Below are 57,671 nucleotides of genomic sequence, written 5' to 3' on the forward strand. Positions count from 1 at the left end.
TAAATACTGTATCATTAACCCTTCGTGTATGCCGATCATATTCAATCTCACTTTGCTCTGAAACTCAGGATTAAAAGGCAGCATCATGGTTTCTACTCTAAATCGTGCTATCAATTCAATATTAATATCTGCTCTAAACAGCTCTTCTTTTATCCCCCTGACAATATTTTCCTTTACAACGTTGTACACAAAATCGTTTTTGTGCTTTTGAAATTTGGCAAAAGCATTAGGGTGATACTTTTGCATATCGAACAGCAAAGAAGGATTCATTTTGCTGAACATTTCCACTACCATGTCAATTGCCAGGAAAATTTCGTGTACTGCGTTGTCGGCCGTTTTTACATCGCTAACACAGCATTCCTTGTTTTGTAGCAAAACCTGTTCCACCACAGCATCGATCAGTTCATCTTTATCGGCATAAAACTGGTAAATGGTTTTTTTGCTCATGCCTAATTTGGTGGCAATATCATCCATGCTTACGCTTCTAAAGCCGTATTGCATAAACAGGTCATTCGCCTGTGTTCTTATTCTTTCAACTGTATCTGTCGCTATCATAATCGGGCGCAAAACTAAGGAAACTTTTTGTGTAGCCAAAGTTTCCGACTGTCTTTTTTTACCGTTCATCAAAAATTAATCTGCTTAAGGGTTAATAGGTAAAGACGAAACAGCGAGGTAAATAATTTACTGCTCTTTGCATTTTAGAAAAAAGCATAGCCCGCAATCGTTAACTTTGGTAACTAAATCTTTTATTATGAAAGGATTCGATTACAAAAAGCTGTTTCAGTATTTTTTGCAGGGATTGTTGATATTGGCGCCCATTTCCATTACTTTTTGGGCAATTACTACTGCTTTTAATTTTATTGACGGCATTTTACCCAATTTGGTGGATGCTGTTTTTTCAAGAAAGCCGGGCGATGGGCATATTAACCATATTCCGGGACTTGGCTTTTTAATAATTATCGCCATTGTCTTTTTTGTTGGATACATTTCTTCTTCTTTCATCTTTAATAAGGTTGTTTCTGCATTTGACCAGCTTTTACAAAGAACCCCCGGAATAAAATTTATATATTCAACACTAAAAGATTTCTTTGAAGCATTTGCGGGCGAAAAAAAGAAATTTACTAAAAACGTATTGGCAAATGTGGATGATAACGATGTTTGGCGTGTTGGATTTATTACACAAGATGATATGGAAGAGTTTGGATTAAAGGATTATGTGTCTGTTTATGTACCAATGGCTTATTCGGTAGCGGGAAACGTGTATATCATTCCTAAAAGCAGGATTCGCCCTATTACAAATATCAGCGCTACACAAACCATGAAGTTTGCGGTGAGCGGTGGTGTTACCTCCATCGATGATTATCATCATCACAAAGAAATATAAAAATGCAGTAAATTCACTTAATGTTTAAGATGAGAAAATATTTGCAACGACTTGCTATCATTGTATTGCTGTTAAGCTTTAGCCTGCAATCTTATTGCTGGGGCTTTTTTGGGCACCAGAAAATAAATTACTATGCTGTTTTTTTATTGCCTCCGGAGATGTTGGTTTTGTACAAGCCAAACATAAATTTTATAACGGAGCATGCGGTGGATCCAGATAAAAGAAGGTACGCTGTAAAAAATGAAGCGCCCCGCCATTATATAGACATTGATCATTACGGAAAATATCCATGGACGGAAGTGCCACGCAAATGGAAAGATGCTGTTGCAAAGTTTGGAGAAGATACCTTGCAGGCTTATGGAATTGTTCCATGGTATGTGCCGCAAATGCTGGGTAAGCTTACCAAAGCCTTTAAGGATAAGGATTTTAGCAAGATAATGAAATACAGCGCAGAGATCGGCCATTACATTGCCGATGCACATGTGCCGTTACACGCAAGTGAAAATCATGACGGACAACTCACCAATCAAAAAGGTATCCATGCATTTTGGGAAAGCCGAGTACCGGAATTATTAGCAGATAAACAATTTGATTTTTTTATTGGTAAAGCTGCTTATATAAAAGACCCGAATGATTTTATCTGGGCAAGAGTATTGGAAAGCGGTCAGGAAGCAGATTCCGTTTTATCAATCGAACGACAACTCACCAAAGAATTTGGTCCCGATAAAAAATATTCTTTTGAAGAAAGAAACGGGCAGGTGATCCGTCAATATTCCACAGCGTTTACAATTGCCTTTAATGAACGCTTGAATGGTATGGTGGAAAGAAGAATGCGCCAGGCAATTTTTGCGGTAGCTTCCTTCTGGTACACAGCCTGGGTTAACGCCGGGCAACCAGACCTAAAAGGGTTGGTAGATCAAAAATTTTCTGCTGAAGATGCCAAAGAATTCGAAGAGTTAAATACACAATGGCAATCGGGAAGTAAGATGATCGGAAGAGAAGAGTAATTGCGACATTAATCTTATGTAATGAAAATACTTTTTTCTCAGCCACTATTAACTGTAATTTATTTATGGTGTTTGTCTTGTTCAACACATACTAAATCAATAAAGACATTCCAATCCTTAAACAAAGATTCTGTTTACATAACTTCAACCAGGCTTTTACAAAGCAATAAAATTCCCGATAGTGTTTTTCAAATAAAAAATTTAAAAACCTTAATAGTACATGGGGAAGACTGTGATTACGGAGGTTCAAATTGTTGGATGATAGCAGAAATTCCTGCGTCTATCGGCAACCTTACAAACCTGGATACATTAAGATTAACATTAGGAGCATTCAAAAAATTACCAAAAGAGATCTCAAACTTAAAAAATTTAAGATTTTTAGATCTTACAGACACATACTTATCTGACATTGATAATTTAATATCTCTAAAAAGTCTTGACCAGCTCTTGTTGTATGGTTGTAACTTGTCAAAATTGCCTGATAATATTAGTGAACTAACTCACTTAAGAGTTCTTGGGTTAACAGGTAATAATTTAGATGCCCAGGAAATTAATAGAATCCGGAAAGCGTTGCCCAACTGTAAAGTTCATTTTAATTAACCATCACTCATCTTATCGTCCTTAACCTTATACCTTTTTAGTATCTTTGGCCTCTTAATTTTTTTACAATGAATGCAACGGACCAATTGGTAAAACAGGTGCATAATTTCAATGCAGGACCTTCTATTTTACCTAAAGAAGTTTTTGAACAAGCCGCACAGGCAGTATTGAACTTTAATAATACAGGATTATCTATCCTTGAATTAGGGCATCGTACTTCCACTTTCCAGGCGGTGATGGACGAAGCGCAGTCATTGGTAAAAGAATTGATGCAATTGGATGCTGATCATGAAGTTCTTTTTTTGCATGGTGGCGCCAGCACACAGTTTATGCAGGTGCCAATGAACTTGCTAAACGAAAAAGACACTGCTGCCTATACCGATACCGGTGTTTGGGCAAATAAAGCCATTAAAGAAGCAAAGTTATTTGGCAAGATAGAAGTGGTTTGCAGCTCTAAAGAAAGCAACTATACTTTTATTCCAAAAGATTTTGCCGTACCTAACGATGCTACCTATCTACATATAACCACCAACAATACCATTTACGGTACACAATGGCAAAATATTCCTAAAACAAGTGTGCCATTAGTGGCTGATATGAGCAGCGATATATTAAGTCGTGTATTGGATTTTAATGCCTTTGACATTATATACGCCGGAGCGCAAAAAAATATGGGTTGTGCAGGGGTGAATTTAGTAGTGGTAAATAAAAACAAGCTGGGAAAAGTAAATCGTGCTATTCCAACCATGATGGATTACAGGGTGCATATTAAAGAAGGAAGCATGTTTAATACGCCGGCTGTATTTGCGATATATGTCAGCATGCTTACATTGCGTTGGTTAAAGAAAATCGGGGGTGTAGCTGCCATCGAAAAAATCAACAACGCAAAAGCAGCATTACTTTATAACGAAATAGATGTCAACCCTTTATTTAAAGGAACTACTGCCAAAGAAGACAGAAGCAAAATGAACGTGTGTTTTGTAATGCAGGATGCAACCTTGGAAGAAAAATTTTTAGCATACGCTAAAGAGAATGGTATTATCGGTATCAAAGGACATCGTTCTGTTGGCGGTTTCAGGGCATCTTTGTACAATGCATTGCCGCTTGAAAGCGTAGAATTTTTAGTTTCTTTAATGAAAGAATTTGCTTTAAAACACGGATAAAAACAAAAGCAATACATTTGCGGTTTGAAAACACTGCTTAGAACCAAACGATGATCTCTATTACACCATTTAAAGCGCTTAGGCCACAAGCGCAGTTCGCAAAAAAAGTGGCATCTCGCCCTTACGATGTTTTGAATAGTAAGGAAGCTAAAATTGAGGCTCAGGGTAATCCGCAAAGCTTTTTGCATATCACTAAAAGTGAGATCGACCTTCCCGAAGATACCGATATGCACTCTTTACCTGTGTATGAAAAAGCAAAAGAAAATCTTACTGCCTTTATCAACCGCGATATTTTATTCAGGGAAAATAAAGATTGCTATTACATCTATCAATTAATAATGAATGGCAGAAGCCAAACAGGATTAGTATGTGGTAGCAGTGTAAATGATTACGAAAAAGACCTCATTAAAAAACATGAGTTCACCCGGCCTGAAAAAGAACAGGACAGGATCAATCATATTATTACTACCGGCGCACAAACCGGCAATGTTTTTTTAGCATATAAAAATGTTGCTGAAGTAGATGAGGTTATTAATAAATGGAAGACTGAAAAAGCGCCTGTATACGATTTTATAGCTGATGATGAAATTCAACACAGCATCTGGATCGTGAATGATGATAAGGTGATCAAGCAAATATCAACTTTGTTTAAAACCAAAGTTCCTGCTACTTATATTGCAGATGGCCATCACCGTGCAGCTTCTGCTGCAAAAGTGCGCAAGGCTTTAGGTGAAAATGCACATAATGGCGCCGATATTTTTTTAACCACTCTTTTTCCTTCTGATCAGCTGGCGATACTTGATTATAATCGGGTAGTGAAAGATCTGAATGGATTAAGCGCCGAAGAATTATTAGAGAAATTATCTGAAAAATTTACTGTTGAAAAAGTAAATAAATCAGTTTCACCCGCTAATCTACACGAGTTTGGAATGTACCTTGGTAATCATTGGTATAAGCTAATTTCAAAAGAAGGTACTTATACAAATGATCCTATTGGTGTATTGGATGTAACCATCTTGCAAAATAATATATTAGATCCTTTGCTGGGAATTAAAGATCAGCGTACAGATAAACGCATCGATTTTGTTGGAGGTATACGTGGCTTAGGTGAGTTGGAAAAAAGAGTAAAAAGCGGAGAAATGGCGATTGCCTTCAGTTTACACCCGGTAACCATTCAGCAATTATTTGATATTGCAGATAGTGGAAACGTTATGCCACCCAAATCAACCTGGTTTGAACCAAAGTTGAGAGACGGGCTGCTAACACATTTGATCAATTAGAAATTATAAATAGATTTTAAAAATAAAGCCTCTATTAATAGAGGCTTTATTTTTTATGTTAACGATATCTTTACTAATAAGTCAATAAACAAGTAAACCATTAAACTTTTTTATCTTTACTATACAATGAAAAAATTTATCTCCGTTGTTTTAGTAGTGATGATCACCACTGCAGGCTTTACGCAGGAAAACGTGGGTCAATTGCATGAAAATGCCAGAAAATTTATGTCGCAGGGCGATTACTCTAATGCTGCATTAATATTGAACAAAGCGCATACACTTAGCCCTAATGATCTTGAAGTAACCAAAGACCTTGCATTGAGTTATTTATTTCAAAGCAATAATAACAAAGCGCTGGAAACTATTACACCTACATTAGAAAGAGAAGATGCAGACGATCAATGTTACCAGATTGCAGGAAGCGTATACCAGGCTTTAGGCAGAGCAGATGAATGTGAAAAGCTATATAAAAAAGCAGTAAAAAAATTCCCTTCCAGTGGCGGACTTTATAATGATTATGGCGAACTCTTGTGGAACAGGCAGGATTATTCCGGCGCCACTACCCAATGGGAGAACGGAATTAATGCAGACCCATCGTATTCAAAAAATTATTACAATGCCTGTCGCAATTATTATTTATCCGGCGATAATGTATGGGCGATTTTGTGTGGCGAGATTTTTTTAAACATGGACCCTGCCAGCAGTAAAACACCGGAAATAAAAAATATTTTGTTGGAAAGTTACAAGCTGGTATTTACCAACATAAGCTCTTTATTAAATAAAAAAGACAACAGTAAGTTTACTGCTGTTTTTTTAGAAGCATTAAATAAACAATCCGATTTAGCAGCAAATGGCATTACTCCTGAAACGCTAACGATGATACGTACACGATTTATACTGGATTGGTATCAAAACGATGCAACCAAATACCCGTTTCGGTTGTTTGATCTGCAAAAGCAGTTGTTACAAACCGGCATGTTTGATGCATATAATCAATGGATATTTGGTACAGCACAAAACCTTTCGGCGTATCAAAACTGGACGATCGCTCACACTGCCGAATACAATGAGTTTAATTATTTTCAACGGGGCAGGATATTTAAAATACCCAAAGGACAGTACTATAAATAGAGAGCATAATATTTTAAACGCTTTTATAATCGGTGCTTATCGAAGACAGCATGTAAAAAATTGCTTTTGATAAGAATAAAGGTATTAGAATGGTATAGCAGGATTTCACTATTGACCATTCACTATTCACTACAAACTTGCCATTATGATTGACCACAAAAGATTATTCGATCTGCTGCAATACCAGCTGGATAAATTTCCTAAAAATGATATGCTGGTAAGTAAAGAAGAAGGCGAATGGAAACCATATAGCACTTCGGAGGTTAAGGCAATAGTAGATGCGTTAAGCGCAGGCCTATTGCAATTGGGGTTAAGTGGCAATAACATGCAGGTAGATCAGCAGGATAAGATCGCGTTAATAAGCAAGAACCGACCTGAATGGATATTTTTAGACCTGGCTTGCCAACAAATTGGTGTTATACTTTGCCCCGTCTATCCAACCACCAATCCCAACGAACTGGAGTTTATTTTTAATGATGCTGCCGTAAAATATATTTTCATTAGCGGAGAAGATATTTTACATAAAGTAAACAGCATTCAACATAATGTGAATTCGCTAAAAGCAATATATAGCTTTGACAAGCTGCAAGGCGCTTTATATTGGAAAGACCTGTTACTGGCTAACCAAAACGATCAGCAATTGGATGCCATTAAAGCAACGATCCTTCCACAGCATTGCGCTACTATAATTTATACATCAGGCACAACAGGCACTCCTAAAGGAGTAATGCTAAGCCACTATAATGTTGTAAGCAATGTATTTAATTCAAAAGAAAGTTTTCCTTTTGCAGATTCTCCCAATGGAAAAGCATTAAGCTTTCTACCGCTTAATCATATTTTCGAACGCATGGTTTCTTACATCTATATTGTAAGTGGCATCAGCATTTATTATGCGCAGAGTATGGATACTATTGGAGATGATCTGAAAGAAGTAAATCCTACGCTATTTTGTACCGTACCAAGATTATTGGAAAAAGTATTTGAAAAGATAATGGCAAAAGGAGCTGAGCTCAAAGGCATTAAAAAGAAATTATTTTATTGGTCGATAGCATTGGCAGATAAATATAACAATAGAAAAAGCGGTGGCGTATTGTATGATCTTCAATTAGCCATTGCCAATAAATTGGTATTTAGCAAATGGAGAGAAGCATTAGGTAATAAAGTGGAATTGATTGTTACCGGAGGTGCTGCCTGCCAGGTACGGTTGATACGTTTATTTACCGCAGCAAAAATTCCTATTTATGAAGGATATGGCCCCACGGAGAATAGCCCGGTTATATGTGTAAATAGAAAAGACGATGCAAAGTTTGGAACTGTTGGACCCTGCATTAATGGGCAAGAACTTAAGCTGGAAGCAGATGGCGAGATCTGTGTAAAAGGACCTAGTGTGATGATGGGTTATTACAAGCGTCCTGATCTGACTGCAGAAACAATCATAAACGACTGGCTGCATACCGGTGATATTGGTGAATTGGATAGCGAAGGATTTTTAAAAATAACCGATCGAAAAAAAGAATTATTTAAAACAAGCGGTGGTAAATATGTAGCGCCGCAACCTATTGAAAACCGTTTGAAAGAAAATCCATTGATAGAACAGGCAATGGTAATAGGCGCAGAAAGAAAGTTTACTGCTGCGTTAATTGTTCCATCTTTTACGCACTTAAAAGAATGGATAAAGCAAAACGGATTGTCTTCATTGAATGATAGCGAGATCGTTCATGATCCTAAAGTGTTAGAATTATTTAGTAAGCTGATAAACGAGGACAACCAGGCTTTCAATCATGTAGAACAAATTAAAAAGTTTGTGTTGTTACCTGTTGAATGGACAATCGAAACCGGAGAATTAACGCCTACTCTTAAATTAAAGCGTAAAGTGATCCTTGAAAAATTCAAAGATGAGATAGAAAAGATCTATGGCTGATATTAATTGAGTTGAGAATCATACACAATACCCGGAACTACTCCAAAATCGGGATAATCTAAAAAGTAGTTTACTCCCATCGTTTCGCAAAAATCAATATACTTTTTATTGGAAAGATTGGTTATTAAAATAGCCTTTGCATCTTTCCGCTCATTGCACATCTCTTTTAAAATATTGCTTTTTAACTGCCCGTTCAGGCTTACATCTATCAAAATAAAATCGGGCTTATAATTTTCCATTATGTGCATGGCTTCTATATAATCATTTGCCTGCAATACAACCTGAGCATTGTCGGCTTCTATCATTGAGATAAGATGATTGCTTACGGTGGATTGATTATCGATAAGCAGTACAAGATTGATTTTGTTTGTTGTCATGGCATTGAATTTTATACAACAAAGAAAATATGTTACACACTTAAAAAAAGTAGTATTTAATATGAAGGTGTTGTTGTAAATGACTACAAGCTTGTAATAGATTTACTACAAATCAGCCTTTGAAAAGGTGGTTAAAGGGATATTAAGAGTATATATTTTCTCTGTTATGTAGAAGTTTCTTCTCAATACCATTTAAACACCGACTGAATTATCTGGCATAAATATTTATTTATAAGATATCTAAATAACTATTTTATGAAGAGATTCTTATTAATTGCAGTAGTGATGATCCTGATTTCGACTGTAAGTTTTGGACAGGTAAAGAATAGCGATACTTTAAAAATTGCGGATACTATACCATCGCTCAACAACAGAACTCAACCGCCCGGCGGCTTAACTCCCGGGGCTAATACTATGCCCAACAATACAAATCCTAATGCGCCGGTAACGCCCAATACGCCAAGCACAGCACCCAGCACATCACCGGGTAATCCGCCCCCGCGATCAACTCCGTATTAATAGTTAACTTAAAATATTGAACTATGACTTACAATTTAAAGCTGGAAAGACCTTGGGAAGAAGTAAAAGAAAAGCTTAAAGAAGCGGATAGCGAACTTAGTGATGAAGATTTGAAATATGAACCGGGAAAAGAAAATGAACTTTTAGGAAGGGTGGGAAAAAAGATTAAGAAATCGATAGATGAAACTAAAAAATGGATTGAAAGTGTTGCCGGGAATGAAGGGAAAGCATCTTGACGGTTGTGGCCTCGCCAGGAATCGAACCTGGATCTGGAGCTTCGGAAACTCTTATACTATCCATTGTACTACGGGGCCTATTTGATCAATCCATGCACATTAGCGCTAAATATTTTTACAGCGATGGCGAGCAAAATTACACCGAAAAACTTTCTGATAACTAATAATCCGTTGGGGCCTAAAACTATTTCCAACAACTTTAATGATTTTAGCACAACATAGATAACAACGCAGTTTATAAGAATAGCAATAAGAATATTAATATCGTAATAACCTGCTTTTAAACTCATGATAGTAGTTAATGTGCCTGAGCCCGCTATGATGGGAAAAGCAATAGGCACCACACTTCCGCTGGCCCTCGGGTCTTTTTCCGGTTTAAAAAATTCTATTCCCAATATCATTTCCAACCCTAAAATAAAAATCACGATGCTCCCGGCTACGGCAAATGATTTAATATCCAATCCCAGGAGATTTAAAAACTGCTCACCAAAAAATAAAAAGATGATCATCAATATGCCGGATACAACGGTAGCCTGTGTAGCGTGGATAGGTCCGCCGAGTTTTTCTTTCATGGCAATCAATACAGGAATAGAACCTAACATATCAATTACAGCAAATAATGTAAAGGAGATCGTTAGAACTTCCTGGAAGGAAATATGTCCGAAGTTGAGCATAGTTAAAGATTAAAGAAATTTTCATCATTCTCTATTCCTCTTCCACAATTAAAAGATACTCATTATAAATTAAACTTCAGCTTTAATCCGCCATAAAAATTTTTCGGTGCGCTTGGATTAAAGAAACGATTGCCAGCTGCATTCAGATCATTCCCTAAGCTATAAGGTGTGTTGAATGAATTATCAAAAGCAATATAAATTTCCGATTGTAACAGTTTGCTGAGGTTCTTTTTATAGCCAACTCTTCCTGATAATAAATTGTATTGTTTTGCAAAAAATGTATTGGCATCATCTAAAGCAATTTTATCGGTATAAGAATAAGTAAAGTTTCCGTATAACCCCGGCGTAGTTTCAATATCGGCACCCAAAACAAAAACGTTTGGTGCAGTTCCGGGTAGTTTATTACCCGAATAATCTTTACCGTCTAAACTATACTCATCAAACCTTGCATAAATAAAAGTATAATTGCTCCATAGCTTCAATGTTTTTAAAAAAGCTGCCGCATCTTTTATGGGGTAGTAAATAACAGCCAGCTCAATACCATGCTGATCGGTTTTTCCTTCGTTTACGAAGTGTTGAGCTCCGGCTGAGTCTGTACGGCTAACAATAGTATTGTTTAAGCCCGAAATATAAAACGATGCATCCACTGATAATTTGTTTTTGATAATATCGCCTCTTGCACCGATTTCATAATTCATTCCGTCTTCTGCGTTTAATGTTTTATTAAAGATGCCATCACTTGCTACTACTTCTGCAATAGAAGGTGGAGAAAAGCCTTTGCTTACGGTAAGGTATGTACTAAAACCAGCGTTTATTTTTTTAAGTATAGATATCCTGGGAATTAATTCAGGATCAAAATTTCTACCTTGATTAATGGCGGGTAGCGTATTTACCTGTAAAAAATTATAATGATAATTATTGTAGCTCAGGCCTGCATTTATAATAACATTTTTAGGTAAGGTTACAGATGCCTGTATAAAAATATTGTAGATGGAAGCGTCTATTTCCTGGTCGGTCATTAAAGTATCTATATTGCCGGCATTATTAGCAAAGGTCCTGGTATTGGTAAAGGTGTATTGATACTCGCCGCCAAAGTTTAATTTAAAATTCTCTTGCTGATATTGAGTAATGGTTCTTCCTCCATAACCCTGCTCTGTTCTTCGTTCATAATTGCGAATAGTAGGATTGCTGAAGTGTGTAGAAGATGTATAAACGCTTGTTGTATTATCCCAGTGTTCGTTGAATTTATAAGCATGGGAAAGTCCGCCGTAAAATGTTTTAACAAAGATAGCGGCCTGCTGTGCAACAGCACCGGGAAAGCCGCCGCCTGCAGATCTTGCTTGTTTTGGATCTGCAAGCATTTGCGCTAAAGTTAAACCACCCGGGGTTTGATAATACAGATCGCTATAAAGAATATTGCATTTTACAGATTGTTTTTCTGTAACGGAAAAATTGCCTGTGTAATTGGCAACATCACGGCGCATGGCTGTTTGTGTACGATAGCCATCGCTTTGTAAATGAGAAAAGCTTAGTGCCGAATTACTTTTATCTGTACCATTTAAATAAGTAACACCCGAGGAAAACGTTCCATAACTGCCGGCAAGAGAATTTACAGAAAGGCTGTTCTCATTTTTAGCAGCAGTTTGGCTGGTTAATAATACCACTCCGTCTGTGCCTGCGCCATACATGCTGCCGCCGGAACCTTTTAATATTTCGATTTTGCCAATATTGGTAAAGCCCAGCTGTTGAAGATATGTATTGCCGTTAGCATCTGTAAATGGAATGCCATTCCAGTAAACTTTTACATTGCGTACACTAAACGGGGAACGTAATAAATTTCCTCTTATTGAAAGGCGATAGCTACCCGGGCTGCGTTCATCCATTTTAACGCCGGGTACAGTATTTATCGGTGCTACCAGCGATGCATCATTATATCTTTCCAGGTCTGCCTTGCTTAAAACGGCTACCGATACGGGAATATTGATAAGCCTGGTATTTTGTTCATATGCATTTACGGTTACTCCTGCTAAAAGAGTATTGCTTTGGTTTAAAAAGATGGTATCTTTTTGATCGCTTACAATTGTTTTTGTAGTGATATCAAAGCCGCTGTGTGTAAAAGAAACGGGGAGAGAATTTAAACTATCTGAAAAAGAAAAATTTCCTGCACTATCGCTTATTGTAATTATTTTTTTGTGAATGCTGATACTTACACCTTGTATGGGATGACTACTACTGTCAAAAACAATACCGCTAAAAGTAAGCTGTGCCTTAGCAATCCAACAAAATGTTAATGATAAAAAAAGAAGTAAATATTTTTTCATTGTTCGAAAAGTACTTTACAATGTTGGATTTGGTTTGTGTAATGTTTCAAATATAGTACCAATTAGAGATATTCTATCTGTCCCTTATCAGGTATATCGGCCGATAGCGCCACTTATAAAATGAATTATTTCATTAGAATACGATGAATTATTTTTGTTATATGCTTTACCGGGTAATCTTATTGTTTTTTCTAGCCGCTGGAATTTTTTCTACCTCCTATTCCCAGGAGAAATGGGATTTGCGCAAGTGTGTAGATTATGCGTTAGCCAATAATATTTCTATTAAGCAATCGGATGTGCAAGCTAAGATCACTGCATTACAGTATAATCAAAGTAAGCTTAGTCAATATCCAACTTTAGGCTTTAGCGGCAATACAAGCTTTAATAGTGGATTGCACCAGGATCCTACATCATTTGGATTAATTACTCAAAATTATGTTGGCGCTCAATTGCAATTACAAAGCAGTGCTCAGATTTTTAATTGGTTCAGCAAACAAAATACTATAGCAGCCAATCATTGGCAGGCAGAAGCTGCCAAGGCCGGTACAGATAAATTAAAAGATGATATTTCTTTAACAGTAGCAAATGCGTACCTGCAGGTTCTTTTATCGAAGCAACAACAGAATATTGCGGAAATTCAGCTAAAACAATCAAAGGCACAATTGGATAATACAAGAAAATTAGTGGATGCTGGATCATTGCCTGAATTAAATGCAACAGAACTGGAGTCGCAGGTGGAAACAGACAGTGCAAATTATATAACAGCCAAAGGAAATGTAGATCTGAATATTCTGCTGTTAAAAGCCAATATGAATATTGATGCAGCTGCACCTTTTGAAGTAGATGAGCCGCCTGTTGAATTAATTCCGGTTGAAAAGATTGCTGATCTTCAGCCAGATGCTGTATATGCTTTAGCCCTGACGAACCTTCCTCAACAAAGAGTAAATGATTTTAAATTAAGATCATTACAAAAAAGTGCGGATGTTTCTAAAGCTGCTATGTATCCAATATTCTCAGCTTTTGGAAGCATTGGTACAGGTTATAGCAGTCGGGGTACAGAAATAACAAGCTCTTACCTGGTGAATGAAATTGGGAGTGTTACTGTGGGCAACACAAGTTATTCTGTAACACCATTAGCCCCTATAACTAATTACAATTATGGTAAAACAGCTTTTTTTAAACAGCTTAACACAAACCGGGGAGAAGCGGTTGGAATAAGCTTGAATGTTCCCATCTTCAATGGCGGCAGCTATAAAACCAATTGGCAAATAGCCAAGTTAAATGTACAAAACCAGCAACTGCAAAAAGATGCCGATAATCAAAAGCTGAAACAGGATATTTACCAGGCTTATAATGCCGCATTGGTAGCGCTTCAGAAATTCAGCTCCAGTCAAAAAGCGGTAGATGCTGCACAACGCAGCTATGACTTTGCACAGAAACGGTATGATGTAGGTATGTTAAGCACAATTGAGTTGATCACGAATCAAAACAATTTATTAAGCGCCAAATTGCAAAACGTACAAAATCAGTTTGATTATGTTTTTAAAATGAAAGTGCTGGAATTTTATAAAGGGCAGGGATTAAAATTATAGTTATTGGCTAGGAGCTAAAGCGATCATATATCGTAAATACAAGATGCTTAATGGTATGCCGATGCAGTGAGTGACACAATGATGTTTAATAGTAGCACAAAAGCTAAGTACAAAATAGTTATATTATGAGTAAAACAGTTAAATGGCTTTTATGGGGAACGATAGGACTGGTTGTTCTATTGATCGTGTTGAAAGTAGTGGGTGCTTTTGGAAAAGATGAAGGCATTAAAGTAACTGCAGAAAAAGTGCAGCGGAGAAGTATAACTGAGATCGTAAATGCAAGCGGAAAAATTTATCCTGAAATAGAAGTAAAAGTAAGCTCGGATAATAGCGGAGAAGTAACAGAACTAAATGTACAGGAAGGTGATACGGTAAAGAAAGGACAGGTGCTGGCACGTATTTATGCGGATGTTTATTCTATTCAACGTAACCAGGCGGCAAGTGGTGTGTTGCAAAGCCAGGCACAGGTGGCAAACTCACAGGCAGCCATAGACGCATTGAAAGCGCAACAGGAGCAGGCACAGCGCACCTATGATATGCAAAAGAAATTGTACGATGAAAAAGTGATCAGCACCAATGAGTTTAATGTAGCGGATGCAAACTTAAAAAGCGCTATTGCTAACTATAAGGCGGCATTACAGGGTATTCGCAGCGGACAGGCAAATGTGCAGAGTGCGCAGGCTAACCTGGATAAGGCAAATAAAGATCTAAGTCGTACAACCATTACAGCACCAATGGATGGCGTAGTGAGCTTGTTAAATGTAAAAAAGGGAGAGAAGGTAGTAGGTAATAATCTAATGGCAGGCACCGAAATGTTGCGTATTGCTGATATGAGTAAGATAGAAGTAAGAGTGGATGTTGGGGAAAGTGATATTCCAAAAGTTCATTTAGGAGACAGCGCTCTGGTAGAAGTAGATGCCTACAACAGCAGAAAATTCAAAGGAATAGTAACGCAAATTTCAAGCAGTAATAATGGTGCTGCAACTGAAAGTTCATCCACCAATTCAAGTACGGATGTAACCAATTATAAAGTGTACATACGCTTGTTGCCGGAAAGCTATACGGATCTTCTTGGCAAAGGAGCTTTCCCTTTTAGACCGGGAATGAATGCCAGCGCCGATATACAAACCAAAACGCATACGAATGTATTAAGTGTTCCTATCAATGCCGTAACACCAAGAGAAAAAAACGATTCATCGGTTGTTGGTAAAAAAACAACGGATAATGTAGTAGCTACTTCATCCACCGATGATATGGAATTGGTTGTGTTTGTGTTAAATAAAGAAGACAATACGGTTAAAAAAGTAAAAGTAAAAACCGATATCCAGGATATTAATTATATAGAAATTACCGAAGGATTGAAAGGAGATGAAACCGTAATAACGGGTCCTTATGATGTAATAAGCAAAACATTGAAACCGAAAGATAAAGTTCAGGTAGTAGATAAAAACGCTTTATATACTGCAAAGTAGCCCGGTTTTCAAATAAGATAATTAATAGTTAACATCACTCAAACAGCAATGGCTATTGCAGGCCAGTTCTTTTTTATCTATATTGCAATTGATTTATAACCCATTGCTTCCCTACTCACATACCTTTAAAAACCAAAACTCCCGGGTAAGTTTACCAGCATCTTATGTAAAGGCAGATTTTATTTATTAAAACCTGGATGGATGCATATATCTTTTACTAAAATTTTTTTTGCGGTTGTTTTTGTATTAACAGGGTCTATCGTTACTGCACAAAACTCCATATTGGTAAACTTTGGAAGTAATTCCTGTGGATTGACGACTACGCCTGCTTTTTCGCTGATCACGCAGCCACTTACCCCAAACGCTTCTGTGATTACTTCCTGCAGCCTTAGTCAGCAGATGCCGGATTACTTCAATGTCTTCATTGCATACAATCCAAAAGATAATAAGATCTATTTGTGCGATATACGATCCGGTATTTCTAAAGTATGGATGTTGGATATGGGATTACCGGGAGACATAACCTGTCCGCCAACAATTCCTTTAGACCCAACGTATACCTATTCTTATTTACCCAATAATTTTGAATTTGATAACAGTGGTAATTTATGGTCGTTTCGTAATTATGACCCAACCACCGGAACTGCTTTTATAGACCAGTTTGATGTGACCACCGGAAACGTTTTCTCTACCCGAACCATTCAATTTCCTCCGGGAAATTTTCCAACGGATATGGGCAGTGGCGATATTACCATTTTACCTAACGGAAGAATGTTTGCAACATTTGGTTCTTTTCCTTCGCAGCTGTACGAAATTTTAAATTACAATGGAACAGGCAATGCAACTGCTAATTATTTATTAACTCTTCCGCAAAATACGTTTGGTATTTCTTATTTAAATGGCAAACTGGAGATAACGGGAACGGATAATGCTTTTACCTGTTATTATTATGAATATGATATTTTCTCTAATACCTTAAGCGATCCTTTGCCTTTTCAAAACGGGCAGGCCCCTATTGATAATACGAGCATATCTCCCGCTATTGGTGCAACCAAGCGTTTATTAAATGGACAACGTATTGGTACAAACGCCGCTGATCTTACTTACGAAATTTATGTACGTAATATGGGGAATGTTATTTTAAATAATATAAATGCGGTGGATGATCTGGGTGCAGCTTTTGGCACTGCGAATGTTTCTAATGTGCATGTAAGCTTTGCTCCCAATGGAAATTTTGCGGGCTTAACCTTAAATGATAATTATAATGGGACTACGAATGTTAATTTGTTGAATACGGGGCAAAGCCTTCCGAATCTTACATCGGATAATAAAGATTATTTTTTTGTGGTGTTGCTGAAATGCCGGGTATCTAATTTGATCCTGGATACTAACCATATTTATAATAATTCTGCCATTGCTTCTGCAACAGTTGGCAATGCATTAAGTACAATAAATATTTCAGACTCTTCTAACAACGGTGCGCAGGATGTGATAGATCCTAATGCCAATAGCTATGCAGGCGACCCGGGAGAGAATGTGCCAACGCCTTTCTCAATATCAGCGTTGGGTGGCCCATTACCGGTTACATTTTTAAATACTACTGGTACGCTTATTAATAATGATGCGGTCATTAAATGGAATATTGCAACGCCGGTTATTAACGCAAAACAATTCTGGGTAGAGTACAGTATTGATTCAAGAAACTGGACTGCTTTAGCGCCAGTAGCCATTACGGATAATAACCAAAGTGCGTATCAATTTACACACAGCGATATTCCTTCGGGTAATATTTATTATCGTGTTAAAGAGATGGACGCAAGCGGAACGATAATTTACAGCAGTGTTATTTTATTAAATAATGTTGCCAAAAATAAGTATATCATTTATCCTAACCCTGCCAATAATTACATTATAATAAGCAGCTTATTAAAAGGAAATTGCAAAGCAGAATTATTCGATGCCGTTGGAAGAAAACTTTTTGAGAAAATAATAACAACATCAACCACGCAGATCAATACTACGCTTTTGCCTGATGGTAATTATTTGTTACGACTATGGGATAATGAAAATGCTGTTACACAAAAAATAACGGTAACGCATTAAATAAATAAATCTTCTGCTTTAGCTACGCTTTCCGGCTTGCCAACATCTACCAACTTGTCACCGGAATGATCATAGCCGAGAATAAGATGCTCTGCTGCCAGGTCAAGATATGTTTGTGTTAGAGAAAATTTACCACGCTGACGGATCAAGGAAAATATTTCAGGTTGAAAAACAACCACGCAGCTATATGCTTTTTGTTGAAGGTTGGGTTTATTAATGGCGATCTTTTCTTCGCCGGTTTTAGTATTGCACCATCCACACAAACGATTGTTTTCATCAAATAAAAAATTACGCGACGTTACTCTATCGGTTATTCCAAATGAAATTAATGGTTGATGTTGTTGATGAAACGCCAATAATTTATTTAAATCAAGATCTGTAAGAATATCTACATTCAATGTTATAAAAGGAGCATTGCCTTTTAATAAATCTCTTGCTTTTAATAAGCCGCCACCGGTTTCCAATACTTCGCTTGTTTCATCACTAATAATAATATTGCTTCCCCAACCTTTATTTTCTTTTATTGAGTGAATGATCTGGTCGGCAAAATGATGCACATTTACTACTATCTCCGTAATGCCATATTGCTGTAGGTATTCAATATTTCTTTGTAAAAGAGATTTGCCGTTTACAATTGCCAATGCTTTAGGATGTTTGTCTGTCCAGGGTTTAAAGCGAGTGCCAAGCCCGGCAGAAAAAATCATTGCTTTCATCTCTTCCAATTTATTTGATTCATGTGATTGAGAATGACCTTTACTTTGAACTTGTTTTTTAGATGTCTTGCTAATGCTTCCGATGCATATACACTTCTGTGTTGCCCACCGGTACAGCCAAAATTTATTTGCAGGCTATTGAAATTTCGCTTGATATAATCTGTAACAGAAATATCTACCAGGTCATAAATGCTGTTTAGAAAAGCAGGCATATCTGTTTCTTGCTCTAAATAATCTTTTACTTCCTTATCTAAGCCTGATTGCTTTTTATAAGCTTCAATTCTTCCCGGATTTAAAATGCCCCTGCAATCAAACACAAAACCACCCCCATTTTGTGAAGTATCAACGGGAATACCATTTTTGTAAGAGAAGCTGTTGATATGAACGATCAAAGGAGTTTCATCCGTTGCTTTAATGGTTTCGAAATGGTTGATCAGTTTTTCTTCCACAATCAATCCCAATAGTCTTTCAAACTCAGGCAATGCAATGCCTACATGTTTATTGTTGATGAACCATTTTAAATTTCGCAATGCTAAAGGAATGCTGATCAAAAAATGTGCTTTACGTTCAAACAAGCCACGAAAGCCATAAGCACCTAATACCTGTAACAAGCGTATTAGCACATAGCCGTTATACTGACTTTCAAATCTTGTCTTATCAATTTTTGTTTGCAACACTTCTTCCACACAATTCATGTAATACTGTAACAGCTTGTTTTTCCATTCATCGCTTAATTCTGCCTTTGCCTGCCATAACAAAGAAGCAACATCATATTGAAGGGCACCTTTCATTCCTCCCTGGAAATCGATAAAATAAGCTTCATCATTTTGCACCATAATGTTCCTGCTTTGAAAATCTCGAAACATGAAATATTTATGATCAGCATATGAAAGATAAGTAGCTAAAGCATCAAAATCATCTATTAGTTTTTCCTTATCGTAAGGAATTTTCAGTGTATCTAAAAAGTAATATTTAAAATAAAGCAGGTCGCTGATGATTGCTTGTTTGCCAAATTCCTTGCTGGTAATACATTTACTGTAATCTAAATTTTTGTCACCGTTGATCTGTAAAAGAGAAAGCGCCTTTAAACTCTTTTCAAACAATGCATATACTTCGGGCGACTGCCCTTTGTCTTCCAACACGTTTAATAAAGAAACATCTCCAAAATCCTGTTGAATATAGATTGTCTTTTCGTTGCTGATTGCATATATCTCCGGTACCGGAGCACCTGCATTTGTAAAATGTTTGCTGAAATATAAAAAAGTTTCGTTCTCTTTTATATTGTTACTATAGGTAGCAATATAATTGCTGACTGAGGTCTTTATCCTGAAATATTCACGATCGCTACCTGATTGAGGAATTTTATAAATATCAACAATAGCAGCGGAACTATACGATTGAAAAAGCTTTTTAATTTCTTCAATGATTTGCATGCAGTAAAAATAGCCTATTTCTATTTATGTCAGAAGCTTGCAATTTATTTCTTACTCAAATCTTCCAAACATGCTTTCTATATGTTTTGAACGATGATAAAAAATTTGTTCTATTCTTTTTTTCATGAAGAGCTTATGAGCCATCTGTCCTACTATGCCAAATCGAAGTTTATAGGTAATAATATCTGTCATCTCTACACCGCCGGGAATTTCAACAAAAAAATGCTGATGTTGCCATAACCCAAAAATCCCCATTTTTTGTTCATCAATAAAATATTGCTTATCCTCTACCTCAGTTATTTCACTCACCCATGGAATATGAAAACCCAATTTTGTTTTTACCTTATACTCTATTATTTGTCCTGCATGGAGGGGAGTGCCCTGTACAGGAGATATTAAATTGAACTTAACATCTTTAGGCATTATTTGCTTTAAATTTTCAGGCTTGCTGAAAAAGCTCCATGCTGTGTTCAGGCTAATTGGTATTTTTTGAGTATGTTTCAATGTTTCAACTTTGATCATATGAAAGTCTCGCAAAATAGTACAAAAGCATTAAAAAACCATTTGACTTTTGAGATAAAAATCAAAAAATTAAGCTAAAGAATTCTTGTTGATTTAGGGAACCTAAGCATTTTACAGGCTAAAGAATATAACTTTGGATATGCCATCTTATAGAGAAGTCTTGCAACAAAAATTTTCAGAAGAATATGATAAACTGAATCTTCAGCAACGAAAAGCTGTGGATACTATTGAAGGTCCTGTTATGGTTATTGCCGGGCCGGGTACAGGTAAAACTCAAATTTTAGCAGCACGTATTGGCAAGATTTTATTAGAGACAGACGCCTTGCCGGAAAATATTCTCTGTCTTACATATACAGATGCAGGCACTATTGCTATGCGAAAGCGCCTGGTGCAATTCATTGGGGCCGACGCCTACAAAGTGAACATCTATACTTTTCATGCTTTTTGTAATGATGTAATTCAGGAAAATTTATCGCTGTTTGAAAAAACTTCTTTAGATCCTGTTTCCGAATTAGAACGAATAGAGTTGTTTAAAAAATTGATAGATGCTTTCCCCAAAAACCATTTGCTGAAAAGATACAGAGGCGATGTTTATTTTGAGATAAACAATTTACAGCAATTGTTTTCATCGATGAAACGAGAAGGTTGGCTTCCGCAATTTATTAATTCAAAGATCGATGAATACATAAATGACCTGCCTTTGCGTGATGAATACATTGCCAAACGTGCAACCAAAGAATTTAAAAAAGGCGATGTGCGTACTGATAAGATAGAAGAAGAGAAAGAGCGAATGGAAAAACTGCGTTCAGCCGTAAATGAATTTGAGAACTACCAAAAGTTATTGCGCCAACATAGTCGTTATGATTTTGATGACATGATCAATTGGGTGATAAAAGCTTTTGAAGAAAACAAAAACCTGTTAGCCAATTACCAGGAAAAATTTCAATACATTTTGGTAGATGAATACCAGGATACAAGCGGCACGCAAAATAAATTGGTGCAATTGCTCATTAGCTATTGGGAAAAACCGAATGTGTTTGTTGTAGGTGATGATGATCAAAGTATCTATCGCTTTCAGGGAGCGAACGTGGAGAACATGCTGGAATTTGCGAATAATTATTCCAAAGATCTATTAACGGTAGTGTTGAGTAGTAACTATCGTTCTACACAACCAATACTGGATATTTCCAAAACACTCATCAACAAAAACGAAGAAAGATTAGTTAAGCAAATAGAAGGGTTGAGCAAAGAGCTGTTATCATCTAACAAAAAAATAAATCACTTAACCAATCAACCGCAAATAAGGGAGTATAAGTCTGTAAAAGAAGAAATGGCCGGCATTACCAATGAGATTGAGACACTGATTCAGCAAGGAGTTTCAGCTGGTAAAATAGCTGTTATCTACAAAGAAAATAAGTATGGATTAGAGCTTACCCGTTATCTACAATTAAAAAATATTGCAGTTTACAGTAAGCGAAGCATCAATATTTTAGAAGATCCTTTTATCAATAAAATTCTTCAATTGCTGCGTTACTTAAATGCAGAACATGATATTCCTTACGGCGGAGATGAGATGTTGTTTGAGATTCTGCATTACGATTTTTATAAAATCCCTCCGATAGAAATTGCAAAATTGACAGTTGAGGTCAACTCAAAAAAATATAACGGCGAACTAACATCTATCCGGAAATTATTAAACGAAAAAGCAAACACACCTGCTAAAACCTTGTTTGATGTTGGACTAAATGAAAATTTAAAAAACATAAGTATTGTTTTAGAAGGTTTAATTGCAGATGTTCCCAATGTTACATTACAGCAGCTTTTTGAAAATGTGGTTACCAAGGCAAACATACTTTCTTACATAATGCAGAGTGATAAAAAAATAGCATTGCTGCAATTGCTTACTGCATTATTTGATTTTATTAAAGAAGAAACAAGCCGCAATCCAACGTTGAATTTAGAAGGACTGATCAATATCATTGATCTAATGGAAAAAGAAGGTTTGCCATTACCAATGATAAGAATCTCCGGAAGCGATAAAGGCGTGAACCTATTGACAGCACACGGTTCCAAAGGATTGGAGTTTGAATATGTTTTCTTTGCCGGATGTAATTCATCAAGCTGGGAAAAGAAAAGAAAACCCGGTGGCGGCTATAAGTTCCCAGATACTATTTTCTCTTTACAACCAACAAAAAATTTGGAAGAAGAAGAATTGAGACGCTTGTTTTATGTGGCGCTTACAAGGGCTGAAAAACATCTATTCATTTCTTATTCAAAATTTAGAAATGATGGAAGAGAAATAGAACCCTCTATGTTTATAGCAGAGATTTTGGAAGAGCATGCTTTACCCATAGAAACAATTAACTTGACAACTGAAGAATTGGCAACTTTTGAATTGCTGAATTTTACAGCACAAGCGCCGGAAATTGATAAGGCTGAAGAAGATTTTATCGACAGCTTACTGGAAAAGTTTGTAATGAATGTTACGGCGTTGAATAATTATTTAAAATGCCCTTTAGAGTTTTATTATAAAAATCTAATCCGCATTCCTTCCGGCAAATCAGAAGCAACAGAATTTGGAAGCGCCGTGCATCATGCGCTGGAAAAGCTTTTCCGAAAAATGCAGGAAGGGAAAAAAGATACCTTCCCTCCAAAGGAAGAATTAATAATGGACTTTCAATGGTATATGCATCGGCACAGAGAAAACTTTACCAAGGAAGCTTTTGACAGAAGAATGGAATATGGTGATGAAGTGCTGAGTAATTATTACGATAAATATGTAAACACCTGGAACAAAATTGTAACGGTAGAACGTAATATCAGGAATGTAACAAACGGCGTTCCTATAAAAGGTAAATTGGATAAACTAGAATTCAATGGAAAAGAAGTAAATGTAGTGGATTATAAAACCGGCGATATTGATAAAGCAAAACCCAAGCTACAAGCGCCGAATGATAAAGAACCCAATGGTGGCGATTATTGGCGGCAGGCAGTCTTCTATAAGATCCTTGTAGATAATTATGAACAAAAAGACTGGAAAGTAGTAAGTACAGAATTTGATTTTATAGAACCGGACAAAAAGAAAGAATATCAAAAGGCAAAGATTGTAATTAATCCAAATGATATTACTACGGTAACGCAGCAGATCGCAGAAGTATGGCAGAAAATCCAGGAAAGAGATTTTTATACCGGATGCGGAAAAGAAGATTGTCATTGGTGCAATTTTGTAAAGGAAAATCAACTCGCAGTAAAATTGCATGAACTGACAGAGGAAGAGGCTGGAGAGTTTTAATTAAACTTTTTGTATCACTACTCTGATGTTTGTTTTCAAACAGTGTAAGTTTGCAACTCAACTCAATTGAATGAAATCGCTTAAAGCAATTTTTTACTTTGTTTTTCTTGCTGCTATTACGTCCGTTTATACAATGATAAGTCCCGGCTGTGCCCAGATCGGCTCACCAACCGGCGGACCAAAAGATAGCATACCTCCTGTTTTATTAAAAGCAGTCCCCCAAAACAAAAGCACTAATTTTTCAGGCAATAAGATCACGCTTACATTCAACGAGTATATAAACCTGGATAATGTTCAAAACAGCTTGTTAGTATCACCTTATCCAAAAACAGCTCCTGTACTAAGTTTTAAGCTGAACACGGTTACAATAAAAATAAAGGATACGCTAAAACCCAATACAACTTATACCATCAATTTGGGTGATGCTATTAAAGATATAAATGAAAACAATCCATTGAAAAATTTTAGTTATGTTTTTGCTACCGGCCCGGTGTTGGACTCATTAATGTTAAAAGGCAGAGCGGTCCTTGCAGAAACGGGCAAAACAGATAGTACCATGTTAGCGTTATTGTATCGCAATGCAAACGATTCGTCTGTTAAAAAAAGAAAGCCTGATTATTTAACACGCATAGCGAGCGATGGCAGCTTTACATTTTACAACCTGCCCGCAGATACTTTTGCTCTATATATTTTGAAAGATGAAGATGGCAGCAAAACCTATAACTCCGAGTACGAGGCTTTTGCATTTATCGATCACAATGTATTTCCATCATTATCACCTGTAAGTGATACATTATATGCGTATGCAGAGAAGAAAGAAGACAAGAAAAAGCCTGCTACTGCTGCAACACAAGGCAAGCCCGATAAAAAATTCCGCTTTGCAAATCCAATAACCGGTAAGCAGGGATTACTTGATTCAATAAAGATCACGTTTAACCGCACCTTAAAAAAATACGATCCCGAAAAGATCATTTTAACTGATACCCTTTATGAGCCTATTAAAACAGAACAAGTATTAGACAGTACAAGAAAAATTCTCACCATTGCAAATACAAATAAATGGAAAGAAGATTACGACTATAAATTAATAATAGCAAAAGATGCTGCTACGGATTCTTCCGACAACGAATTGCCTAAAACAGATACAATTTCTTTTAAAACAAAATCAGCAACGGATTACGGAACATTATTATTTCGTTTCAGCAACATAGATGCATCTAAACATCCGGTATTATTGTTACTAAAGGATGATAACCTCATCAAATCAATTCCTATTACCGGGGCACAATGGAGTGACAAGCTTTTTGAACCCGGCGATTACGAATTAAGAATATTATTTGACAGAAATGATAATGGCAAATGGGATCCGGGGGACTATTCAAAAAAATTACAACCCGAAAGAGTAATCACTTTAGACAAAAAACTCACTATTAAAGCCAATTGGGATAATGAGCGGGATATTAAATTATAAAAAAAGAGGAGTAAAATTTACTCCTCTTTTTTTATTAAAACCTAGTCAATTGTTCTTTCAATAATTTTCTTGCAAAGTGGATCCTGCTTTTAATGGTACCCAAGGGCTCATTCAGCATGTCCGCAATTTCGTGGTATTTATAACCTTCAAAATATAGCATAAAAGGGTTGCGGAATATTTCCGGCAGTTTATGAATAGCCGACTGTATGTCTTTCAGCTTTAAATTTCCTTCTGCTGCATTTGCCGTTGTAACCTGGTTATAGTTCAGCAAAAATTCATTAGGAGTGCTGTCTAAAATAGTGGCACGTTTCGATTTTCTGCGGTAATTATTAATAAAAATATTACGCATGATCGTATAAAGCCATGCTTTAACATTAGTGCCGGAATTGTATTTGTCCTTATTCGCCAATGCTCTGAACATGGTTTCCTGCAACAGATCTTTAGCATCTTCCTTATCGGCAGTAAATGTATTGGCAAAGGGTTTTAAAAACTCGCTATTGCTCAGTAAAAGTTGGTTGAATTCTATAGTTGACATTTTGTTTAACGATTTGTTATGTAAATTTAAACAAAATTAAAAACCATTCCAAAATAAATTTTGTAAAAAAACGGTTATCAAAGCGTAATAGTATAGTAATGAAGGTGTTGGGCTGTCGGTAGAACAACATTATCCGGCAGTAGTTCGGGCTGTGCGCTTCAAGTCCGCCGCAAAGCCAACGCACAAATCTTCAGCGGGCTTTACGCTTCCATCCCGCAGCCTGTCAGCATATATTTTCAATCAACTGTTATGCCAGTTCCCTTTATAAGGTTGCCGCATCTTTATCGGCAAACCAGAACAATTTTCCGGTTGCAGGTTTGATTAATTGGGCAGGATATTTATCAGGCTGGTACCTTGAGGTTAAAACCGTGTGCAATATTTGCTCTTTTGATCTGCCCGTCACTAAAAACATGATATTTTGTGCCGCATTGATTAATGGTGCAGTCATTGTTACCCGGAACATTTTCTGTTCCTCAACATAAACTTCTTTTACCAGGTGTTCTTTTTCATATAAAATGTCTGTATCCGGGAAAAGAGAAGCAGTATGCCCGTTAGTGCCTAATCCCAATAAGATCAGATCAAAGGAAGGAAATCCTTTTCCAAACAATCGTTTTATCTTTTTTTCATAATCAATAGCTGCATCCTTTGGCGAAAGGGTAGTATCAATGGCAAAAACATTGGCTGCAGGAATATTTATTTTATCCAGCAATAATGTTTTTGCCATTCTTGCATTATTTAATTTGTCATCACCCGGCACACAGCGTTCATCACCCCAAAACACGAATGTTTTATTCCAGTCAATTTTATCGGCAAACGATTTTTCTGCTAATAATGAGAATAATTTTTCCGGAGTATTACCGCCCGAAAGCGCAATAGTGAATCTTCCGTTTTTTGCAATTGCTTTTCCGGCAATATCCACGATGAAGTTTGCGGTAGCGGTAAAAAAATCATCGGCATCAAAAATTTGCAGACTATATGTTGAATTCATGATTACTTGTCTTTATAAAAATAATATGCCACATTATTATAACGTCAATAAAGAATAAGGTGTTGCCTGCTATTTTCCGTCGGGCGGCGTTACAAACCAGTTGTGTCCGTCTTTTGCAATCAATGCTTCAGCATCTTCCGGTCCTTGCATGCCTGCCGCATAATTGGGGAAATTAACGGATGGATTATTTTCCCATTGTTCTATGATCGGCATTACTACCTTCCACGCTGCTTCTATCTGGTCGGCACGCATAAAAAGAGTAGATTCGCCTTCCATAATATCCAGCAATAATGTCTCGTACGCTTCCGGTGTTTCGGTAGAGTTGGAAGTATAGGATTGGTCATAATCAAACTTCATTTCAACCGGGTTGAACAACATTTCCAATCCCGGGCGCTTTGCCTGGAAGCTTAATTTAATTCCCATCCGCGGTTGAATGTTCAATACCATTCTATTGGGCTGCCAGTTAACGGTAGCATTGGTTGGAAAAGATTGATGCGGCACAGGACGAAACTGCAAGCTGATAACAGAAGTTGTTTCACTCATACGTTTACCGCTGCGCACATAAAAAGGAACACCTTGCCAACGCCAGTTATCTACAAAAAATTTTACGCCTGCAAAGGTTTCCACGTTAGAATCTTTTTTTACATCTGCTTCGTTTCTATAGCCGGGTACTTTTTCACCTTCAATCCAACCGGCGCCATATTGCCCACGTACTGCATATTGGTGTACGTCCTCGGGTTTTATGGTTCGCATTGCATTCAGCACATCTACTTTTTTATTACGGACTTCATCTGCATTAAAAGAAACTGGCGGTTCCATTGCAATTAAGCAAAGCAGTTGCAGAATATGATTTTGTATCATGTCTCGCAATGCTCCTGCTGTTTCATAATAATTACCCCTGGTACCAACGCCTAATTGTTCCGATACGGTGATTTGAACATGATCGATGTAATTACGATTCCATATCGGTTCAAACAATGCATTGGCAAAACGGAAGGCTAAAATATTTTGAACAGTTTCTTTTCCTAGATAGTGATCCAAACGGTAGATCTGCGTTTCATCATACGTATTATGCAACAGATCGTTTAACTTTTTAGCGCTTTCAAAATCTCTTCCAAAAGGTTTCTCAATCACAATACGGCTATGCTCTTTATCGGAAGCTAATTTACAGGTGCCGATCTTTGTTGCGATCTGTTCAAAATATTGCGGAGGTACTGCCATATAAAAAATTCGATTGGCAGTTGTATTCCATTGCTTTTCTATTTGCTCAACTTTGTTTTCTAATTTGGTATAGGTGGCATCATCATCAAAGCTGCCTGCACTGTATGAAATTTGTTTTGCAAAATTTGCCCAGACGGCTTCATCTGCTTTTCCTCTGCGGGAGAATTTATCTACGCCTTCTTTTAAATGTGATATAAAAGCGCTGTCTTCCAATTCCGACTTGCTAACGCCGATAATGGCAAATTTTTCCGGCAGCCATTTGTCTAAATACAAATTATAAATGCCGGGAATTAATTTACGCCAGGTGAGATCGCCTCCGCCTCCTAATATAACGATGATGGTTGGTTGTACTTTTGTTATGCCGTTCATGCTTAATTTGTTTTTTGATTCCAATGTGTATGAAATATTCCTTCCCTATCAATGCGTTGATAAGTATGTGCACCAAAATAATCCCGTTGTGCCTGCAATAAATTAGATGGCAGCTGGCTATTGCGATAAGAATCATAATACGCCAATGAAGCTGACATAACAGGGAGGGGTATACCCGAACTGATTCCTTTAACAAGTGTTGTACGCAATCCGTTTTGAGATTGAATTAATTTTTCCGCAATGCCTTTATCTAACAAGATGTTTGTTAATGCAGGGTCTTTTGTAAAAGCAGCTCTAAAATCTTCTAATAACCCGGAGCGGATAATACAGCCGCCACGCCAGATGGCAGCAACTTCCTGCAGGTTTAAACCATATTGATATTTTTCAGAAGCGGTATATAATAATGACAATCCCTGTGCATAAGTGGTGATCATAGAAAAATAAAGCGCTTGCTCCAATACATCAATGAATTCTTTTTTATCTGCTTTTTCAACAGCAGGACCTGTGAGTATTTGTTGCGCCAATATTCTTTCTTTTTTATAAGCAGATAGATCTCGCATGCTGACAGCCGTATCAATTGCCGGAATAGGAACCTGTAAGTTCATCGCATCTTCCGATGTCCAGGCTCCGGTACCTTTTTGTTGGGCTGCGTCCAGGATCATATCTACTAACCTGTTCTTTGTAAGATCATCTTGCTGTAAAAAAATATCAGCCGTGATTTCTATTAAAAAAGATTGTAAAATACCTTTATTCCAATTGGCAAAAACAGTATGCAGCTCGTCATTATTTAATTGCAATACATCTTTTAATAAATGATATGCCTCTGCTATTAATTGCATGATGCCATATTCAATACCGTTGTGTACCATTTTTACATAATGCCCTGCAGAGCCGCTGCCAACATAGGTTACACAAGCTTCTCCATTTACTTTGGCGGCAACAGCTTTCAGCATTTCTGCGATCCTGTTATAAGCGTCTTTATTACCACCCGGCATAATGCTAGGTCCAAAACGGGCACCCGATTCTCCTCCGGAAACACCCGCCCCCATAAAGTGAATATTTTCTTTTGCTAATTCTTCATTTCGTCTATTCGTATCCGTAAAGTGGGAATTGCCCAAGTCAATTAGCAGATCATCTTTTGATAAAAAAGGTTTTACATCTGCAATAACGCTATCAACAATTTTACCAGCAGGAACTAATAACATGATTACTTTTGGTTGTTTTAAAGAATCGATAAATTCTTTTAAAACTGCCGTGCTGAATATTTGTCTCCCTTCTCCTTCTTTTTTTAAAGCATCTACCTGTGCCGTGCTTTTATCAAAACCGGCTACGCTAAAACCATGATCGCTGATATTCAATAAAAGATTGCGCCCCATTGTGCCTAAGCCGATCATTCCAAAGTCATATTGTTGCATTTTATTTTATTTAAGGTCAGAAATTAAGTTTTGCTATTTTTTCTTTTGTAGAATTTAGATCAGTATGATGAAAACCGTGTAAACCTACGCTGCGGGCTATTTCTACAAACATCTGCCTGTCGTCAATGTGAATGGCTTCGTGTGGTTTTGCCTGTGCAATATTACAAGCCATTTTAAAAATATCTTCATCCGGCTTTCTGAAGTTTACATAGCAGGAGGAGACAAAGCCATCAAATAAATCATGGAGATTAAATTTTGAGATCCGGTATTCATTCAGTTCACGCCCTTCATTGTTAACAGCTACCACTTTTACACGATGGGTTTGTTTTATTTCTTTAAAGAATGCAATTGTTTCCTCGTAAGGTTTAGATTGCTCAAACATAAAGTTCCTGAAATCATCTTTAGAGAAATCTTTTTTTTCGTAGAATATTACGCGGTTGAGGTATTGATCCAGCGTAAGCTTTCCTAATTCATAGGTATCGAAAGTAAGGTGATGGCGCTCGTCCATTTCCGCATAATCCAAATTGAATTTTTCAGCAGCCAGTTTTCTTGAATTCTTCCCCCATCCATTCGTTAATAATACGCCACCAATATCTAAAAAAAGCGTTTTTATTTTTTGCGTTTTCATATTTTGTCAATCTTTATTTCATATTCTTATTTTCAATGGCGTTTATTTTTTCCAGTCTTTTTATATGACGGGATTCGTTGGAAAATGTTGCGTTTAAAAAGGCAAAAACAATTTCTTTTGCCAATTCAATACCTACAACACGTTCACCAATGCATAAAACATTTGCATCATCATGTTCGATACATTGATGAGCAGAGTATGTATCATGACAAACACCTGCTCTTATTCCTTTAAATTTATTAGCAGCAATACTAACGCCAACGCCACTACCACAAATAATTATTCCACGATCTGCTTTTTTAGAGAGAATTGCATTGGCTACATCTGCTGCGTGATCGGGGTAGTCGGTAGGAGCGGTATTGAAAGTGCCGATGTCTGTTATGTCGTAACCTTTTGCGATAATTTCTTTTAGCAATATGGCTTTGTAATCAAAGCCGGCATGATCAGATGCGATAACGAATTTCATAAAATTAGTTTACCAATCGTTACTAATAAATAACACCTCGATGGGTGTTTTGTTTTTTTACTTCATCAATGTAGTAAGATATTTTTTAACTGCTACTAAAAATATGTTAACGGTGAGGAATAAGTTATACTATTATTTATTTGCATAAGATGATTGAAAATATATTGCTGAATGGCTGCACCGCTTAGCAGGAAATACTTTTGCGAAGCCGGGCTTGTGTTAAGGGCAAAAGATTGCAGGCGGGCGGCGAATTGTTGTTGATGAACGATAAAAGGATGAAAGCCCCAAAAAATTATAAGGTTGTAGAAAACTCTACTATTTCGTCGAAAGATCTTTTGAATTTGATAGAGGAAGGAGTTCGTTTTTCGTAACTGTGGGTGAGTTTTCCGGAAATGATGATCTTGGTATCGGGGAAGTTTTTGGCTACGGCATCTACAAATTTTTCGAAACAAAACTTGGGGTTGACACAAGTGAGATGCGAATAAATGTAATCAGGCTTTTTATGCTTGACTATATATTCTACATCGCTTAGTTTAATGTCAGAGCCAAGGTAAATAGTTTCAACACCCTGCTTTTTTAGTAAGTAAGAGACAAACAATAATCCCAACTCGTGATGTTCGCCTTCGGGCAAGAACAATAGAACTGTTTTATTTTTGGGAGGTACTGGAGGTATGCCTTCAATTGCCAGAACAATTTTTTTGCGAATGATATTGCTTGCTAAATTCTGTTGCGCCGGAATGATCTCGTTTGCCTGCCAAAGGATGCCGATCTTTAAAAGAAAGGGAAACATTATTTGCGTGGCAGTTTTTTCAATACCATCTGCAGCAATACATTTATCTAAAATGCTTTCCAGCTCTGTTGTATTAAGATCGATCATTGCCTGTACCAATGCATTGATTTTTTTTTCGTAACAAGCTTCTAATTGTGTAAGTGACAACAGCTTTTGTTTTAGCTCGGTTTCGCACATTTTATTGATGTGTGAAATTTTGAAGCCATTTCTGTTGAGTAATGCTATGTTGAGTAATTTCTTTAACTCTTCGTTGCTGTAATAGCGAATATTAGTGCAGGTGCGGCAAGGTTTTAAAAAATTATAGCGCTGTTCCCATATGCGAATGGTGTGGGCTTTTACGCCCGACAGGTTCTCCAAATCTTTTATGGTATAAGCGTCCATACTCAGTTATTACAATCTCACCAGCTATTTTGTTTAGCTGTTGAAATGGGGATTTTTTTAATTTATTGCCGAAAAACGGGTTTGCTGAACGCAATATTAGCCTTATAACGTTACACGAACAAAAAAGTCGCGATCAATATCTATGATCTCGGCTTTGTCTTGCCAGTTCATTTTAGTTAACAGGGCAACAATATCATTTTTGGTGTAGTAATACAAAGGACAATTTCTCATTTTATAACGAACTTTTCTTTGCCAGCCTAAAAAGCCGCCGGCTTTAGGAAAGCTCATGTATAATTCTTTAGAAATGTCTTTGTTTAATTTCTGGAAAACGTCGAGAGGGTTTTTTATGTAATCGAAAAAGCCAACCAATACGCCGGCATCAAATTTTTCGTTGAAAGAATGTTCTAAATAGCCTGCGTGGATGTAAGCAGCTTGTCCTTTATCAATAAAAGGTTGAGTTTTTTGTATCGCCAATTTCAGCATGCCATCGGCAATATCTAAACCGGTAACATTTTTGCCCATATTAAGCAACGCATCGCAATAAACACCGCCGCCACAGCCAATATCCAGTATTGTTTTTATTTGAGGATTGGCAGAATATTTCATTACCAGATCGTACCGCAAACGCATGGAACGGCGAAAGAATTTATCTAAAAATTTATCCCACAGACTACGTTTTTTGGTATGTCCGTAAATGCTGTCAAAATCTGCCGCGTAACCGTGAAAAAAAGATTCTACGTCTTTAGTTTCTGTAAGTGTATAAGTTTTGCTGTTGTTGCTCATATTCGTGTTTACTTAATATCTCTGATACATTGGTGCACTCAAACTCAGTGAGTAAGCGATTTAATTTTTTTTCTGTTGAATCTAAGTTTACGTAGTGTGTGAATTTTATGCGACTGTTTAGTCCTGAAATTTTTGGCTGATCAACATCCAGTTCCCATGGATGGATATAAAAAATGCTGGAGCGATGCGCCAATATTTTTTCCAGTTTACTTTTAAAATAATTGTAAGGCAACAAACGGAAATAGCCGCCGCCAACTCCAAAATCCAGCCCCATAAATTTAATAGTGCTGATAGGGAATTCTGTTAATCCATTTTCCAGTTCATGTACTTTTGGATTAAAGCCCGGCATGCCTGTACGTTTTGCATCACCCGGAAAAATACTGGTATCGTACACAAAACCTTCTTCACGTATTATATCCAACGCCCAGGTACTTCTTTGATCTATAGAAAAATAAGGCGCTCTAAAGCCGGTGTAAGTAACCCCAAATTGATTGATCAATTGCTTACACTTTCTGATTTCTTCTCTGAATTTTTCGGGAGTTATTCTGTATAAAAAAGGATGAGAATAAGTGTGACAGCCAATTTCATGTCCTTCTTTAATTATTTCATCAATAAAACGAGGATGCTCTTCAATGGTTTTACCTAACAAAAAGTAAGTAGCTTTTACATTATATTTTTGAAAAAGTTCCAGTAGCTTATAATGCCCTATGTGCAGTCTTTTTTCTATGCTTCCCCAACGTTCCATTGGCAAGTCTACTCCTTGATACCAATCTTCAAAGTCTACTGTAAATGCAATTTTCATTATTGAGTATTTCTATTATAAATTTCCTGCAGTTTTTTAGTCATTAAGTGGCTATCCCAATTCTCTTTTACGTGACTGCAAGATAGCTGACCAAACCGGATTCTTAAGTCAGGGTGCAAAATTAGCTGTTCTGCGTAATAAATCAACTGATCAACATCACCTTGTTTTACTATAAAACCCGTTTTTTCATGTTCTAATACCTCGTTAGCGCCCTCCACAGAAAAGGTAACCACTGGAATTTGTAATAATGATGCCTCTACAATAACCCTCGGTAATCCTTCACGAAGGGAAGTAAACATGAATATGTTACTGACTGATAAGAACTCCGGAACGTTTCGCTGGTACCCCAAAAAAACAACAGAATTGTCATCTAACCCTAAATTTTTGACTAAAGTTTTGCACTCGGTTAATAACTCACCTTCACCAATCAACAGCAGCCTTAAGTTATTATATTTTTTTTTCAACTGTGCAAAAGCCTGTATGCTGTACCGTTGTGCTTTTGAGAATGAAAACCTGCCCACATTAATTAGGACAATATCCTCTTCTTTAATACCTAATGAGCTGCGAAAATTTTTCTTTGCTTCTTCATTAGTAATAGCCTGTTTCATATAAGCCTCAATATCTATTCCACTTCTTACTACTTCATAAGGAATTTTTGTACCGATGTTTTCTGCATGGTAGGCATCAATTGTATTGTGTCCTACAGAAACTACCAGATCGGCACAGCCAATGGTTAGTTTTTCTAAAAGGATGTAAAATTTTCTCTTCAATTTACTCATCGGATCGTTGAAGGTAACGCCATGCAATCCATAGATAATATAAGGACACCCAGCCAACCAGGCTGCCAGTTTGGTTATAAAGCTTGCTTTGGTTTCGTGTGTATGAACGATATCATACTTTTCTTTTTTGATGAGCCTGTAATACAACCAAAGCGCCTTTAGATCTTTTACAAAAGAAATTTTATTAATAAGATGAGGACAGATGATGATCTTTATTTCGGGATGGTTGGTAAAGTGATCATCATTAAAATCGGCGCCACAGCTAAGATGAAATTCAAACTCATCTTTTAATCCGGCAATAGTGTAATAAATATTTTTTTCAACGCCGCCGCCCAGTACTAAGCGTGTGGTAGTATGTAGTATTTTTTTTTTCAAGATGAAAATTACTTTATACCAACTACACTTAAATGCCCTGCCATTGCTTTCCCACTGTCTTTGTAAACCTGTACCGGGTCTGATTTTTCGATAAATTTCGCAAACTTATCGCCGGTAGTTTTTCCAAACTTATAACCCAAACGTACCAATGCATTCATTTCCCCTGTGGTAATGCAATTGCTAAATCCAGCTGATTTTACCAATTTCTCCTGTTGCTTTGGAGTGGTGAAATAACAAAAATGATATGGCTGTTTTTTTATTTTGCTGATAATACCTTTCAGGTGATAGAAAAAATAATACAGATCAGTAGAGTATTTATTTACATGCGTTACAAAAAACTTGCCGCCGGGTTTCAACAGGCGATGAAATTCTTTGTAGGTATTAATGGTTTCGCTTTCGTCCATATACCGCAATACTTCAAAAGCCAGTATCAGGTCAAAAGAATTATCAGCCAAAGGAATTTCTGATGAGATAGAATTGATGAACCGGATATCAGGAAAATTCTTTTCTGCAAACTCACGCATGCCTTTTGATGGCTCAACACCAACTACATTATAACCCTGGTCTTTTATCCATTTGGTAAGATGACCCGTGCCGCAGCCAACATCCAATACTGACGACCCTTTGGGCAATTGCAACAGCAATTCTTCAAACTGCTTCAACACAATTTTTCTTCCATATAAAAATGGATATGCTGCGTTATCGGTTATTTTATTTTCGTAAGTGTTTTGAAAAAAATCCGCATCAATATCATGTCTTAAAATTGCCGAGTCGATAGTTTTATTCTGCATAACAAACTTCACTTATGTTTTTTGACTGAAAATTATACCTGCTTTCCAAATAAGAGAAATGCTGTAAAATTTTTTCCAGGAACGCAAAGTTAATGTCCTGATTGATACCAAAATTATGGGGATGCCACCATAAATGATACAATCTTTTATTTTTTGCGGCAAAAGTCATTTCTTTTTTAATTCTGCGCAGCCGCAATGCCTCTATAAATTTTAATTTAGGATTGAAGGGGCGAAGAAAACGGCTTGCCGGAACATTTACTAATTCACCGGAATAATTGATCTCATGGGTATTATTTCCTGAGATATTTATGTAAGTATCTATTAGTCGTAGCAATCGCCGGTATTTAGTTTCTTTTTCTCTTGATAGCGGCTGGTACATCCAGTGTTTTTCGTTGCCGCGATATGCTTTAATGCCGGATTGCTTGCAAACATGCAGACATTCACCATTGTATTGGTTTCTTGGAAATACAATGGAGGCTATTGAGATGTTATTCTCTTTGGCAATGTCGATAACAGCGTTTATATCCGATTTAAAATTTTCTGCCGTTTGTCCTCTTTCCAAACAATAATAATGAGAAAAAGTATGTGTGCCTATTTCCTGGTTTTTTGTTTGGATAATTTTTGGAATGAGATCATTTCCGAAATGAAAAGGATCATCTGTATGATTTTCGCCAACCTTTTTAGCTAAATCAAAATTGTTTAGCTTTTTATTGGCATAATTGGGTTGATCGATCTGGTTGCAATAGTTCAATAACTCATGTTTGTCTTTGCAAAACAACATACCAACCGTAGCCCAGGTAACGTGAATATTATAGTGAGCAAACAATTGCAACATTTTATCAATGGCATTACGTGTGCCGGCAAGATTATTATAATATTGCTGTACTGTTTTGGTTTCGCTTACACCCCAGTGTAATTCAAAATCAAGTGATATGGTGAAGATGCCGTTTTTCATAAACTGTTTCACACAAAGTGAACAATGAAAACTAAGAAACAAAAAAATTAAGTCGTTGTGTACTTTGTATTCTTTATTTCGTTGTGAGAAATAAATCTTTTAATTGTTTTTTTTCCATACTTCCAGGCAAAATAAACTCCACAACATTTTTGCTCTTTTTTCATCGGATGCATTTAATTTATTTGCATGAATGGCATCCAATAAATTCTTTTTTACAAATTGCCTGTTATAAGCATTCGCTGAAAATACATGATCAAAGATCATTTCTTTCAGATCGCCGTTAACCCATTTTTTTAAAGGTACTTCAAAACCACGCTTAGGCAATTTGGTGATGTTTTCCGGTAAATATTTTTTAGCTAATTGTCGTAAGATATATTTTGTTTGAGTACCTCTTATTTTGAATCCATCATTTAATGCAGGCGCTAACTCCAATAGCTCTTTACACAAAAAAGGGCTTCTGCCTTCTAAAGAGTGAGCCATGGTGGCAATATCGATCTTAACTAATAAAGCGCTGAATAAATGCACATCAAAATCAAGTAGCATCATGGTTTTTAAGCCGGATAAATTCAAAGAAGCAATTTGGGCAAAGTCTTTTTCAAACTCAGTAAATGATCTTTTGTGGCTGATCAATTTATCCTCAAATCCTTCAAAAATATCTATTGTACTGCTTAAATATTTTTCTACGCCGCTTTTTGTATTTAAATCGATCAGTCGATATAAATAGTTATACTTACTCATTTTATTATGCGAAGCAGGCAATATTTTTTTTAATGCTGTTGAACCTGCTTTTACCCCTTTACCACTATTAAAAAAATTATACGTTGCAAAAGGCACATACCTGCGATAACCGCCAAATAATTCATCAGCGCCATCTCCATTTAATATTACGGTTACATGTTCTTTAGCAGCTTTGCTTACATAATAGCTTGGTATGGCCGAATCATCAAAAAATGGTTCTCCGTACTGTGTTAAGATCTTTTCAATATCATTTTTAAGATTATTAAAGCTGATATTGATCTCTGTATGTTTTGTTTTGTATTTATTTGCTACTTGTTTGGCATACGGCGCTTCGTTAAACTGTCCATCAAAGCTTACCGTAAATGTTTTTATATGCGGTTTATGCTTTGCGGCAATGGCGGTAACCAACCCACTATCAATACCGCCGCTTAAAAAAGTAGCTACTTCCAGGTCCGATGAATCAATTCTTCTGTTGACTGCAGTTGTGAGCAATTCATCTACCTTTTGCAAGGCATCGTTAAAGTGTAAACTGTTTTCTTTTGTATAGAAATCAGCAATATTCCACCATGTTTTGTAATTGATCTTTGCTGAGGATAGATCAATTACAGCAATTTCTCCATTACCTAATTCACGCACATTTTTATAGGGAGTTTGGTGACGATAACAACTACCTAAACGTACATATAATTCAATGGCATGTTCATCTGTTTCTAAAGTAAGCTGCGTCTTTATTGCATTTAATTCACTTGCAAAAAGGATAGTTTCCTCTTTATGATAAATGTATAAAGGCTTTTTACCTGCACGATCTCTTACTAAATACAATTTGTTTTCCTGTTCATCCAATATTGCTAAAGCAAACATGCCATCAAAATCGTGAAAGCAATCAATTCCTTTATTGGCAAAATGATGTAAGATCGTTTCGGTATCGGAAGTAGTTTTGCATTGATAAGCGTATTGCTTTTTTATATCATTATGATTATACACTTCACCATTAAAAATAATGCAATACCTGTTTTGTAAAAACATGGGTTGCTTGCCGCCGGCTATATCTAAAATAGATAAACGAAAATGATGCAGCTCAAGATTATGGTACAAAAAGGAGTTTTGTTCATCAGGTCCGCGGTGAAGCAGCTGTTGATACAGTTTTTCCCTGTTTATTTTAAAATTTACAGAACCGGCAATGCCGCACATTGTATAATTATCTGTTGTTGTAACAAAATAACTGCATATTATTGAATGGCGAGTGATATTTTGGATAAATTTGCCTGTATTGCGTTTTAACTTACAAATTAACCCAACAGCGTTTTAATTGCCAATGACTTTATTGGACATTATATTATTTCCCATATATGTATGGCTTTTTCATTTGTTTTTTTCGGCTCGTAGAAAGCGTATTAAGGACCCGGTCTTACAACGTTATCATAAACAATTTTTTTGGGTTAAGGTTGGAGCAACGTTTGTGTTAACTATTTTGTTTGTATATGTTATTGGGAACGATTCTACAACGCTTTATTTTCCGGAAGGAGTTAATATAGCTAAGCTGTGTCTGAAAGATATGTCTAATATTAAATGGATATTTCTTCCATCTGACCAATATGACACAGCCCTTGCCCAAAATGAATACAGTGCCGGCTATTTTTTAAATGAAGGTAATTTTTTTGTGATACGCACGGTAGCAGTATTCTCTTTTTTTTCTTTTGGAAGCTACCTTATTATCAATTTGTTTTTTGCAATGTTGGCATTTAGTGGTGTATGGCAATTGTTTAAATTTTTTTACGAACAATATCCGCATCTTCATAAATCGTTGGCTATCGCTATTCTTTTTTTGCCATCGCCTGTTTTTTGGACGAGCGGCATATTAAAAGATCCTATTTGCTTAGCTATGATGGGATGGCTTACGTATTCCTTGTATTGGTTATTGATCAAAAGAAAAGGGATTATAAAAAACATCTTAGTAGCTTTTATTTCGGGCTGGGTACTTTTTACTGTTAAAGCATATATATTATTTTCTTACCTGCCTTTCTTTATCTTATTTATTGTAATGAGATATATCGGAAAAATAAAAACAACTTTTTTTAAGATTATTATAGGTGCTTTTGTTTTAGTGTTTATTGTTGGTGTATTGGCCGGAATATACAGTCAATTGGGAGATCAAATGGGAACTTTTGCCATCGATAATCTTACCGAAGCAGTTCAAACACAGCAGGTGAATTATAAAAACATGGAGGACCTTGCTGAGTCGTCTTTTTCATTGGGAGTAGAGTTTGACGGTTCTGCAAGTAGCTTTATTAAAACATTTCCTGCAGCCATTACTGCTACGTTTTACCGGCCTTTTTTATGGGAGTCTAAAAAAATCTCAACCTTGATCTCTTCGTTTGAAAGTTTGGCAATGATGTTACTGTTGCTATACACGCTTTTTAAAACCAAAGTGGTTTTCTTCTTTAAATATATTTTTACTGACCCGATGGTGTTATTTTGTTTTTCGTTTTCGTTTTTATTTGCCTTTTTTGTCGGTGTTACCACGCTTAACTTTGGAACACTGGTCCGGTACAAAGTACCCTGCCTTCCTTTTTATATTATAGGATTGATGGTGATCTTAGATAATTACAATAAAAGAAAAACAGCTTCAAAAGAAGCTGCCTGAGTATTTATAGGTTGCAAAAAGTTTATGCGTTGAGGGCTCCTCTTGTACGTGATAATAAAAAAGGTGCAAACAATTCTCCGGTTAATTGCTTAATATAAGCACTGAATGAATTTCTAAAACGATGTGTCGGTTGAGTGGTTTCCTGCAATTGCAGTAAAATACTTTTTGGATTGGCAGAAAAATCATTGGCAAACGCATCTGCTGCGGGCCAAAGAATAAAATTGATCTTCTTCAGCTTATCGGTTTTTTGAAATATCATAACCACACCCACCATGGCTGTGAGAAAAGTAATGTAATTGATCAATGCAATCAACTTATTGCTAAACTTAGCCTGGTGAATATAAAAACGATTGCGGATGTAATAGTACATCTTCCAGGTGTTCTTGTAATCCCAATCTTGTTTATAGGTAAAAGCAGCGGCCGGGTGATAGTGTATGCTATCGGTTATTGTTTTAACAGGGATACCGTTTTGTTTTGTTATCCTGTAAAAATATTCTGTTTCATCGCCCCATAAAAATAACTGTTGTTTAGGGGCTCCAACTCTTTCAATAATATTGCGGTGCAACATCGTTCCGTTAAACGGATGACCTACACCATGCAACACTTTCACATTTACATCATCAATGGTATTAAAATTGCCTGTTTTCCAAACAAAGGTTTTTTTATCTTCTTTATTTAATACTGCACAATTGCGCAAGCACAAGCGTTCCATATCTTCTGCCAATAGTTTTTCCAGGGCATCCTCTTTTGGATAACCGTCATCATCCATACACCATATCCAGGAAAAATTATTTTTGTATGCCCATGTAATGCCGGTGTTGAAACCACCTGCAGAGCCTACATTACTTTGCGATATAAAAGTAATATCGCTTTGCTTCGATAACCATTTTACAGTGTCATCTGTACTTCCGTTATCAACTACTAAAATTGCATCAAGCTTACGTGTTTGGTTTCTCAATGCAGTAATACATTCAGACAAAAGTTGTTTACGGTTGTAGGTAACAACCACAGCTATGGCTTTCTCCATAGGAATAGCATTAGGTTTTTAAAATAAGATGTTGGACTTAACTATATTAGAACGAAGAGTAGAAAACGTTATTGTTTATAGCATTTGATTAAAGTCAAAAAGAATAAAGTCGAGTACTTTTACTTTTTACAAACCGTGTTAAGAATACTAAGATATACCGGGGCATTTGCATCAATAGAGTAGTTGTCTACTACGTTATTACGCCCGGAAAGCCCGATGGATTGGCGGGTTGAGGGATTGTCCATTAAATATTCAAGAGCAGTCAGCCATTCTTCCTTTGTTTTTACAAGGATGCCCGTTTTATTATTTTCAATAATGCGATAATTAGCGCCGATTGCTGTGGCAACAACAGGCACACCAACCGCCATGTATTGTAATGCTTTTAAGCCACTTTTTCCTAACACCCAATCACTATCCAATGGCAAAGGATAAAGCCCGATATCGAATTTTTGTAGTGTAGGAATTTCATCTTCATTCGTCCATTTAATAGCTTGCATATCCAATTCATTTATTTTAAAATGAGGATCGCCCATTACCAAAAGCTTAAATGGTTTTCTGTTATTTAATTCAATTAAAATATCTTTTAATAAATACAAAAATTGAGAAGTGCTATGGCTACCGCTCCAGCCAAGCGTTAATACATGATCGTTCTGATAACTATTTACAGGCTGATAGGTATGTGTGTTGATAGTAGATGAAATATCAGTAACCCTTTCATTATACTTTTTTGCAACATCTGTCAAAAAAGGAGTGCATGCAATCACATGCTTTGCGTGCTTCATCATAAAGAAAGGCTTGCTGCGCCCTTTTATAAAATCAGCCAGCCGGTTAGTCAAGCTTTTTGTTTTTAAAAAGATGGCATCGTCTATATCGTACACTACATGTGTGTTTTTCGATACAAATAATTTTTCCATCACAGGCAAGCCAAAAGGAGTTACCCATAAAAAAATATAAACAAGATCATACCGCTGCAGGGTAAAAAATTCACGAATACGTTTTAAATAGCCGCGGATAACCCAATATATCTTTTCTGGAATGCGACCTTTTGTGTACAAAATGCTTTGCATTCGTTCGCTAAAGAAAGGAGATACTTTAACATCATAACCATTGCTGCGCCAGTGTTCAAAATATTGTTCATATTTCAAACGTTGTCCCGGTGCTATGTTTTCGGGATGCGGACAAATTACCAGCATTTTTTTTTTCTTCATCATAGCATCAAATAAACGTTTCTACGTTTGAAAATACAGGTAATGGTTGGTTGGTATTTACACAGTCAACTACTTTTTTTGAAAGCTCTATTGCTTCGCCAATTACATGATGCATATCCATATAACGGTAGGTAGCCAGCCTGCCTAAAAAAGAAATATTGGATTGCTGGTCGGCTTCATCTCTATACAATTTCAATAATTTTTTATCTGCAACCTGGCGTTTGGGGTAATAAGGAATATCGTTTTCGCCGGTTTCTTTACTGTATTCTTTAAAATAAACTGTTTTATCATTCGCCTCCCAGTAAGTAAAATGTTTGTGTTCTGTAATTCTTGTATAAGGCACTTCTTCATCACAATAATTCATTTGAGCTGTTCCCTGGAAATCCCCATTGTCATATCCTTTCTCAAATGTAACAGTGCGATAGCCTAAGCGCCCGTGTTTATATTGAAAGTAAGCATCTATAGGGCCGGTGTAAAATATATGTGTGTATTCCTTTCCATCTTTTCCGGGAATAAATTTTCGATCAAGCGTTACTGTTATGGAAGGATGCTCGATCATTTTTTCCATGATGAACGTATATCCGTTGGTTGGTATGCCGGAGAAAAAGTTATTGTAGTAATTATCATTGTAATTAAATCGTACAGGTATTCTTTTTAAAATAGAAGCGGGCAGCTCTTTCGGTTCACAACCCCATTGTTTTTTTGTATAGCCGTAAAAAAAAGCTTTATATAAATCTTTGCCGATGAATTTTAATGCCTGCTCTTCAAAATTTTTTGGCTCTTCAATTGTTTTATCGGCTTGTTCTTCTATAAATTTTTCTGCTTCTTTCGGCGTAAAATTTTTATTAAAGAATTGGTTGATGGTATGAAGATTTACGGGCAAACCATAAATCTTTCCTTTGCTGTTTGCTTTAACCCTGTGTACATATGGCTTAAATTCATCAAAGCTGTTCACAAAATCCCAGATCTCTTTTTTATCTGTATTAAAGATATGTGGGCCGTATTGATGAACCATTATGCCCGTTTTTTCGTCTCTTGTAGTGTGTGAATTGCCGCCAATATGGTCGCGTTCATCCCAAATATCTATTGAGCAATTCAATTGTTTAACCAGTTGATTGGCTAATACACACCCTGAAAACCCTGCACCAACAATTAAAAAACGATAAGCCATAGTTTGAGTAATGGCAACAAAAGTAAAGAAATAAACAACCTATAAAGTGTAACCCTTAATTTTGTCGGCACTTAATAAAATGAGAACAGAATACAACCAACAGCCTTTAAAAATAATAGAAGGAAAGAACAGGGAGATTGCCATATTTTCAACCGAGGGAAAAAACATAGATGCTGAGGTGGTAAGATCATTTGGCGACGAGTGGCTAAAGTTTCATGATTTTTCCGACCAGGTAATTGAAGAATGCGCTGCGGAATATTTTGATATTTTGAATGATACTGTGGTGAATAAAAATTCATACGCGTTGGATATTGGTTGCGGCACCGGCAGATGGACAAAATATCTTACCCAAAAGGCGGGCTTTATTGAAGCGATCGACCCGAGCAATGCCATTTTTGCTGCTGATAATTTATTAGGTAAGATCGAAAATGTACGGCTAACACAAGCCAGTATTGAAACGATCCCGTTCAATGATGAAACATTTGATTTTGCGATGAGCGTGGGTGTATTGCATCATATTCCCGATACGCAGCAAGCCATGAAAGATTGTGTAAAGAAGATAAAGAAAGGCGGTTATTTTTATTGTTATCTCTATCATAATTTAGAAACAAGAGGCTGGTGGTTTAAAACCTTATATAATTTAAGTAATCTAATTCGCTATCCTGTTTGCCGCCTGCCAACACCTATTAAAAAGTTTGTTTGTGATATTTTGGCAATTGTTATTTATATGCCGCTGGTATTATGGGTACGTTTTTTAGTATTGATCGGGTTAAGAAGTGTGGCACACAAAATGCCTTTGAGCGCTTACAACAATAAATCATTCTTTATTATTCGCAATGATGCGTTGGATAAATTCGGTACAAGACTGGAACAACGGTTCTCTAAAAAACAGGTAATATCAATGATGCAAAACTGCGGGTTAACAGATATTGTTATTAGTCCGCTCAGTCCATTTTACCACGTAACAGGAAGAAAGCTGTAATTACTCCGCAAATATTTTTGCATACACATTGCTGTAACGCTGTACAGCAGTTTCCAAAGAGTAAAATTCTTTAGCGCCATTACGAATGGTTTCTTTATCAAATGGGTTGGATGAAACAATTTTATCTACTACTGAATTAAAAGATGCATCTGTAAAATCATTTACCAAATAACCTGAATGATAATCGGTAAGAATTTCTTTTACATCGCCAACGCCGGCATTGGTAATAACAGGAATACCCATAGCCATTATTTCTCCGTGTTTAGTAGGTGATGATGATATTTTAGAATAACATGGTTTAATAAAGAAAACGGAGTATGTGCTGAACGAAAGCAACGCCGGCACTTCGTATCGCTTACCTTGTTTTACAATTAATTTATCGGTAGATAAGCCGTATTTAGATGCAGCAGCAGCCACCATATAGTGATTGTGTGGAGAAATGAATAAAAACTTTGCATGAGGTATTTTGTCTCCTAATATTTTACAAAAGCGCATCATCTCTTCTATCAAATACCAGCCACCAATAGATCCCAGGTAAGTAATAATAAAATCGCCGTCTTTAATTTTTAATTCTTCTTTGAATTTATTTTTTAGTGAAGCATCTATGTTATTTGGATCAAACAGATTCATATCAACACAGCAAGGAATTACTTCTAAAGGGATCGGCTGATTGGGAATTTGTTTCCAGGTATGAATTTCTTTTGCTGCTGCGTAGGTAAGACAGGTATTATAATCGGCATGAATAATAAACTCATTTTCTTTCTTTCTAAAAAATTTATAGATGATGTTATAGATAGGGTTCTTAATATTCCATTGACCACCATCCACTCGTTCATCTGCCCAAAATCCACGTATGTCATTTAAAAATTTTATGCGAAGATTCTTTTTGATCCATAAGCCCAATAATTGCGGAACGCCCACTCTTGTATGCACCAGATCAAACTTTTCCTGTTGATGTAAGGCAACCGCTTTTTTCTTTAATTGAAGAAAATCATACACAGAAGAAAGCACCGGAGGGTTTTTGTGATATTTTATGTAAACCCATTTTATAGGATAGCCCGTTAATAGCGATGCTACATAGTCTTTATTGCCGTCTAATTTTTCGGGTTTTTCGCAGCTTAAAATTATAAACTCGTACCCTTGTTTAGTTAAACCTTTTAAATACGGGATCACCTGGCTTTGCCCTAATGGATCGGTCATGCCATCGTAAGAAATAAAAAGAATTTTTTTTGTTGCCATTAATTAAATTTTAATCACCCGCTGCAAAAACTTTTTACAAACTTACGGTTTGAACTGCTTTTACATCCTCCTTATACAAAGAAGATGAAAAATACGCTTTCATCCTCTTGAAATTTCTTAATAGTGCCCATTTGGCCTTAGCATTCCATTGTTTGTTATAATAAGTTGTTCCCTCTGCGATGGAAGATTGCTTGACTCTTGGACAATTGGCAAGATCCGTATCTATTTTTTTCAACGCTTCTAAATAAAGCTCATGCGCATGTTCCATTACATTGATGTGTAATTGCAAAAGTGTTTCCCTTCCCGTTATGGAAGTTAATGCAGTGGTAATGATATCGCCGCTGTCAATGCCTGCATCCAGCCACATAATAGTATTGCCAATTAAATGAAATTTTTTTTCGGCAATGCACCAGTTGGTACAGTTAGGTGCTCCTTTTATATAAGGCGATAATCCTGTATGCAGGTTGATCATGCCTTTTGGCAATACCAGCTCTAATAGTTGTTTACGAATGAGGCTGGTTCCTGAAACCATCACCAGGTCGGGTTGATGCTTTGCTATAAAATTTATAGTGGCTTCGGAATTTATTTTTGTAACGGTAATGCTATCAACAGATGGGAATGCCGAATATTTTTTTTTGTAAAAAGCTAACATTCCAAACCAGGATTGATGAATTGGAGAAAAAACAGTTCGATTCAATGCTTTATTTATAAGAGAAGAAAACGAACGGATCTTTTTAGGGGTTGGCTTTTCAATTACTATTCCCGCCAGGTTAAAATGCTGCGCTACTTTATTGGCTAAAGCAACCTGGTTAAATTGTTCGTTACAAAGCAGCACTATTTTCATCTATTTCTAAACTTATTTAAATAACTAACAGTTCCGTTTACACGCATTTTTGTTTTTAACCAGCTTTCGTTGTATAATTCTATTCGTGGTATTTCAAAAATATCATCTCTTTCAGGGGCATACATTTTTTTGTTTACAGCCAAGGCTGCTTTATAACCGGCTTTTTTGGTAAGCTTTTTTACACGCTCATCGTAACTGCCGATCGGGTAAGAAAAAACAGAAGGAACAATTCCTGTTTGTGCTGTAATTCTTTTTGCCGATTCTTTCAATTCAAATTCCACTACATTATCATCCTCAATGGTAGCGAGTGTAGCATGCGTTACAGAGTGAGAGCCAATTTCAAAGCCTGCATTATTTATTTGTTTTACTTCTGCCCAACTCATCATTAGGCCATGCGGGCTTTTTACATCATCAAAATTAATTAAGAGATCATTTATTATTTCATCTCTTTTTGATGCCGGTATCCATTTAATGTATTGCTTTAGCTTTTTGCAATAGTTTATTCTTTCCTGCTGCGTGTTCCATTTAACCAAATGATATTCACCGGGCAGATCGGGATGATTAAAATTATCCCATTGTAATTTTTTTGTATTTACAAAAAGATAATCTATAACATAGGTCCATGTAGGCAGGTTTTTATCGATACAATCAGATACTACATACATGGATGCTTTCATTTTATGAGCATCTAATATGGGAATAGCGTGATCTATAAAATCATGATAACCATCATCAAAAGTAAGAGCTGCTAAAGGTTTGGAAGACCTTGGCTTTTGGTTAAACAAAATTTCTGAAAGTGGAACTACATGAAATTTTTTCTTTGCATAATCCAGGGTTTGTTTAAATAATGCAGGATCAATGGGATCCCACATTTCATCACGTAACGGTAAAATGCGATGAAAAAGAAGTACAGCAATATTTTGTTTTGATAAAAAAACCATAATTAAGTTTCATTCGTTTCCAGCCACCAATGCAACACCATAATGAGCCATATACGATTGTAGAGATAATCTTTTCCGTTAAAGTATTGTTTTTTCAGGTCTGCCACTACTTTGTAATTAACGTAACCATATTTATTAATGATCGCTTCACATGTATATGTTTCAACCATTTCTCTCAGATCTTTCCGCATCCATTTTTCCAATGGTATTCTAAAGCCCCACTTGGGACGGTCAAATAATTTTGCCGGAAGATAATCGTATAAAACTTCTTTCAGTAAATATTTCATTTCTCCCTTACTGTTTATTTTATACTGTTGATCCAGGTTCAACGCAAACTCTACGACCTTGTGATCCAACAAAGGAACTCTCGTTTCCAGGGAGAATTGCATCGACGCCCTATCAACTTTTACCAGCAATTCATCTTTTAAATATGACTTTAGATCCCACAAAGCTTGTTTTTCAAATGCAGATAATTTTCTTGCACCTGAATCGATCTTGTTAAGATCGATGAAATTATAAGGAATGCCATTTAATAAATTATCCAACTCCTGTTCACTAAAATAATATTGCTCTGTAGTAAAAATGTGTGAGGCCAATGTTGCTTTGCTTTTGTAGGCAAACATTTGCCCTGCCCGTTGAAAACGATGACTCATCAATAACGAAGCGCCATATATTGGCCAGCGTAATAAAGGTATTAATGGGTTGCTTAAGCGCTTTGCCCAGCTATAAAATCCGTAACCACCAAACAGCTCATCACCGCCATCGCCACTTAAAGCAACTGTTACCTGCTGTTTTGCAAAGTGTGAAACAACCATGGTAGGAAAAGCGGAAGGATCGCCGTAAGGTTCGTCGTATGCAGATAAAAATCTGTCTAATAAACTTATTACTTCTTTTTCCTGTACCTGTAATTCATTGTGTTCAGTTCCTAATTGTTCTGCTACTGCACGGGCATATTTCGATTCATTGAATTTTCCATCATCAATAGCAATGCTGAATGTTTTTACTTTATCAGGAATAAGTTTGGTGGCAATGGCAGCTATCAAACTACTATCAATACCCCCACTCAAAAAAACACCTACCGGTACATCACTTATTAACTGGTGTTGTACAGAATCGACCAATAATGTTTTTAATTTTTCTTTTGAGGTTACTTCGTCAGTTTGCGTAGCGGCAGTGATCTTTTTCTCCGGAGCCCAAAAGGTTTGTATGTTTTGAATATCTTTTGCAGAAAAATTGTTTTTGCAATCTATCTGCCAATAGCTTCCCGAAGGAAATTTATGTACATTATTGTAAATGGTCAGAGGGTGTGGTATATAACCTAAATGCAGGTAATAAGGAACAGCTTCTTTATTAACCGTTAATTTTTTTTCTTTGATCGATCTGATAACTTTTAGCTCTGAACCAAATATCAATTCATCATTATAACAATAAAAGAACAATGGCTTAATGCCTACATGATCCCTGGCTAATGTTATCACTCCCTGCTGTGTATCATAAATAGCCATTGCAAACATTCCATTGAGCCATTCAAAGATTTTTGTTCCGTGTTGCTCGAATAGCTCTATAATGACTTCCGTATCAGAAGATGTTTTTAAGGAATGCCCTTTACAGGATAAGCTTTCTTTCAGCTCTTTAAAATTATATACTTCGCCATTATATATTATGCAATACCTGCCGCTTTTAGAAAACATAGGTTGATCGGCGGCATGTGACAGATCAATAACAGAAAGCCGGCGGTGTGCAAATCCAATTTTATGATCGGGTGAAAAATAAAAGCCTTCAGCATCGGGTCCACGATGCTGCAAAGTGCCTGCAGCTTGTTTAAGCTGTTCGGTACTAATAGTATTATTGAGGGAAATATACCCGGCTATGCCACACATTTTGGAATAAGATACTCAAAAATAAGACTAAACAGGCTAATCTTGTAAAGCGATTGTATATATGTCTCGTAGTTTATCCATGTGTTGCTCTAAAGTGAAATTTTTTAACACACGTTGCTTTGCATTGGCGGCCATTTTTAAAGCAGGTTCTTTATCGACAGCTAATTGTTGTAGCTTATCTATAAAATCTTGTATGTTATTCAGATCAAAATAAACGGCACAATCTTCACACTGTTCTTTAAACGAATCAATATTGCTTAATAGCAAAGGAACATTCATTGCCATTGCCTCCAAAACACTCAATGAAAAGCCTTCAAAAAAAGAAGGCATTGCACACAGATCATAATGCGGAAGATGATCTTGTATGTTTGTAACATTTCCTTTTAAGCGAACATTGGAGAGTTCATTTTCTTTTATAAAAGTTTCCAAAGAAAGGCGGGTAGGGCCTTCGCCAAAGATGTGCAGTTCAAAATCGTTTTTATTTAAATGCTTAAATGCTTCAAGTAAATAAAGATGATTTTTTTGAGCACGTAAAGCACCGACAGATATTATTTTAAATGGTTTGTTGTAAGAGGCAGAAGGCGAGTTGGTTTCCAAAAATCGATTGGTATCTACAAAATTGTATAGTACAAAAGTTTTGTAAGGCTTTAATTTTAAAAAAGAAAAATATTCCTGCAATGCTCCATTTGCTACAGCAATTATTATACTTTTTCTAAATCGATACGTTATTTTATCGAGCTGTTTAACATGCTCCGATCTGTAATCTTTAAAAGTTTCAATAAATGCATGTATGGTTGTAATAAGCGGAATTTTTTTAGGCGTAGCCAACCTTGCGGCTAAAGTTGGCCAAAAAAGATGGGAATGAACAATGTCTGGCTGATACTTTTTTATCACTTTTCTCAAACGCAGAACGGCTAACGGCAATTGTTTGTGAGAAGAAATATTTAAACAAACCCACTCATCGCATTGCAGCTGATCACCAAACAGGTTTTTATTATTGAAGGTTACAATGATGTTGCGATAGTCTTTCAACTCTGCCACTACCGCTACCAGTAATGTTTCGGCGCCGCCACGTTCCAAATTGTGAATTATATGCAGAATTGTTTTTTTCATCTGTTGGCAAATATCTCTTTAATTGTATTTTTTGTAAACAAAATAGTTAATAACGAAAATATAAGTGTGTTCACCAGGTTGCCCCAAGCTGCGCCCATGATAAAATATTTTTTAATTAAAACGATATTGATGAGTACGGTAGTTGTTAATGATATAAGCGACTGTGCCAGTATTTTTCTTTTTTGCTTATGGAACAGCAGGAACATAAAAAAGTAATAGCTTATTCCCCATATGTAAGATGATAAGGCAATTATAAAAAAATAAGTAATACCTGTTAAATAGATCTTGTTTATTAAAAATTGATACACAAAAAAACCACCGACGATAATGATGACCGTTGCAAGCGTTAATATTTTGAGATACCTGTAAAAATCTTTTTTAATAGCTAAGGTATAATTATCATTTTTTAACTGCCTGTATAAAGAAGGTTGAAAGTAAAGCAAAATACTTTGTACCATTGTACCCACTACAGAGCCCATTAAAAATGCAATCGAATAAATACCTATATCAGCTTTTTTTGCAACAAAAAAAGCACCTAATAAAAGCTTATCGGAAAAATTGATAGCTGAAACACATAATTGAAACAACAACACAGGGATGCCAAATTTTACTTCCTCCCATATTTGTGATTTACTGATATCTAAGAGCAGATATTTGTTTTTTACATAGTATATAATTGCAAAAATGTTTACAGCTATAAGCGATATTGCAATGCCCCACACTCTACCGATCCAACCATAAAAAAACACTACAATTAAAATTACAGATAGCGTATATTCTATAAATGTTTCAGATAAGCCTGCTGCAGCAAATAGTTTCACATCATTCTTATTTCTTAGAAGAACAATAAATTGTTCGCCGGAAAAAGTAAGAAAAGCCAATGCCGGCATTAAGTAAATAAAAGAAGAAGGGAAGCCGTATTTGGTGTTTAAAAAATCCTTAGCCAAGAATAAGACCGCTATTAAAACCAATGTCATAATAGCTGCTATAGCAAATGAGGTTGTAAACCCTTTTGCAAACTCTTCTTTTGGTTTTTTATGAAAATCAGCAATGGCAGACTGTGTCATTCCTAAAGTGATAGCCGGAACTAAAAAAATAAGCGTGCTGCTGAATATGCTCAGAAACCCGTTATCTGCCGGAGTTAGAAAGCGAGGATTGGTAAATATGGGAATTAAGAGGAATGAAATGCCTTTGCTGAAGAAATTAGTGAACGTAAAAATGCCTATTGATCTTACAACAATACTTTTCCTGATATTTTGTAATGAAGAAAACAATGGCATTAATTTGATTATTTTTTTATTCCTTTAACTACAGCTGCCCAGCAATTATCATAATATATTTTGCCACCCCATACACTTTCCATTCCATATTTTTTGAACCAATCTGTTACTGTACTTATTTTTTGAGGATTATCATATTCCGGAGAAAACATATCAAATGTATCTAATACACATAACTCTCTCAATTGCTCATAGGGTAATCCTTTGGGTAGTGTTCCGTCAATATCACAAATAGGCAAAAAGCGGTTTACTAATGCACCGAGCCCTACGCGTGAAAAAAACTGATATGTTCTAATAAGCCAATCTATATTACTGTCTATTTTTTTATATAGCTTTTCATGGCTTAGCTTTTTGGTAAATGGACGGAATAAATATTTAATATGCAATTTTGTCCACCAACCATTAATGGCATAAAAGTCCACTACTACTTCTGCACCCGGTTTTGCCATTTCAATCAATGACTGTACCGATCTTTCAAAATCGGGCGTATGCTGCAATACACCTATACAAAAAACTTTATCGAATTGCGCTTTTGCAAAAGGCAATTCATAAATGCTTGCCTGGAAAAGATGAAGACGATTATTTGTTCCGTTATTTTTATAATTCGCTTCAACAGCATTGCTAAAATCAACACTATATAAATTGGCTTTAGTATAATCCAATATAATTTGTGAAAACCTTCCTGCTCCTGAACCTACTTCTAAAATATTTTTACTGTCCAGTTCTTCTTTATCCCAATTTGTTTCTGCAAAAAAACGTGTTCTGGATATATCAACATTAGAAATTTTGTCAATTTGCGCTTCAGAAAATTTATTCCATTGATAGCCGAAGCTTTCCGTATAATTGTCGTTTGAGACGATGCGGTAGGCTCCATTTTTATAAGGAAAAAAATTGTCTGCAGCATCTGTAAGCCCATTGTCAATTTTGGAAAGCGGCTTTTGATTATAAGGATTCTGTAATTGGATAGACATGAAATATCAAGAGTTTATCAATGTTTCGTAAATCGCAAACAACCGTTCAAAGTATTTGGACTGTGTATAATTCTCGGTTGCTATTTCAATTCCTTTTACCGACATATCATTTAAATCGTACTTGTTTTCAACTATTTCTGTGATACGATCAATAAAGCTTTGCTCATCAGCAATATCAAAAAAGACTGCATTGTCTTGCGTTTCCGCTTTCAATCCCGGCAAAGCCGATAGTAATAAAGGTAATCCAATAATCATTGCTTCCATTACAGCTACACTGCAGCCTTCACTTTTAGAGGGCATTACATACATGTTGTAATCAGGCAGGATCTTGCTTACGTTTGTTGTTACTCCCTTAAAAATAATAGGAAGTTGGTTGTCATCAATTTCTTTTTGTAAGCCAGTCATGCCGCCTTGGTCAATGCCGTAAATATCCAAGGTTATATTAACGTTTTGCAGCTTTTTAAATGCTTCTACCAGGTATGCATAATTTTTTACAGGCTTTATATTGCCAACTGCCACCATCTTTAATACCGTAAATTGATTATAGTTTTTGGATGGTGGTTTTGTTTCAAAAAATTCATCTGAAATACAATTGGGAACTACAAACCTTTTGTTTACCCTTTTAATATATTTTTCATAATCCTCCAGTAAATGCTCTGCTACCGCTATAACAGAATGATACTTACGTACCGTAGCGTTTTCTATAAATCTCCAGAAAACATTTTTGCTAAATACTTCATACCCTAAAGCACCATGTATTGTAAACACAAGGGGAATATCGGCGGGACAAGCAATGCGGGCTATTAAACTACTATGAAAAAGATGAGAGTGTACCAAATCGGGCTGATGCCCTTTTATAATTCTTTTTAACTGTAAAGCACATCGCGGTATTGATAAATTGCTTTTAAAATTTAAGCAATAACTTTTTTCACAAACGATCGTTTTTGTTACGTCAAAAATACCCTTCTTATTAAGGGTTACGAGAATTACTTTATAAGCATTGTTCATCCCGGGTAATAGATCCGTTACTAATTTTTCTGCGCCACCTGCTCCCAGGTCATTTATAACAATTACAATGGTTTTTCTCTTCATTTCCCTTATTCTTTATCGCTATTGAGTTTTCGCTGTAAAAAATTTTTTCCTCTTCGGATATAATCTCTTTTGTGATATTGTTGCAGTAATAGATAGTCGGCGGCTATTACAGGGAATTCTTTATTAAGAAATGCCTGCCGCTCTTGCATATTATTGGACTTAGAAACAGTACTTATACCGTCGCGTTCCATTTCTACAATTGTTGTATCTATAAAAAAATTAGTAGCATTATATCGAACCAGGCAAAGAATGATGTGACAAATATCTGCCACTACTTTATAAGAAGTGTCATACAATCCCGCTTTATCAAAAAGCTCTTTCTTAAAGAACATCGATTGATGGCAAATTCCTGTTTCCAATATATTTAATAAATGTAAGGGATAAGGGTTGTATTTGACAATGCCATAAACGATCGCTTTGCCATATACAATGTCGTGCTGTTGTTGAATTAGCGATTTGCTTATAATTGATAAAACCTTTTCATTCACCAAAAAATCCCCCGAGTTCAGGAATAGAAGATATCGGCCTTTTGCTTTTGCAATTCCTTTATTGATGGCATCGTAAATACCATTGTCTTTTTCGGAAACCGTGTATGAAAATCTTTGTTGATGTTCTTCTATTATGACCGTACTGCCATCAGTAGAACCGCCATCAATGATAATGTATTCGTAGTCGGTGAAAGTTTGATCAAAAACACTTTTTATTGTTTTGCGCAAACCGGGTTCATTATTATAATTAATAGTGATAATGCTAAGAACCGGCTGTGGCATTTATAAGGTTTATAAGTAATAAAAATTGTATGCAAGATAAGCCGTTTAAAGATTTGCATACATATTCACTATTTTTTTAAGGGCATCTGTATGTAATATTTTGTCTGCATGTAGTTTGCTGTTAGCGATATTATGTTGCCTGTATTCTGTATCAGCATATATCTTATAACACTTCTCGGCTATGTCTTCTACATTTGACGGATCAAATGTAAAACGACTGTCACCAATTGTTTCTGGCAAGGATGTTACATTTGAACAAACTACCGGGATTTCCATGATAATGCTTTCCATCAACGGAAAGCTTCCGGCTTCGTACATAGTAGGCACCACAACAGCTTCGGCGCTCTTATAAATAGCATACAGCGTTTCATCATCTACAATTCCTAAAAACGATACATTATTATCCAGATCCAATTTTTTTAGTACAGGCATTATTGCATGATCAAAAAAGACAGTTTTATTACCTGTACAAACAAGGGAGATGGTAACTCCTTTTTCATCCCGCAGGTAAGCGATAGCTTCTAATAATTTAATGTGATTTTTATGTTGCCAGGTATTTGCTGGATAAAGTAAAAATTTTTTGGGTAAATACAGGTCGGCAATATTTTTTAAAACGCTGCCTCTATATTTCATGAACCATAAATTTTTCATGCTTAATAAGCATACCATTATTTTTTCCTGAGGTATTCTGAAATATTTTATGATGTCTTTTTTTACGTGCTCGTAACTCACTATTATTTTATCGGAAACAGATAATGCATTCCAAAATGCTACAGCCCTGCCAATGCGTTGTTCCGGGGTAAAATTTTCAGGAAAGATCAATTCCTGAACATCGTGCATGGTACAAATAATTTTTACATTGCTTGCTAAAGGGATGGTTTGCGCGGGTTCGTGAATAATATCAATCTTATATTTTTTGCAAATTTTATTTATATGTGAATATTGCCGGATACGAAACGATTTTTTACTTTTCTCTAAAGCAAGGTTTATGTTCTTGGTTGCTATACGAAATACTTTTTGATATGTTTTTTCTGTTATTGCGGTAGCAGGAATACCATGAAAATGATCACAGTTATTGATACAGGCAGTAATGAAAGCATCGCTCGTATTGTAGAGAATATAATATTGATTTCCCGAATGATCTTCTTGTAGGGTTTCTAATAGTGCAATGGCATATTGCCGTATGCCGCCACTTTCCTGGCTCAACGTCGGTATAAAATATAAAATATTCATCCGCTTATTTTTAAGTAATACAGCAAATAAGTATCCGTGTTTTTTTGTAATACAAACCCAAATTTTTGGTATAATTCAATTGCTGCAAAATTATCTTTGTCAACACTTAAATAAATACCCTTCAACATATTGTTTCTGGCAGCTTGTAATAAATATTCCATCATTGTTTTGCCTAATCCTTTACCCGTATATTTTTCACTAACGGCAATGCCTAACCATACCTTATCGCCTTCTTTATCTAAATGACCATAGCAAACCGGCTCATTATTATGAAACAATAAGTAGGTACATAAATGATTCTGAATAACGGTTAGTGGACGCCTGGCAAAATACCGGAAGCTTATTAAAGATTTACCGGCATTAGAGAGAAAATCATTAATAAAGTAATGATTGGAATTATCAATTTTAATTAGCTGTACATCTGTCATTAAAAAGATTTTATACAATCTGTAATAAACAAGATGTCTTTTTGAGTAAGCCCCGGATAACTTGGCAAGTTTATTCCCCGCCAGCCCAGGTCTTCGGCCACTTCATACCGCTGGTATTTTTTTTCATACATGGGCATTGTGTGTACAGGATAAAATAGAGGACGAGTTTCAATTCCATTTTTTTCCAGGTGTTCCCGTAGTTTATCTCTTTGCGAAGATTCTTGTACCAAAATGGAAAACATCCAATAGGTATGCTTTATATCAGCCCCCTGTAAATGGCATTCATAAGCTGTATCTTTTAGAGCATCAAGATACCATGTTGCTATTTGTAATTTTTTTTCAATAAAAGTGTCTGCCTGCTCAAGTTGTGCCAATCCAATGGCAGCGCAAATATTCGTCATCCGGTAATTATAACCGATTACATCGTGCCAGTATTGACGATGCTTTGCCAATCCTTGTCCTTTGTAATGCACCGACCTGTCAAACAAAGTAGCATCATTCGTTACGATCATTCCCCCTTCACCGGTAGAAATTGTTTTATTGCCAAAAAAACTAAACGCTGCAATATCTCCAAAGGTTCCGGTGTATTTGTTCTTATACAACGAACCAAATGCTTCGGCACAATCTTCAATTAAAAAAAGATTATGCTCTTTACAGATTTTTTGCAATGCATCCATATTACAGGGATGACCGTATAAATGAACAGCTATGATCGCCTTTGTTTTAGAAGTGATCTTTCTTTTAACGCTTTCTGGATCTAATTGCCACGTGTCTCTTAAAGAATCTGCAAACACAGGCGTAGCGCCAGTATATACAATACAATTTACAGAGGCAATATAAGTGAGCGTGGGAACAATTACTTCATCCCCGGGGCCAATGCCTAATGCCAACAAGGCAAGATGCATAGCTGTTGTGCCATTGGAAACACTCGCAGCATATTTAATTCCGATCTTTTTTGCAAAGGCTTCTTCAAATAAAGAAATATATTTTCCTTTTGATGATATCCAGGTGGAATCAAGACAATCTAAAACATATTTTTTTTCATTACCATTAAGCGTAGGCTGATAAATAGGTATCTTTTTTTCCATATTGTATGCTAAGCTTGTGCAATTTTTTTTATAAAAGTAGTTCTATATTGAAAATAGAGCACTATTGTGCCCCCTAGCAGCGAGCAGATATTTGCAATAACAACACCTTCCAAACTGTGCAAATGTTTACTGATAGCTATTATCAAAGGTATATTAATTATAGCAGCTAATATAGAGAGATACATTTGCGCATCCAGCTTACCAATGCTGTTTAGCGGTAATACAAAAATATTGTTCCAGACAGTTTGCAATATGTATATACCCATAAACACAACTAATGAAAAAGAAGGATTAAAGTCTTTTCCGATCCATATGTTGAATGCAATGCCAGATGCGGCTATCATTATAATAACTGCAATGACTAATAATAAAAATATTTTTAAAAGATGATTTACATTATTAGTGATCCATTGGATATCCCCTCTTTTATAAGAATCGGTGTACATAGTCCATAGCGGTGTTGTAATAATGCCAAATACTAACGGTATAAGAGAAAAGTATTTATAAACAATATTGTAGGATGTTACCTTGTC

The 57,671-nt window shown here is 36.1% G+C and carries 52 protein-coding genes and 1 tRNA gene (2 of these 53 running past the window's edge); 16 read left to right on the forward strand and 37 right to left on the reverse strand.

Annotated features, from left to right (window positions below; all coding sequences use genetic code 11):
* Window positions 1-555 carry the 5' portion of a TetR/AcrR family transcriptional regulator gene (locus K9M53_RS00495; protein WP_224016958.1) on the reverse strand. Its footprint begins 69 nt before the window's first position, so only the first 555 of its 624 coding nucleotides appear in the window; its start codon is at window positions 553-555; its stop codon lies beyond the left edge, outside the window.
* 196 nt (window positions 556-751) lie between these two features.
* On the opposite strand from K9M53_RS00495, the gene K9M53_RS00500 reads away from it, so the two are divergent.
* The 7 genes from K9M53_RS00500 to K9M53_RS00530 all read left to right on the forward strand — a co-directional run bounded on the left by K9M53_RS00500 (window position 752) and on the right by K9M53_RS00530 (window position 8,486).
* Window positions 752-1,384, forward strand: coding sequence for a DUF502 domain-containing protein (locus tag K9M53_RS00500; RefSeq protein WP_224016960.1), 633 nt, complete (start codon window positions 752-754; stop codon window positions 1,382-1,384).
* Window positions 1,385-1,413: 29 nt separating this feature from the next.
* Entirely contained in the window at window positions 1,414-2,391 is a 978-nt protein-coding gene (locus K9M53_RS00505) for a zinc dependent phospholipase C family protein (RefSeq protein ID WP_224016962.1), read from the forward strand.
* A 21-nt stretch (window positions 2,392-2,412) separates the two neighbouring features.
* Window positions 2,413-2,991 carry a leucine-rich repeat domain-containing protein gene (locus tag K9M53_RS00510; RefSeq protein WP_224016964.1) on the forward strand — a complete coding sequence of 193 codons (579 nt, stop codon included), beginning with the start codon at window positions 2,413-2,415 and terminating at the stop codon, window positions 2,989-2,991.
* 68 nt (window positions 2,992-3,059) lie between these two features.
* Window positions 3,060-4,154 (forward strand): 3-phosphoserine/phosphohydroxythreonine transaminase, encoded by a 1,095-nt coding sequence (serC, locus tag K9M53_RS00515; protein ID WP_224016966.1) that lies wholly within the window; start codon window positions 3,060-3,062, stop codon window positions 4,152-4,154.
* Between the two features lie 50 nt (window positions 4,155-4,204).
* A complete protein-coding gene (locus tag K9M53_RS00520; RefSeq protein ID WP_224016968.1) occupies window positions 4,205-5,434 on the forward strand; it encodes a DUF1015 domain-containing protein in 1,230 nt (409 codons plus the stop codon).
* Between the two features lie 126 nt (window positions 5,435-5,560).
* Window positions 5,561-6,565, forward strand: a complete 1,005-nt coding sequence (locus tag K9M53_RS00525) for a tetratricopeptide repeat protein (RefSeq protein WP_224016970.1) — start codon at window positions 5,561-5,563, stop codon at window positions 6,563-6,565.
* A gap of 145 nt (window positions 6,566-6,710) precedes the next feature.
* Complete coding sequence (locus K9M53_RS00530) at window positions 6,711-8,486, forward strand: AMP-dependent synthetase/ligase (protein ID WP_224016972.1); 1,776 nt, start codon at window positions 6,711-6,713, stop codon at window positions 8,484-8,486.
* A gap of 2 nt (window positions 8,487-8,488) precedes the next feature.
* Here K9M53_RS00530 and K9M53_RS00535 read toward each other — a convergent pair whose 3' ends face one another.
* Window positions 8,489-8,863: a response regulator transcription factor gene (locus K9M53_RS00535; RefSeq protein WP_224016974.1), complete on the reverse strand. Its 375-nt coding sequence runs from the start codon at window positions 8,861-8,863 to the stop codon at window positions 8,489-8,491.
* A gap of 255 nt (window positions 8,864-9,118) precedes the next feature.
* Between K9M53_RS00535 and K9M53_RS00540 the strand changes: the two genes are divergently transcribed.
* On the forward strand, window positions 9,119-9,382 hold the full coding sequence (locus K9M53_RS00540) for a hypothetical protein (RefSeq protein WP_224016976.1): 264 nt from the start codon (window positions 9,119-9,121) through the stop codon (window positions 9,380-9,382).
* A 23-nt stretch (window positions 9,383-9,405) separates the two neighbouring features.
* Window positions 9,406-9,618: a CsbD family protein gene (locus K9M53_RS00545; RefSeq protein WP_224016978.1), complete on the forward strand. Its 213-nt coding sequence runs from the start codon at window positions 9,406-9,408 to the stop codon at window positions 9,616-9,618.
* Window positions 9,619-9,624: 6 nt separating this feature from the next.
* On the opposite strand, the gene K9M53_RS00550 is transcribed toward K9M53_RS00545, so the two are convergent.
* From K9M53_RS00550 to K9M53_RS00560, 3 genes are all read right to left on the reverse strand, one after another.
* A tRNA-Arg gene (locus K9M53_RS00550) sits at window positions 9,625-9,696 on the reverse strand.
* A complete protein-coding gene (locus tag K9M53_RS00555; RefSeq protein WP_224016980.1) occupies window positions 9,696-10,292 on the reverse strand; it encodes a MarC family protein in 597 nt (198 codons plus the stop codon). Before K9M53_RS00555 ends, K9M53_RS00550 begins: the two co-directional genes overlap by 1 nt.
* 62 nt (window positions 10,293-10,354) lie before the next feature.
* Window positions 10,355-12,613, reverse strand: a complete 2,259-nt coding sequence (locus tag K9M53_RS00560; protein WP_224016982.1) for a TonB-dependent receptor — start codon at window positions 12,611-12,613, stop codon at window positions 10,355-10,357.
* Between the two features lie 161 nt (window positions 12,614-12,774).
* Between K9M53_RS00560 and K9M53_RS00565 the strand changes: the two genes are divergently transcribed.
* From K9M53_RS00565 to K9M53_RS00575, 3 genes are all read left to right on the forward strand, one after another.
* Window positions 12,775-14,205: a TolC family protein gene (locus K9M53_RS00565; RefSeq protein ID WP_224016983.1), complete on the forward strand. Its 1,431-nt coding sequence runs from the start codon at window positions 12,775-12,777 to the stop codon at window positions 14,203-14,205.
* Between the two features lie 125 nt (window positions 14,206-14,330).
* Window positions 14,331-15,677 (forward strand): efflux RND transporter periplasmic adaptor subunit, encoded by a 1,347-nt coding sequence (locus K9M53_RS00570; protein WP_224016985.1) that lies wholly within the window; start codon window positions 14,331-14,333, stop codon window positions 15,675-15,677.
* A 201-nt stretch (window positions 15,678-15,878) separates the two neighbouring features.
* Window positions 15,879-17,780, forward strand: a complete 1,902-nt coding sequence (locus K9M53_RS00575) for a T9SS type A sorting domain-containing protein (RefSeq protein ID WP_224016986.1) — start codon at window positions 15,879-15,881, stop codon at window positions 17,778-17,780.
* On the opposite strand, the gene K9M53_RS00580 is transcribed toward K9M53_RS00575, so the two are convergent.
* From K9M53_RS00580 to K9M53_RS00590, 3 genes are read right to left on the reverse strand one after another with little or no spacing between them, the layout of a single operon-like run.
* Entirely contained in the window at window positions 17,777-18,493 is a 717-nt protein-coding gene (locus K9M53_RS00580; protein ID WP_224016988.1) for a nucleotidyltransferase family protein, read from the reverse strand. The genes K9M53_RS00575 and K9M53_RS00580 overlap by 4 nt on opposite strands.
* Window positions 18,490-19,926, reverse strand: a complete 1,437-nt coding sequence (locus K9M53_RS00585; RefSeq protein ID WP_224016989.1) for a RapZ C-terminal domain-containing protein — start codon at window positions 19,924-19,926, stop codon at window positions 18,490-18,492. Before K9M53_RS00585 ends, K9M53_RS00580 begins: the two co-directional genes overlap by 4 nt.
* A gap of 51 nt (window positions 19,927-19,977) precedes the next feature.
* Window positions 19,978-20,430 carry an SRPBCC family protein gene (locus tag K9M53_RS00590; RefSeq protein ID WP_224016990.1) on the reverse strand — a complete coding sequence of 151 codons (453 nt, stop codon included), beginning with the start codon at window positions 20,428-20,430 and terminating at the stop codon, window positions 19,978-19,980.
* A 157-nt stretch (window positions 20,431-20,587) separates the two neighbouring features.
* Between K9M53_RS00590 and K9M53_RS00595 the strand changes: the two genes are divergently transcribed.
* Both K9M53_RS00595 and K9M53_RS00600 read left to right on the forward strand, forming a co-directional pair.
* Window positions 20,588-23,740 (forward strand): ATP-dependent DNA helicase, encoded by a 3,153-nt coding sequence (locus K9M53_RS00595; protein ID WP_224016991.1) that lies wholly within the window; start codon window positions 20,588-20,590, stop codon window positions 23,738-23,740.
* 70 nt (window positions 23,741-23,810) lie between these two features.
* Window positions 23,811-25,211 carry an Ig-like domain-containing protein gene (locus tag K9M53_RS00600; RefSeq protein WP_224016992.1) on the forward strand — a complete coding sequence of 467 codons (1,401 nt, stop codon included), beginning with the start codon at window positions 23,811-23,813 and terminating at the stop codon, window positions 25,209-25,211.
* A gap of 34 nt (window positions 25,212-25,245) precedes the next feature.
* Here the strand turns inward: K9M53_RS00600 and K9M53_RS00605 are convergent, their stop codons facing one another.
* From K9M53_RS00605 to asnB (K9M53_RS00665), 13 genes are all read right to left on the reverse strand, one after another.
* Window positions 25,246-25,746: an RNA polymerase sigma factor gene (locus K9M53_RS00605; RefSeq protein WP_224016993.1), complete on the reverse strand. Its 501-nt coding sequence runs from the start codon at window positions 25,744-25,746 to the stop codon at window positions 25,246-25,248.
* Window positions 25,747-26,008: 262 nt separating this feature from the next.
* Complete coding sequence (pgl, locus tag K9M53_RS00610) at window positions 26,009-26,734, reverse strand: 6-phosphogluconolactonase (protein ID WP_224016994.1); 726 nt, start codon at window positions 26,732-26,734, stop codon at window positions 26,009-26,011.
* Between the two features lie 69 nt (window positions 26,735-26,803).
* Window positions 26,804-28,324, reverse strand: a complete 1,521-nt coding sequence (zwf, locus tag K9M53_RS00615) for a glucose-6-phosphate dehydrogenase (protein WP_224016995.1) — start codon at window positions 28,322-28,324, stop codon at window positions 26,804-26,806.
* A 2-nt stretch (window positions 28,325-28,326) separates the two neighbouring features.
* Entirely contained in the window at window positions 28,327-29,739 is a 1,413-nt protein-coding gene (gene gndA / locus K9M53_RS00620; RefSeq protein WP_224016996.1) for an NADP-dependent phosphogluconate dehydrogenase, read from the reverse strand.
* Window positions 29,740-29,755: 16 nt separating this feature from the next.
* Window positions 29,756-30,367, reverse strand: coding sequence for an HAD family hydrolase (locus K9M53_RS00625; protein WP_224016997.1), 612 nt, complete (start codon window positions 30,365-30,367; stop codon window positions 29,756-29,758).
* A 13-nt stretch (window positions 30,368-30,380) separates the two neighbouring features.
* Window positions 30,381-30,833, reverse strand: coding sequence for a ribose 5-phosphate isomerase B (rpiB, locus tag K9M53_RS00630; protein WP_224016998.1), 453 nt, complete (start codon window positions 30,831-30,833; stop codon window positions 30,381-30,383).
* Between the two features lie 292 nt (window positions 30,834-31,125).
* Window positions 31,126-32,004 (reverse strand): MerR family transcriptional regulator, encoded by an 879-nt coding sequence (locus tag K9M53_RS00635; RefSeq protein ID WP_224017000.1) that lies wholly within the window; start codon window positions 32,002-32,004, stop codon window positions 31,126-31,128.
* A 102-nt stretch (window positions 32,005-32,106) separates the two neighbouring features.
* Window positions 32,107-32,787 (reverse strand): class I SAM-dependent methyltransferase, encoded by a 681-nt coding sequence (locus K9M53_RS00640; protein ID WP_224017002.1) that lies wholly within the window; start codon window positions 32,785-32,787, stop codon window positions 32,107-32,109.
* Window positions 32,747-33,589 (reverse strand): polysaccharide deacetylase family protein, encoded by an 843-nt coding sequence (locus K9M53_RS00645; protein WP_224017004.1) that lies wholly within the window; start codon window positions 33,587-33,589, stop codon window positions 32,747-32,749. The genes K9M53_RS00640 and K9M53_RS00645 overlap by 41 nt, the downstream gene beginning before the upstream one ends.
* A complete protein-coding gene (locus K9M53_RS00650; RefSeq protein WP_224017006.1) occupies window positions 33,589-34,743 on the reverse strand; it encodes a glycosyltransferase in 1,155 nt (384 codons plus the stop codon). The genes K9M53_RS00645 and K9M53_RS00650 overlap by 1 nt, the downstream gene beginning before the upstream one ends.
* Before the next feature lie 8 nt (window positions 34,744-34,751).
* A complete protein-coding gene (locus K9M53_RS00655; RefSeq protein WP_224017008.1) occupies window positions 34,752-35,534 on the reverse strand; it encodes a class I SAM-dependent methyltransferase in 783 nt (260 codons plus the stop codon).
* Window positions 35,524-36,489, reverse strand: a complete 966-nt coding sequence (locus tag K9M53_RS00660; RefSeq protein ID WP_224017010.1) for a polysaccharide deacetylase family protein — start codon at window positions 36,487-36,489, stop codon at window positions 35,524-35,526. The genes K9M53_RS00655 and K9M53_RS00660 overlap by 11 nt, the downstream gene beginning before the upstream one ends.
* A 99-nt stretch (window positions 36,490-36,588) precedes the next feature.
* On the reverse strand, window positions 36,589-38,418 hold the full coding sequence (asnB, locus tag K9M53_RS00665) for an asparagine synthase (glutamine-hydrolyzing) (protein ID WP_224017011.1): 1,830 nt from the start codon (window positions 38,416-38,418) through the stop codon (window positions 36,589-36,591).
* A 364-nt stretch (window positions 38,419-38,782) separates the two neighbouring features.
* On the opposite strand from asnB (K9M53_RS00665), the gene K9M53_RS00670 reads away from it, so the two are divergent.
* Window positions 38,783-39,871, forward strand: coding sequence for a hypothetical protein (locus tag K9M53_RS00670; protein ID WP_224017014.1), 1,089 nt, complete (start codon window positions 38,783-38,785; stop codon window positions 39,869-39,871).
* Window positions 39,872-39,893: 22 nt separating this feature from the next.
* Here the strand turns inward: K9M53_RS00670 and K9M53_RS00675 are convergent, their stop codons facing one another.
* The 3 genes from K9M53_RS00675 to glf form a co-directional block, all read right to left on the reverse strand.
* Window positions 39,894-40,898: a glycosyltransferase family 2 protein gene (locus tag K9M53_RS00675; protein ID WP_224017016.1), complete on the reverse strand. Its 1,005-nt coding sequence runs from the start codon at window positions 40,896-40,898 to the stop codon at window positions 39,894-39,896.
* A gap of 119 nt (window positions 40,899-41,017) precedes the next feature.
* The gene (locus K9M53_RS00680) at window positions 41,018-42,109 is read right to left on the reverse strand and encodes a glycosyltransferase family 4 protein (RefSeq protein ID WP_224017018.1); all 1,092 of its coding nucleotides are present in this window, start codon (window positions 42,107-42,109) and stop codon (window positions 41,018-41,020) included.
* Between the two features lie 4 nt (window positions 42,110-42,113).
* Window positions 42,114-43,277 carry a UDP-galactopyranose mutase gene (gene glf / locus K9M53_RS00685; RefSeq protein ID WP_224017020.1) on the reverse strand — a complete coding sequence of 388 codons (1,164 nt, stop codon included), beginning with the start codon at window positions 43,275-43,277 and terminating at the stop codon, window positions 42,114-42,116.
* A gap of 79 nt (window positions 43,278-43,356) precedes the next feature.
* Between glf and K9M53_RS00690 the strand changes: the two genes are divergently transcribed.
* Complete coding sequence (locus K9M53_RS00690; protein WP_224017022.1) at window positions 43,357-44,259, forward strand: class I SAM-dependent methyltransferase; 903 nt, start codon at window positions 43,357-43,359, stop codon at window positions 44,257-44,259.
* Here the strand turns inward: K9M53_RS00690 and K9M53_RS00695 are convergent, their stop codons facing one another.
* The 13 genes in view from K9M53_RS00695 to K9M53_RS00755 are tightly spaced (at most 45 nt apart) and all read right to left on the reverse strand, a layout consistent with a single transcriptional unit that may run on beyond the window.
* The gene (locus K9M53_RS00695) at window positions 44,260-45,498 is read right to left on the reverse strand and encodes a glycosyltransferase (protein WP_224017023.1); all 1,239 of its coding nucleotides are present in this window, start codon (window positions 45,496-45,498) and stop codon (window positions 44,260-44,262) included. It abuts the gene before it with no gap.
* A gap of 34 nt (window positions 45,499-45,532) precedes the next feature.
* A complete protein-coding gene (locus K9M53_RS00700) occupies window positions 45,533-46,342 on the reverse strand; it encodes a formyltransferase family protein (protein ID WP_224017025.1) in 810 nt (269 codons plus the stop codon).
* Window positions 46,339-47,283: a polysaccharide deacetylase family protein gene (locus K9M53_RS00705; RefSeq protein WP_224017027.1), complete on the reverse strand. Its 945-nt coding sequence runs from the start codon at window positions 47,281-47,283 to the stop codon at window positions 46,339-46,341. The genes K9M53_RS00700 and K9M53_RS00705 overlap by 4 nt, the downstream gene beginning before the upstream one ends.
* A 2-nt stretch (window positions 47,284-47,285) precedes the next feature.
* Window positions 47,286-49,163: an asparagine synthase (glutamine-hydrolyzing) gene (asnB, locus tag K9M53_RS00710; protein WP_224017028.1), complete on the reverse strand. Its 1,878-nt coding sequence runs from the start codon at window positions 49,161-49,163 to the stop codon at window positions 47,286-47,288.
* Window positions 49,164-49,199: 36 nt separating this feature from the next.
* Window positions 49,200-50,276, reverse strand: coding sequence for a glycosyltransferase family 4 protein (locus K9M53_RS00715; protein ID WP_224017030.1), 1,077 nt, complete (start codon window positions 50,274-50,276; stop codon window positions 49,200-49,202).
* Entirely contained in the window at window positions 50,273-51,556 is a 1,284-nt protein-coding gene (locus tag K9M53_RS00720) for a lipopolysaccharide biosynthesis protein (protein ID WP_224017033.1), read from the reverse strand. The genes K9M53_RS00715 and K9M53_RS00720 overlap by 4 nt, the downstream gene beginning before the upstream one ends.
* Window positions 51,557-51,564: 8 nt before the next feature.
* Window positions 51,565-52,527 (reverse strand): class I SAM-dependent methyltransferase, encoded by a 963-nt coding sequence (locus K9M53_RS00725; protein ID WP_224017034.1) that lies wholly within the window; start codon window positions 52,525-52,527, stop codon window positions 51,565-51,567.
* Between the two features lie 6 nt (window positions 52,528-52,533).
* Window positions 52,534-53,619: a glycosyltransferase gene (locus K9M53_RS00730; RefSeq protein WP_224017036.1), complete on the reverse strand. Its 1,086-nt coding sequence runs from the start codon at window positions 53,617-53,619 to the stop codon at window positions 52,534-52,536.
* 5 nt (window positions 53,620-53,624) lie between these two features.
* Window positions 53,625-54,389 (reverse strand): glycosyltransferase family 2 protein, encoded by a 765-nt coding sequence (locus tag K9M53_RS00735; protein WP_224017038.1) that lies wholly within the window; start codon window positions 54,387-54,389, stop codon window positions 53,625-53,627.
* Between the two features lie 45 nt (window positions 54,390-54,434).
* Window positions 54,435-55,622, reverse strand: coding sequence for a glycosyltransferase family 4 protein (locus tag K9M53_RS00740; protein WP_224017040.1), 1,188 nt, complete (start codon window positions 55,620-55,622; stop codon window positions 54,435-54,437).
* Window positions 55,619-56,050 (reverse strand): GNAT family N-acetyltransferase, encoded by a 432-nt coding sequence (locus K9M53_RS00745; protein WP_224017043.1) that lies wholly within the window; start codon window positions 56,048-56,050, stop codon window positions 55,619-55,621. The genes K9M53_RS00740 and K9M53_RS00745 overlap by 4 nt, the downstream gene beginning before the upstream one ends.
* Window positions 56,050-57,138 (reverse strand): DegT/DnrJ/EryC1/StrS family aminotransferase, encoded by a 1,089-nt coding sequence (locus tag K9M53_RS00750; protein ID WP_224017045.1) that lies wholly within the window; start codon window positions 57,136-57,138, stop codon window positions 56,050-56,052. Before K9M53_RS00750 ends, K9M53_RS00745 begins: the two co-directional genes overlap by 1 nt.
* A gap of 8 nt (window positions 57,139-57,146) precedes the next feature.
* Window positions 57,147-57,671, reverse strand: the 3' portion of a protein-coding gene (locus tag K9M53_RS00755) for a lipopolysaccharide biosynthesis protein (RefSeq protein WP_224017047.1). It continues 855 nt past the right edge of the window; the window shows 525 of its 1,380 coding nt (coding positions 856-1,380); its start codon lies off the right edge, out of view; its stop codon occupies window positions 57,147-57,149.

Origin of the sequence: Ferruginibacter albus, from assembly GCF_020042285.1 — a bacterium.
Classification (GTDB): Bacteria; Bacteroidota; Bacteroidia; order Chitinophagales; family Chitinophagaceae; genus Ferruginibacter; species Ferruginibacter albus.

Excerpts from the sequence above, each read along its gene's own strand:
- K9M53_RS00500 (WP_224016960.1), top strand. The coding sequence starts at position 752 with ATGAAAGGATTCGATTACAAAAAGCTGTTTCAGTATTTTTTGCAGGGA.
- K9M53_RS00505 (WP_224016962.1), top strand. The coding sequence starts at position 1,414 with ATGAGAAAATATTTGCAACGACTTGCTATCATTGTATTGCTGTTAAGC.
- K9M53_RS00510 (WP_224016964.1), top strand. The coding sequence starts at position 2,413 with ATGAAAATACTTTTTTCTCAGCCACTATTAACTGTAATTTATTTATGG.
- serC (WP_224016966.1), top strand. The coding sequence starts at position 3,060 with ATGAATGCAACGGACCAATTGGTAAAACAGGTGCATAATTTCAATGCA.
- K9M53_RS00520 (WP_224016968.1), top strand. The coding sequence starts at position 4,205 with ATGATCTCTATTACACCATTTAAAGCGCTTAGGCCACAAGCGCAGTTC.
- K9M53_RS00525 (WP_224016970.1), top strand. The coding sequence starts at position 5,561 with ATGAAAAAATTTATCTCCGTTGTTTTAGTAGTGATGATCACCACTGCA.
- K9M53_RS00530 (WP_224016972.1), top strand. The coding sequence starts at position 6,711 with ATGATTGACCACAAAAGATTATTCGATCTGCTGCAATACCAGCTGGAT.
- K9M53_RS00535 (WP_224016974.1), bottom strand. The coding sequence starts at position 8,863 with ATGACAACAAACAAAATCAATCTTGTACTGCTTATCGATAATCAATCC.
- K9M53_RS00540 (WP_224016976.1), top strand. The coding sequence starts at position 9,119 with ATGAAGAGATTCTTATTAATTGCAGTAGTGATGATCCTGATTTCGACT.
- K9M53_RS00545 (WP_224016978.1), top strand. The coding sequence starts at position 9,406 with ATGACTTACAATTTAAAGCTGGAAAGACCTTGGGAAGAAGTAAAAGAA.
- K9M53_RS00555 (WP_224016980.1), bottom strand. The coding sequence starts at position 10,292 with ATGCTCAACTTCGGACATATTTCCTTCCAGGAAGTTCTAACGATCTCC.
- K9M53_RS00560 (WP_224016982.1), bottom strand. The coding sequence starts at position 12,613 with ATGAAAAAATATTTACTTCTTTTTTTATCATTAACATTTTGTTGGATT.
- K9M53_RS00565 (WP_224016983.1), top strand. The coding sequence starts at position 12,775 with ATGCTTTACCGGGTAATCTTATTGTTTTTTCTAGCCGCTGGAATTTTT.
- K9M53_RS00570 (WP_224016985.1), top strand. The coding sequence starts at position 14,331 with ATGAGTAAAACAGTTAAATGGCTTTTATGGGGAACGATAGGACTGGTT.
- K9M53_RS00575 (WP_224016986.1), top strand. The coding sequence starts at position 15,879 with ATGCATATATCTTTTACTAAAATTTTTTTTGCGGTTGTTTTTGTATTA.
- K9M53_RS00580 (WP_224016988.1), bottom strand. The coding sequence starts at position 18,493 with ATGAAAGCAATGATTTTTTCTGCCGGGCTTGGCACTCGCTTTAAACCC.
- K9M53_RS00585 (WP_224016989.1), bottom strand. The coding sequence starts at position 19,926 with ATGCAAATCATTGAAGAAATTAAAAAGCTTTTTCAATCGTATAGTTCC.
- K9M53_RS00595 (WP_224016991.1), top strand. The coding sequence starts at position 20,588 with ATGCCATCTTATAGAGAAGTCTTGCAACAAAAATTTTCAGAAGAATAT.
- K9M53_RS00600 (WP_224016992.1), top strand. The coding sequence starts at position 23,811 with ATGAAATCGCTTAAAGCAATTTTTTACTTTGTTTTTCTTGCTGCTATT.
- K9M53_RS00605 (WP_224016993.1), bottom strand. The coding sequence starts at position 25,746 with ATGTCAACTATAGAATTCAACCAACTTTTACTGAGCAATAGCGAGTTT.
- pgl (WP_224016994.1), bottom strand. The coding sequence starts at position 26,734 with ATGAATTCAACATATAGTCTGCAAATTTTTGATGCCGATGATTTTTTT.
- zwf (WP_224016995.1), bottom strand. The coding sequence starts at position 28,324 with ATGAACGGCATAACAAAAGTACAACCAACCATCATCGTTATATTAGGA.
- gndA (WP_224016996.1), bottom strand. The coding sequence starts at position 29,739 with ATGCAACAATATGACTTTGGAATGATCGGCTTAGGCACAATGGGGCGC.
- K9M53_RS00625 (WP_224016997.1), bottom strand. The coding sequence starts at position 30,367 with ATGAAAACGCAAAAAATAAAAACGCTTTTTTTAGATATTGGTGGCGTA.
- rpiB (WP_224016998.1), bottom strand. The coding sequence starts at position 30,833 with ATGAAATTCGTTATCGCATCTGATCATGCCGGCTTTGATTACAAAGCC.
- K9M53_RS00635 (WP_224017000.1), bottom strand. The coding sequence starts at position 32,004 with ATGGACGCTTATACCATAAAAGATTTGGAGAACCTGTCGGGCGTAAAA.
- K9M53_RS00640 (WP_224017002.1), bottom strand. The coding sequence starts at position 32,787 with ATGAGCAACAACAGCAAAACTTATACACTTACAGAAACTAAAGACGTA.
- K9M53_RS00645 (WP_224017004.1), bottom strand. The coding sequence starts at position 33,589 with ATGAAAATTGCATTTACAGTAGACTTTGAAGATTGGTATCAAGGAGTA.
- K9M53_RS00655 (WP_224017008.1), bottom strand. The coding sequence starts at position 35,534 with ATGCAGAATAAAACTATCGACTCGGCAATTTTAAGACATGATATTGAT.
- K9M53_RS00660 (WP_224017010.1), bottom strand. The coding sequence starts at position 36,489 with ATGAAAAACGGCATCTTCACCATATCACTTGATTTTGAATTACACTGG.
- asnB (WP_224017011.1), bottom strand. The coding sequence starts at position 38,418 with ATGTGCGGCATTGCCGGTTCTGTAAATTTTAAAATAAACAGGGAAAAA.
- K9M53_RS00670 (WP_224017014.1), top strand. The coding sequence starts at position 38,783 with ATGTCTAATATTAAATGGATATTTCTTCCATCTGACCAATATGACACA.
- K9M53_RS00675 (WP_224017016.1), bottom strand. The coding sequence starts at position 40,898 with ATGGAGAAAGCCATAGCTGTGGTTGTTACCTACAACCGTAAACAACTT.
- K9M53_RS00680 (WP_224017018.1), bottom strand. The coding sequence starts at position 42,109 with ATGATGAAGAAAAAAAAAATGCTGGTAATTTGTCCGCATCCCGAAAAC.
- glf (WP_224017020.1), bottom strand. The coding sequence starts at position 43,277 with ATGGCTTATCGTTTTTTAATTGTTGGTGCAGGGTTTTCAGGGTGTGTA.
- K9M53_RS00690 (WP_224017022.1), top strand. The coding sequence starts at position 43,357 with ATGAGAACAGAATACAACCAACAGCCTTTAAAAATAATAGAAGGAAAG.
- K9M53_RS00695 (WP_224017023.1), bottom strand. The coding sequence starts at position 45,498 with ATGGCAACAAAAAAAATTCTTTTTATTTCTTACGATGGCATGACCGAT.
- K9M53_RS00700 (WP_224017025.1), bottom strand. The coding sequence starts at position 46,342 with ATGAAAATAGTGCTGCTTTGTAACGAACAATTTAACCAGGTTGCTTTA.
- K9M53_RS00705 (WP_224017027.1), bottom strand. The coding sequence starts at position 47,283 with ATGGTTTTTTTATCAAAACAAAATATTGCTGTACTTCTTTTTCATCGC.
- asnB (WP_224017028.1), bottom strand. The coding sequence starts at position 49,163 with ATGTGTGGCATAGCCGGGTATATTTCCCTCAATAATACTATTAGTACC.
- K9M53_RS00715 (WP_224017030.1), bottom strand. The coding sequence starts at position 50,276 with ATGAAAAAAACAATTCTGCATATAATTCACAATTTGGAACGTGGCGGC.
- K9M53_RS00720 (WP_224017033.1), bottom strand. The coding sequence starts at position 51,556 with ATGCCATTGTTTTCTTCATTACAAAATATCAGGAAAAGTATTGTTGTA.
- K9M53_RS00725 (WP_224017034.1), bottom strand. The coding sequence starts at position 52,527 with ATGTCTATCCAATTACAGAATCCTTATAATCAAAAGCCGCTTTCCAAA.
- K9M53_RS00730 (WP_224017036.1), bottom strand. The coding sequence starts at position 53,619 with ATGAAGAGAAAAACCATTGTAATTGTTATAAATGACCTGGGAGCAGGT.
- K9M53_RS00735 (WP_224017038.1), bottom strand. The coding sequence starts at position 54,389 with ATGCCACAGCCGGTTCTTAGCATTATCACTATTAATTATAATAATGAA.
- K9M53_RS00740 (WP_224017040.1), bottom strand. The coding sequence starts at position 55,622 with ATGAATATTTTATATTTTATACCGACGTTGAGCCAGGAAAGTGGCGGC.
- K9M53_RS00745 (WP_224017043.1), bottom strand. The coding sequence starts at position 56,050 with ATGACAGATGTACAGCTAATTAAAATTGATAATTCCAATCATTACTTT.
- K9M53_RS00750 (WP_224017045.1), bottom strand. The coding sequence starts at position 57,138 with ATGGAAAAAAAGATACCTATTTATCAGCCTACGCTTAATGGTAATGAA.